We start from the raw sequence: 55272 nt of genomic DNA on the forward strand, positions 1-55272 counted from the left end.
GGATGCTTGCGCAGGCTGTCATTGAGGATGTCGAGATACTGCGCGCGCGTGAAAACGTGCTTTGCCATTGCTACCTCCGGTATCCGCTGCCGATGCGCCGCGCGGGCGCGATTGTCATGGCGGCGATCGTAGCATGGCAAAGCCACCCGACGTCACCGTAGGGCGCCGGGCGGTTGGCGCATCAGCACTCGCCCTTCTTGGCGTGGCCGGGCGGGCAGTGATAGCCCTTGTCCTTGTGCCCCTTGTCCTTGTACCCGCCCTGGTCCCAGCGCCCCGGCACCAGCACCCAGCCGTCGCGCGACTGGATCCAGCGCGGCGACTCATAGATATAGCCGGGGCGTTCACGTTCCCAGCGCCCCTGCTTCCAGGCGTGCTTGTGGTGGTGATCATCCCAGTCCCAGTAGCCCGGCATCCAGACATAGCCTGAGCGCGGCGCGGGCACGACCTCGTAGATAGGGGCCGGCGGTGGTACGCCGATGGCAACGTTGACCGACACCTGGGCCATCGACGCCGCACTGAACGTCAGGCCGGAACCCAGCAGGGCCGCCAGCAGGAGGGCCTTGGCCGGCCGGAGCGCGCGATGTGTCATGGGAGTCCTTTCTTGTGGAGGAACATGCCCACAGTCTAGCGCGCACCGATCCCGGCGCAATGTAAGAAACGGTATCCGTTGATCACAAAGATGCCAGCGCGCAACACTGGCGCCAGCCTAGTGGTCTTCGGCCATCGCCTTGAGTTGGGCCTCGCCCGCTACCCGCGCGGCATCCGAGGTGGTGAAGGTGTCGTCCGAGACAATGGCGCGCCGGATCTGCTGCGCGCTAAAGTCCACAAGCGCGATGACCCACACATAGCGCCCCGCCTGGGGCGCGGTTTGCACAAAAGCTTTCAGGTTGTTCCGCGATTCACTTGCCATGATCCATCTCCTGGTGAGACGTGCCGCAGCACAGGTGTCTGGAAACTCTAGCACATGGCTCGCCCGCTCACCGGGCGGCGGCCTCGGTGGCGAAGTCACGCAATTCGCGCACTCGCGCGGCCGTCATCTCGGCCATGCAGGTCGCCCCGGCCACGCGCGCGGCCGTGCCGCCGGCCGGATTGGCCACATAGGCGCAATTGGCCTGGCGGAACTCCAGCCAGGCACGCTGCGCCACCCGCAGCTGGCCGGTGCGCGGCGCTTCCAGCCGCCGCAGCAAGGCTTGATAGGCGCTGTTCAGCGCCACGTCCTGGACCCGTGTTTCGGCCGCAGCGCAGCCGAGCATGTCGGCAGTCGCCATGGCCTTGGCCATGCAGCGTTCATATTCAGCGCTCAGGCGATTGCTTTGCGCGGCATGGGCCGGTGCACCCGCCACTGCAAGACCAAGGACTGCAAGACATGCGATGACGCGCATCATGGCTCTCCCTTTGCCTGGTGGTAACACGACGATGCAGGACCATGCCGGGGCATCGGGCTGCTCAGGCCAGCCAGCGCCCCAACGTGGCCACCGCGATATTGACCAGCCCGAGCACCAGGTTGGTCCCCACCGCCTGCCGGATGCGGTTCAGCGCGGCACCGGCGGCCGGCCAGTCCTGGGCATCCACGGCCCGGCCCAGCACGCGATACGGCCCAAACCACACGTAGCAGAAAATCGCCGCCATGACGAGGCCGATGCCCATCATCAGGTGCCAGTTGCGTGGGGCACCGGACATGCCCACTGCGGCCATCATCGCCGCGCCGCTCAGCAGGATCGCGATCACCGCCGCCCACACCCACGGGAAGAAGCGGGCAAACACGCCGCGCCAGAGCTGCAGCCGCGGCGGCGGTTCCAGCACGGTGCCGGCCACTGGCCGCAGGCACAGGTAGGCGAAGAACATGCCGCCCACCCAGACGGCAACGCCGGCAACGTGCAGGAAGCGGAAAAGCGGGTCGGCAATCATGGCGGCATGCGGCGGCAAGGCGCGCGTTGGGGACGATGGCCCCATTCTAAGTGTTGTGTCCGCCACGGCGAAGCGCCGCGCGCGTTCCCGCCTGACTTCAGGAAAACGACCCAAAACCGTTAAACATTTCGTATCACGCCGCGTCGCAAACGGGCCCCACGCAAACATGCCCGCACAAGCGCGTTCCGGGGCCGAGCCCGCCCGTGGCGAACGCTTGACCGCCCGAAACCCGCCCCCGGACAATAACCGCGGCTGCGGCCAGCCAGTCACCCATACCGGCCGTACCGAACCTCCTTCCCCAGACCATGGCTCCTGCCCCAGCCAGCGCCCTTCCCCGTGCCGATTCCGCCCGACTGCCCCCGCTGCTGCGCCGCGCCCTGCCGGCCCTGCTCGCCGTGACGCTGGCGGTGCTGCCGGCCATGCTGCCGCCGGCGGTGACGGCGCAGCCCGCGCCGCAGCGCACCGACCTGGTCGCGCGCGTGGTCTTCAGCCTGCTGGGGTATGCACGCTGGCCGGTTGAGCGCGACCCCGTGCGGCTGTGCGTGGACAGCACCGGCCGCTACTCCGCCCGGCTGATGGAAGGCGGCACGCTCGCCAACGGCCGGTCAGTGCGCGCGCGCCAGGTCGACGTGCTGGCCGACATGCTGCATCCGGACTGCGATGCCCTCTACGTCGGCGCCATGAACGAAGCCCGCCGCAAGCGCCTGTCGGGCGAACTGACCGGCCGCCCGGTACTGGTGATCGCCGAGGAAGACTTCGAGTGCGAGGCCGGCAGCATGTTCTGCCTTAGTATCCGCGACCAGCAGGTCTCGTTCCGCGTCAACCTCGACACGCTCGCCCGCAGCGGGGTGCACGTGCACCCCGGCGTGCTGCAACTGGGCCGCCGCAAGGGAGCGCCATCATGAGCGCCCGCCAGCCGGCGCGCGGCAACGGCGCCCGCCCCACCCTCTACAGCGTGCTGCGCCGGATCCACCTGGGCGTGGCGCTGATCGCGGTATTCACTGCCGGGGTGTCGCTGACCGCCCTTGGCCTGACCGCACTGCGCGTCTATGCCGACCACAACGTGCGGCTGGTGGCCCGCTCGATCGCCTACACGCTGGAAGCGCCGGTCGTATTCCGCGATCAGGCGGCCACCGGCGAGACGCTGGCGGCCATCGCCGCGTCCGAGGACATCGCGCACGCCACCGTCTACGACCACGACAACCACGTGCTGGCCGAATGGCAGCGCCCCGGCCAGGCGCCACTGACCGGCTTGCGCCACGTGCTGAGCGAGTGGCTGAGCATGGGCATCGTGGAACAACCGATCCTGCACCAGACCCAACAGGTCGGCATGCTGCGCGTCAGCGGCGACCCCCGCAACCTGCTGCATTTCCTGCTGCAGGGCGCGCTCGGCCTGCTTGGCTGCCTGCTGCTGACCGCCGTCGGCGCCCACTATCTGGCCAGCCGGCTGCTGGTGCAGATCGTCGAGCCGCTGCGCAATCTGATGCGCGTGGCGCACGCGGTGCGCTCCGAGCGCGATTTCGCGCAGCGCACGCCACCGGCCACCATCGCAGAACTCAATGCCCTCAGCGAGGACTTCAACGGCCTGCTGGACGAACTGCAGACCTGGCAGAACCAGATGCAGCACGAGAACCGCTCGCTCGCCCACCGCGCCAACCACGATGCACTGACCGGCCTGCTCAACCGCGCCGCCTTCGTCGAAGCGCTGGAGCACGCCGTGCGCCATGCCGCGGCCAACGACGAATGCGCAGCCGTGCTGTACCTGGACAGTGACGATTTCAAGAACATCAACGACCGCCACGGCCATGCCGCCGGCGACACCGTGCTGGTGGCCGTGGCCCAGCGCATCCGCGCCAGCCTGCGCACCGGCGACACCGTGGCGCGCATCGGCGGCGACGAATTCGCCGTGCTGGCCGCAGCGCTGCGTGCACCGCGCGACGCCATCCATATCGCCGAGCATATCCTGCAGGCAATGTCCGCCCCGATCGACCTGCCCGACGGCAGCACGGTGCAAGCCTCGCTCAGCATCGGCCTGGCCGTCTTCCCGGTCCACGCGCAAGGCAGCCAGGCCCTGCTGCACGCGGCCGACGCCGCCATGTACGGCGCCAAGCGGCGCTCCGGCGGCACCTGGCAAAGTGCCGAGCCGCGCCTGGACGTTACGCAGTGAGAACCCGCATGCCCGAACGCCTGACCCCGCCCTGCTGGAAATCCCTGTGGAAACTCTGGCTCGCCGCCGTCGTGCTGGCGGGGCTGTCGCTGGCCGGCTGCCAGACCGCGCCGCCAGCCACCGGGCTGTCTGCGGCCCAGGTCGCGGTGCTGAAGCAGGAAGGCTTCGCGCTGACCGATGAAGGCTGGGAACTCGGCTTGTCAGACAAGCTGCTGTTCGGATTCAATGAGGACCTGATCGACGCCGAGCGCGCCGCCAATGTGCAGCGCCTCGGGCGGGCGCTGAAGGGCGCAGGCATCGAGCGCCTGCGCGTGGATGGTCACACCGACGACGCGGGCTCGGCCGAATACAACCAGTCGCTGTCAGTGCGGCGCGCCGAAGCCGTGGCAAGGCTGCTGGCAGGCGCCGGCTTTGCGCCGGAAAACATCGAAGTTCGCGGACGGGGCAAGAGCCTCCCGGTGGCCGAAAACCGCACCGCCGCCGGACGCAGCGAGAACCGGCGCGTCGCCATCATCGTATCGGTCGACTAGGACGGCGGCCGGCGCTTCAGTCGCCGAACGGATTGGGCGCGCGGTTCTCTGGCGCTTCACTCAGGTCGAACTCGTCGCGCACCTTGTCGACCACCGCGCGGATGCTGGCCTCGTAGCCGGACGCATTGCCGAAGCCCGTCATATTCCAGTTGCGCCCGCGGGCGTCGCGCGCGTGCGGCACGGGCGCCGGCACCCGGACCTTGGCACCGTCCTCGCCGATTTCATAGATTTGCTGGATGCGCCGGCTCACCTCGTCCTGCAGGGCACGCCGGCCACGCTCACGCTTGGCCATGGCTGACTCCTCGATGAATCCCGAGGCATCCTAGCACGCACGCAAATCAGCTCAAAGCGCAGCCTTGGCAGCCTGGTACGCGGCGTAAAGCCGGGCAAAGACCGGCCCCGGCATCCCCTTGCCAATGCTGCGGCCATCGATAGTCACCACCGGCAGCAGCTCCTTGCTGGCCGACGACAGCAGCACCTCGTCGGCGGCGAACACCTCTTCCTTCGCGATGCGGCGCGCCTCCAGCGCAATCCCCATCGCGGCACAGACCTCTTCCATGAACCCGTAGCGGATGCCTTCCAGGATCAGGTTGTCCTTGGGCGGCGCCATCACGCGGCCATCGCGCACCACCCACACATTGGAAGCCGATGCCTCGGTCAGCCAGCCATCCCGGAACTGGATCGCCTCGATCACGCCGTGCTCCACCGCATGCTGCGCCGCCAGCACGTTGCCCAGCAGCGACGTCGACTTGATCTGGCAGTTCAGCCAGCGCCGGTCCTCCATCGTCACGCACGCCACGCCCTGCTCAAGCATCTGCGCCGACGGCAACGCCATCGGGTTGGTCATGATCAGCACCGTCGGCACGACCTCTTTCGGAAATGCATGCGTGCGCTTGGCGACGCCGCGCGACACCTGGATGTAGACCAGCTGGTCCGACAGGCCGTTGGCTTCGACCACCTCGCCGACCAGCTCCAGCCACTGACCGGCGCTGTACGGATCAGGAATCCCGATGCCCTCCAGGCTGCGGTGCAGGCGGGCCAGATGCTGGTCCCCGCGGAATGGCTTGCCGTTGTAGTACGGAATGACTTCGTAGATGCCATCGCCAAAGATGAAGCCGCGGTCGAGGACGGGGATGCGGGCTTCGGAAAGGGGGGTCAGGGTGCCGTTGAGGTGGACGATGGGGTCGGACATGGGGACAAGTGCCAGAGATTCAAAAGAGACGCCTGATTCTTTCACAGGCGGGCAGGCAGGTTCATGCAATTTGCGCATGAAGTTGGCTACCCGTGCCATGTCGGCGCCAGCGCGCAGACTCAGGCTGACGGCAGCGCTTTCGACAACAGCACAGTGGTAAAGCCGCTGTCCCAGCTCTCGTCGGGATAGAAATCGATCTCGGCATAACCATGGCGCCGGTAGAACGCGCGGCTTTGCACGTTGAACGTGTCCGTCTCCAGCCTCGCCTCGCGATGCCCTGCGCTGGCAATCTCGCCTTCGGCATGGGCCAGCAGCGCCCCGCCCAGCCCCATGCGCTGCCATGTTCGCCCGACATGCAGGGCCCAGATGAAGTTGTTTTCCCAGTCCACCATGGCCGCCGGCACGCCATCCACGCAGGCTACGCGGAATGCTTGCAAGCGGGCTTCGACGTAGCTTCGGGTCTTGCCTTGCCGTTCATAGGCGGCTGCCGCAGCGGCTGTCAGTTGCGGCTTCCAGGTGCCGAGGTAGGTGTCGGTCAGGATGTCTTCCACCGCTTGCGCGTCTGCGGGCAAGGCGGGGCGGATTTCGGGTTGGAAGGTGAGTTTGGCCATGGCCGAGAGGATACCGGGCACCGGATACATGACGGAAGCCCTCTCACGGACACAGGAACTTGGCGGACAGAACAATTGGATCGGCACGCTCAGCCAATCCGGCGCGCCGAGATGGAAGTCATGCATTCGTCGTGATGACTGGCAAGCCATGTCGCCCTGCGGCAACACCTCTATTTAGAGGGATGCGCGATACGAGGTCCTGTACGACCATCCTCACGGGCGATCCCGCGACTCGCCCACTACTACTTCAGCCCTCGCCTACCCTGGCCGAGGGCTTTTCTTTGAGCCCATCAGGCATCATGGAGCTACCAGGGACTGGAAACAAAAAAGCCGCCCAGACGGGCGGCTTCGCTTTGCACAGTGTTCTGGCGGAGAGAGGGGGATTCGAACCCCCGATAGGCTATTAACCTATACACGCTTTCCAGGCGTGCGACTTAAACCACTCATCCATCTCTCCGGGAAGTCCGAGATTATAGCAGAGTTGCCTGGCGAATCCAGTGCTTCGTCGCCGCATTCCGCCTTGCTTGACAATCCCATCCGCCCTACCCCTTGCGCAGGTAGCTCACCAGCCGGTCGATCACCGGCGCATTGCGTGGCGTCAGCAGGCTGACGATGATGGCCACGGCGAAACCGGCGGGCACGCCGAAGGCGCCGGAGGCGATCGGGTCGACGCCGAACCAGCGGTTGCCGAAGATGCCGGTCATGCGGGTGAAGAACGGGTAGTTGACGATGATGTAGTAGACCGCCACGCCCAGTCCGGCGGCCATGCCAGCGACGGCGCCGGCCGCGGTGGTGCGGCGCCAGAAGATGCCGAGGACCAGTACCGGGAAGAAGCTGGAGGCGGCCAGCGAGAACGCGGCGCCGACCAGGAACAGGATATTGCCCGGGCGCAGCGATGTGACGTAAGAGGCAAAAAGCGCCACGCCCAGCAACACGATCTTGGCGGTGGTGACGCGGCGCTGGTGGCTCGCCTGGCGGTCAACCATGTGATAGAAGACGTCGTGCGAGAGCGCATTGGCAATGGTCAGCAGCAGGCCGTCGGCAGTGGACAGCGCGGCGGCCAGGGCGCCGGCAGCGATCAGGCCGGAAATCACGTATGGCAGGCCGGCGATTTCCGGGGCGGCCAGCACGATCATGTCGGGCTGCAGCAGGATCTCGGCCCATTGCACGATGCCGTCGCCGTTGACATCGCGGATGCCGAACACCGGTGGATCGACCTTGCGCCATTGCACCACCCACTGAGGCAATTCGGCGTAGGAGGTGCCCACCAGGTGCTGGAAGAACTCATATTTCACCAGCGCAGCCAGCGTGGGCGCGGACACGTACAGCAAGGCAATGAAGAACACGGCCCAGGCCACGGAGTTGCGCGTTTCCTTGACCGACGGCGTAGTGTAGAGCCGCGTCAGGATGTGCGGCAGGCTGGCGGTGCCGACCATCAGGCAGAACACCAGCAAGACAAAATTCAGCCGCTTGGTCTCGCGCTCGTGCTCCGATGCCGCGGGATAGGGCTCGGTCGATGACAGCGAATGGCGGCTGCGGGCCAGTGCGTCTGCCCGCTGCTGGTTCCACTGCTGCTGTGCCGCCGCGGGGTCGCGCGGGAATTCCAGCCGTTCGCGCTCCAGCGACTTGATCTCGCGCAGCGGGGCATTGTGCGTGCGCAGGTCCTGCAGCCGCGCGTCGAGCGCGTCACGCTCCTGGGCAAAGGAATCGGGCAGCCGGGCGGTGCGCTCCTGCAGCAGGATGGCCTGCTGCCGGTAGTACTCGCGCACGGCCTGCTCGGCCGGCTCGCGCTCCAGCTGCTGCTCGCGCGCGTCGAGTTGCGACAATAGCGTGCCGTAGCTGAGCTGCGGCAGCGCTTCGTGGTGATGCTTCCAGGCGATCATCGATACCGTGACCAGGAAGGCCACGATCATCATGATGTACTGCGCTACCTGCGTCCATGTGACCGCGCGCATGCCGCCAAGGAACGAGCACACCAGGATGCCGGCCAGGCCGAAGAAGATGCCGACGGCAAACTCCACGCCGATAAAGCGCGTCACTACCAGCCCCACGCCCTGGATCTGCGCCACCAGGTAAACGAAGGAGCATAGCGAAGCCGCCAGCACCGCGATCGCGCGCACTGGCAGGTTGCCGCCGGGCTTGCCGTTGCCGTAGCGCGCTGCCAGGAAATCGGGAATGGTGTAGCCGCCGTACTTGCGCAGGTACGGCGCCAGCAGGAAGGCCACCAGGCAGTAGCCGCCGGTCCAGCCCATCACATAGGCCAGCCCTTCGTAGCCCGAGGAAAACAGGATGCCGGCCAGGCCGATGAAGGACGCCGCGCTCATCCAGTCGGCGGCAATCGCCATGCCGTTGAACAGCGCCGGCACGCGCCGCGAGGCGACGTAATACTCGTTCAGGTCCGAGGTGCGGCAGATCAGCCCGATGCAGGCATAGATCGCAATGGTGATGAAGAGGAAGACGTAACCGAGCCACAGCGCATCGGCATTGGAGCGTTCCAGCAGCCCCATCATGCCGACGAAGCCGAACAACCCTAGCGTGAACAGGCCGTAGTACAGCAGCAACCGTCGGCGAAAGCGCGACTGGGCTTCAGGCATGGGGGACGGTTCGTGGTCGGTGGGCGGCTATCGTAACAAACCCGCCGGCGCGCGGGAACGCGGCGGCGGGTTCAAGGGCTAGATCGGGCCGAAGCTACAGGATCACTGCGCCTGCTTGAGCTGCTCCAGGATGGCCGGATTCTCCAGCGTCGAGGTGTCCTGCGTGATCTCCTCTCCCTTGGCCAGCGACCGCAGCAGGCGCCGCATGATCTTGCCCGAGCGCGTCTTGGGCAGGTTATCGCCAAAGCGGATGTCCTTGGGCTTGGCGATCGGACCGATCTCCTTGCCGACCCAGTTGCGCAGTTCCGTCGCGATCTTGACGGCATCTTCGCCAGTCGGACGCGCGCGCTTGAGCACGACGAAGGCGCAGATGGCCTCGCCGGTCATGTCGTCGGGGCGGCCCACCACGGCGGCTTCGGCCACCAGCGGGTTGGACACCAGCGCCGACTCGATCTCCATGGTCCCCATGCGGTGGCCCGACACGTTCAGCACGTCGTCGATGCGGCCCATGATGGTGAAGTAGCCCGTGTCCTTGTCGCGGATCGAGCCGTCGCCGGCCAAGTAGAGCTTGCCGCCGAGCTCTTCGGGGAAGTAGCTCTTCCTGAAGCGCTCCGGATCGCCCCAGATGGTGCGGATCATGGCCGGCCACGGGCGCTTGACCACCAGGATGCCACCGTTGCCGTTGGGCACGTCATGGCCGGTCTCGTCGACGATGGCGGCCATGATGCCCGGCAGCGGCAGCGTGCACGAGCCCGGCACCAGCGGCGTCGCGCCCGGCAGCGGCGTGATCATGTGGCCGCCGGTCTCGGTCTGCCAGAAGGTGTCGACGATCGGGCAGCGCTCGTTGCCGATGTTCTTGTAGTACCACATCCACGCTTCCGGATTGATCGGCTCGCCCACGGTGCCGAGCAGGCGCAGGCTGGACAGGTCGTATTGCTTCGGATGGATCTTCTCATCAGCCTCGGCGGCCTTGATCAGCGAGCGGATCGCGGTCGGCGCGGTGTAGAAGATGCTGACCTTGTGGCGCGCGATCATGTCCCAGAAGCGGCCGGCGTTCGGGTAGGTCGGCACGCCTTCGAACACTACCTGGGTGGCGCCGGCGGCCAGCGGGCCGTAGGCGATATAGGTGTGGCCGGTGACCCAGCCGATGTCGGCGGTACACCAGAACAGGTCATCGGGCTTGATGTCGAAGGTCCATTTCATCGTCATCAGCGCCCACAGCAGGTAGCCGCCGGTGCTGTGCTGCACGCCCTTGGGCNTGCCGGTGGAGCCGGAGGTGTAGAGCACGAACAGCGGATGCTCGGCGCTGACGGGCTCGGCCTCGCAGGTATCCGGCTGGCCGGCGCAGACATCTTCCATCCAGCGGTCGCGGCCTTCCGTCCAGGCAACCTTGCCGCCGGTGCGGCGGTAGACGATCACGTTCCTGACGGCATCGCAGCCGCCCAGCGCCAGCGCATCGTCGGCAATCGCCTTCAGCGGCAGGGCCTTGCCGCCGCGCATCTGCTCATCGGCAGTAATCAGCGCCACCGCGCCCACGTCCACCAGCCGCTCCTGCAGCGACTTGGCCGAGAAGCCGCCGAACACGACCGAGTGCGTGGCGCCCAGGCGTGCACAAGCCTGCATCGCGACCACGCCTTCGATCGACATCGGCATGTAGATCACCACGCGGTCGCCCTTCTTGACCCCGAGCGCCTTCAGGCCGTTGGCAAAGCGGCACACCTTGCCGTGCAGCTCGCGGTAGGTGACGCGGGTCACGGTGCCGTCGTCGGCCTCGAACACGATCGCGACCTTGTCGGCGTTGCCGTTCTGCAGGTTGCGGTCCAGGCAGTTGTAAGAGGCGTTGAGTTCGCCGTCTTCGAACCACTTGTAGAACGGTGCGTTGCTTTCGTCCAGCACCCTGGCAAAGGGCTTGGTCCAGTGCAGCAACTCGCGCGCATGGCGGGCCCAGAAGCCTTCATAGTCGCGCTCGGCTTCGTCGCACAGGGCGCGGTAGGCCTCCATGCTGGGGATCGCGGCCTGGCTGGCGAAGCCTTCAGGCGGGTTGAACACGCGATGCTCTTGCATCACCGATTCGATGGCGGACATAGGCTTGTCTCCTGATTTTGGACTGGCTTTGGCTGCCAAGTTACGCCCGACGGCTTACTTAAACCTGACGGTTGGCGGCGGAACCACACCCATCGCGTGCTGCAGTGCAGCGACGGCGGCGCACCGCCCGGCGCGAAAGTGCAGCCTTCTCCATTAGGCTAGCACAGCTATAATGCCGCGAGTTCCATACCTGAATGCGGCGCTTGCCCTTGCCGCTCCCGCCGGCCCTGTACCTGCCGCGCCAAAGCGCCGCGGCGTCCTGCCGGACGACCAAGGCCGTGCCCGTGCCCGCCAATCCTTCAGCATTCTCCCCGGTCTACGCCCTCTTCCTGATCGCCTCGATGGCGCTGGTCGGCAGCAATGTCGGACTCGGCAAATCGATCATCGCCCACGTGCCGGTGCTGCTGTTCGCGCTGCTGCGCTTTGTCATCGCCATCGTCTGCCTGGCGCCGTGGTACCGGCCCGCGCGCATGTGCCGGGTCTCGCGCGGGGAATGGCTGAACCTGTTCCTGCAGGCGTTCTTCGGTACCTTCCTGTTTACGCTGCTGATGCTCAATGGCGTGCGGCTGACCAGCGCCATGGCTGCCGGCGTGATCACCAGCACCATCCCGGCCACGGTGGCGATCCTGTCATGGTTGCTGCTGCGCGAGCGGCTGTCGCGGCGCACGGTGGCGTCGGTGCTGCTGGCGATGACCGGCATCGCGGTGCTGAACATCGCCCGCGGCGATGCGCATGGTGCCGGCAGCGGCAGCCAGGCATGGCTGGGCAACCTGATGATCATGGGCGCGGTGGTATGCGAGTCGATCTACGTGATCCTGTCGCGCCGGCTCACGCAGACCCTGGCCGCGATCGAGATCTGCGCCTACACGCACCTGATCGGCGGGCTGCTGATGCTGCCGCTGGGGCTGGTGCCGCTGCTGAGCTTCGATGCCACCACGGTGCCGGTGCAGACCTGGCTGATGGTGTTGTGGTATGCGCTCTCGGCCAGCGTGTTCTCGTTCTGGCTGTGGATGAAGGGCATCCGCCATGTGCCGGCGGCGCTGGCCGGGGTGTTCACCTCAGTGCTGCCGGTGGCGGCTGCCACCTACGGCATCGTCTTCCTGGGCGAGCAGCCGGGCTGGCCGCATGGGGTGGCGCTGGTGTGCGTGCTGGCCGGGATCGTGCTGGCCAGCTGGCCGGGGCGGATCGCGCGCGGCGCGTGGCGCGGCAAGGCGGCCGGCGCCGATCCTGGCGCCGCGGGTTGAGCCACGCCGGCGACGAACGGTGGCAGTCTTCGGTTACGGCCGGTAACACCGCCCGGTCATCGGCGCTTGCTACAATCCACGCCGACTTTCAACTCGCCGACACCGCCCCGCCCATGGCTTCCAATCCAATGACCAGGCCGCAGACCATGCGGCCGATCCCAAGCATCATCTTCGCGTCGCGCTGGCTGCAGTTGCCGCTTTACCTGGGCCTGATCGTGGCCCAGGGCGTCTATGTCTACCACTTCCTGGTCGAAGTCTGGCACCTGCTGGCGCATGTGACCGAGTTCGACGAGAACAAGATCATGCTGGTGGTGCTGGGCCTGATCGATGTGGTGATGATCTCCAACCTGCTGATCATGGTGATCGTGGGCGGCTATGAGACCTTCGTCTCGCGGCTGGGCATCGACAACCACCCGGACGAGCCGGAATGGCTGGACCACGTCAACGCCGGGGTGCTCAAGGTCAAGCTGTCGATGGCGCTGATCGGGATTTCGTCGATCCACCTGCTCAAGACCTTTATCGATGCTGAGCAGCGCACGACGCACACCATCATGTGGCAGGTGGCCATCCATATTGCCTTCCTGCTGTCGGCGGTCGCCATGGCATGGGTGGACCGGATGGTGACGCACCCGGCCGGCTCACACAATAAGCACTAATCACATTAATGCGCCATCGGACGCCTAGTCCCAGCCAGACCGCGGCCATGTGCCGCGGTTTTTGCTTTTTAGCCCACCCCCCACGCAACTAGCGGCGCGTGCCGCACATTCCCGGCTGTAGACGGATGTATGCAGCCGGGCAGAGCGCCCCGGCTCAGTGTATGATTTCAGGCTGTGTTTCACCGCTGCCCTCCCCCACAAAATGACTGTCATCAAGCAAGAAGACCTCATCCAGAGCGTCGCCGACTCCCTGCAGTACATCAGCTACTACCACCCGATGGACTACATCACCAGCCTGGGCCGTGCCTATGAGCTGGAGCAGAGCCCGGCGGCCAAGGACGCGATCGCGCAGATCCTGACCAACAGCCGCATGTGCGCCGAGGGCAAGCGCCCGATCTGCCAGGATACCGGCATCGTCACGATCTTCGTCAAGGTGGGGATGGACGTGCGCTGGGACGGCGCCACCATGGGCCTGACCGACATGATCAACGAGGGTGTGCGCCGCGGCTACACGCACCCGGACAACGTGCTGCGCGCCTCGATCGTCAGCCCGCCCGAAGGCGGCCGCAAGAACACCAAGGACAACACCCCGGCCGTGATCCACTACGAAGTGGTGCCGGGCAACACCGTCGACATCCAGGTCGCGGCCAAGGGCGGCGGCTCGGAGAACAAGTCCAAGTTCGTGATGCTGAACCCGTCTGACTCGATCGTCGACTGGGTGCTGAAGACCGTGCCTACCATGGGCGCCGGCTGGTGCCCGCCGGGCATGCTGGGCATCGGCATCGGCGGCACCGCCGAGAAGGCCATGGTGATGGCCAAGGAATCGCTGATGGAGTCCATCGACATCCAGGACATCATCGCCCGCGGCCCGAAGGACTGGGTGGAGGAACTGCGCGTCGAGCTGTACGAGAAGGTCAACGCCCTCGGCATCGGCGCGCAAGGCCTGGGCGGCCTGGCCACCGTGCTGGACGTCAAGATCATGGCCTGCCCGACGCACGCCGCGTCCAAGCCGGTCGCGATGATCCCCAACTGCGCCGCCACCCGCCACGTGCACTTCACGCTGGACGGCAGCGGCCCGGCCAAGCTGGAAGCGCCTGACCTGTCGCAATGGCCGAAGGTGGAGTGGGCACCTAACACCGAGACCTCCAAGCGCGTCGACCTGAACACGCTGACGCCGGAAGAAGTCGCATCGTGGAAGCCGGGCCAGACCCTGCTGCTCAACGGCAAGATGCTGACCGGCCGCGACGCCGCGCACAAGCGCATCGCCGACATGCTGGCCAAGGGCGAGAAGCTGCCGGTGGACTTCAAGAACCGCGTGATCTACTACGTCGGCCCGGTCGATCCGGTGCGCGACGAGGCGGTCGGCCCGGCCGGCCCCACCACCGCCACGCGCATGGACAAGTTCACCGAGATGATGCTGGCCGAAACCGGCCTGATCTCGATGATCGGCAAGGCCGAGCGCGGCCCGGTGGCGATCGAGGCCATCAAGAAGCACAAGTCGGCCTACCTGATGGCCGTGGGCGGCGCCGCCTACCTGGTGGCCAAGGCGATCAAGGAAGCCAAGGTGGTCGGCTTCGAAGACCTGGGCATGGAGGCCATCTACGAGTTCGACGTCAAGGACATGCCGGTGACGGTCGCCGTGGATAGCGAAGGCACCTCGGTGCACAAGACCGGCCCCGCGGAATGGCAGGCCAAGATCGGCAAGATCCCGGTCGCCGCGCTGTAAGCCTGGCAAAACGGTAGAATCTGCCGTCGCGCTCGAAAAAAAAGCCGGGTTCCGACCCGGCTTTTTTCTACCTTGTTTCTTGTCGTCCCTGCCCCCCCCGTGAACCCCGCACCCATCGGCGTCTTCGATTCCGGCCTCGGCGGCCTGTCCGTGCTGCGCGAGATCCGCGCGCTGCTGCCCCATGAATCGCTGCTGTACCTGGCGGATTCGAGGTACGCGCCCTATGGCGAGAAGCCCGAGGCCTTTGTCGAGGCGCGCACGCTGCAGGCCTGCGAATGGCTGCTCGGCCAGGGTTGCAAGGCGCTGGTGATCGCCTGCAATACCGCCACCATGCATGCGGTGCAGACGCTGCGCGAGCGGCTGGCGGTGCCGATCATCGGCGTCGAGCCGGGCCTGAAGCCGGCTGCGGCCGCCAGCCGCAGCAAGGTCGTGGGCGTGCTGGCCACCGCCAATACCCTCAAGAGCGCCAAGTTCGCGCGGCTGCTGACATCGCTGGAAGGCGAAAGCCGCTTCCTGTGCGAGGCGGGCCTGGGACTGGTGTCGCTGATCGAACAAGGCGAGACCGACGGCCCGGCCGTGCGCCAGCGCCTGGATGCCTACCTGACGCCCATGCTGGAGGCCGGCGCCGACACGCTGGTGCTGGGCTGCACCCACTACCCTTTTCTCTCCGGCACGATCCGGGCGATGGTTGGCGACCAGCTGGCACTGGTCGACACCGGCAGCGCCATTGCGCGCCAGCTGGCGCGCAAGCTGGCCGAACACAAGCTGGCCGCCGCGCCCGCTGCCACCCCGCACGACCGCTTTGCCTCCACCAAGGACGCCGCGCACCTGCGCGCCATGGCAGCCACGCTGCTGCAGGTGGAAGCGGATGCGGAAACGGTGGTGATCGAGCCGGCGCCGGCGCTCTGACCGGCGCCCCGCTTACTGGAGGAAGCCCAGTGGCCGGTGCTCCCGCACCTCGGGCTTGATTGCGTGTTCCTGGCGCAGCTGCGCCAGGAACTCATCCGGCGTCAGCGCCTCGCCCAACAGCACGCACTGGCGCTTGACCGTGGCAAAGTCGCCCGGCGTCAGGCAATCCATCATATCCAGCTCGCGGCGCATGCTGTCGGTCAGGCCGGCGGCCTCGCCGTCAAGCGCCTCGTCGACAAACATCGCCACGCGCTGCGCGGGCTTGAGCGCCAGGAAGCGGATCTTGAACGAGAAGCGGCGCAGCGCGGCCTCGTCGATGCGATCGAACAGGTTGGTGGTGCAGATAAAGATGCCGTTAAAGCGCTCCATGCCCTGCAGCATCTCGTTGACCTCGGAGATCTCATAGTTGCGCACCGCCTGCTGGCGGCTCTGCATAAAGCTGTCGGCCTCGTCCAGCAGCAGCACCGCCCCATCCTCTTCGGCGCGCGCGAACATGGCGGCGATCTGCTGCTCGGTCTCGCCCACATATTTGCTCATCAGGTCGGAGGCGCGGCGGATCATCAGCGGCAGGTCCAGCTCGGCCGCGATATGCTCGGCCAGCGCGGTCTTGCCGGTGCCGGGCGGGCCGTAGAAGCACAGCGTGCCGCGCTGGCGCACGCGCAGCGCGTCGACGATCTTGACCACCTCGTAGCGGGTTTCCAGGTGCAGGTTCTCCAGCCGGTAGTGCGTGACCACCGGCCGCGCCTCGGCCTCTGGGCGCAGCCCCATGGCGCGGTCGGCGTGTTCCAGCTGGCGCAGGATCAGCGCCTCGACCGGTTCCTCAACATCGGGCCGCGCCAGTTCGACGAAGCGCGCGGCCGACTGCACCTGTGCCGGCGTCAGCGTCTTGCGCCCGGCCAGCCCGGTGATAAAGGCGTCGCTGACATCCAGCCCACCCAGATGCTTGCGGATAATGTTCTCGCGCACCAGCGGCGGCGGGATCTTCAGTTCCAGGTGGAACTGGAAGCGGCGCAGGTAGGCCGGGTCGATCTGGCGGATCGAGTTGGAGATCCAGATCACCGGCACCGGGTTCTGCTCGAGCGTCTGGTTGACCCAGGCCTTGCCGTTCACCGAGGCGCGCGTGTCTTCCTGGCCGAACAGGCTCATCAGCTCGCGCGCGCTGCCGGGGAAGACGTCTTCCACCTCGTCGAACAGCAGCGCGGTATGCGCACGCCCGCGCAGAAAGGCCTGCGACACCTGCAGCGAGCGGTAGCGGTCCTTGCCCGACAGGCTGTTGCCGTCGCGGTCCAGGCAATCCACTTCATACAACTCGCAGCCGGCCTCACGCGCCAGCAGCCGCGCGAACTCGGTCTTGCCGGTGCCGGGCGGCCCATAGATCAGTACGTTGACGCCGCTGGCGTGCTGGCGCGTGGCATTGCTCAGCAGCGCGCACAGGTAGCGCGCGTCGGTCTCGACATGGGGATAGTCGGCAGTAGTCAGCGTGGGCGGCGCGGCCGGGCGGGTGAACACCGCCATCATCTCGGCTTCGTTGGCGTAGTTGCCCAGCAGCACATGCAGCAGCCGGTCTGAGAGCCGCATCAGGTCGCCCAGGTCGGTCACGCTGTTTTCCGGGAGTGGCTGCTCAATCAGGTTCAGGGTCTCCAGCCGCGAGCCCGGCCGCAGCGAGGCGGCCACGTCGGCCGCGCCGGCGCCGGTCAGGCCGGCCAGGATCTGGAACGCTTCCTGGCTGTGCGCCACCTTGCAGTCGACCATCACCGCGCGCAGGTCGCGCTTGTACTTGGCCAGCGCCGCGTACAGCAGAAGCTTGCGCTCGTGCTCGGGCAGGTCCAGCACATGGCTGAGCATGTCGATATTGCGCACCAGCAGCACGCGCTCGCCTTCCAGGCGCTGGGCGATGGCAGCTGCCGAAGCGTCGAACACGGCGAACATGTCCTTGGCGTGGTGCTTGACGTACTCGTCCAGGTAATAGAACAGCGCGCTTTCATCGAATGCGCTGTTCCACTGGCCGTGGCGGTCCAGGAATTCCTCAGGGGTCAGGCGGGCGGTGCCCTTCCAGGCCGGCATGTCGGCGCAGCGCGCGGCCAGGAAGCGCTGCACGCGCAGCACCACGCCGTACGGCCACACCATCTCCTGCGCGCTGACGGTCAGGACATCGTTGATATTGCTGCGCAGGTTGAAGCGCGGGCCCAGTGCGCAGACCACGCGCAGGGCAAACTGGGCGCACATCCAGTCCAATGCTGAACTGGACGATGTGCCAGGCATGGAGCGCAGAAGCGTCGATCGGTCATCTTCAGCAAAACGTGTGAAGTCCATGGACGGGTCCCCGAGCGCGCTGTGCGCGATGGCGGGGCCGCGACCGGGGCACCGCCACGTCTACAGTTTCTTCCTATGCTAGCGCGCTTTGGCGCCAGCCGCGCATGCCTGTGCGCAACGGGCACCGGCAATTGTGGCCTGGGGCACCGAAGCGCAGCAAAGTGCCAGAGCGCGCCAGCGCGCGTGCACCGCTTCATTCCCCCCGGAATGCTGTCTGGACTTGCCGGTATAACGTGCCGCGCCAGAAAATTCCAGTTGCGACGCACAAATCACAACAAATAAGAATCATTATCGTTTATACTAGCCAGCTGACACGCTGCCCCAGAGTGGCGCTCCCACGGCAACCCAGTTGAAGGAGCGTTTATCATGGAATTGCTGCTTAGCCTGCTGGTCGGTTGCGGCATCTCGCTGATCCTGTTTTATCGCAAGTGACGGCGCACACAGCGCCGCTGCGGTGCCACCGCTGGCAGACTTTTGTTGTTGACACATGTTCGACCAACGCTTCTTCAAGATTACGCTCGCCGTACTGCTGTTCCACGTCGGCCTGCTCTACCTGATCCAAAGCGGCCTGGGCCGCAAGCTGACCGAGGCGGTGATCTCGCCGGAAATCGTCGCGCGCATCATCCCGCTGGAGCCTCCCAGGCAGGAAGCCCCGCCGGAGCCGCCCAAACCCAAGCCCAAGCAGGAAACCCCGCCCAAGCAGGTGAAGGTGACCACGCCCAAGCCGACCCCGCCGCAGCCCAGGCCAACCCCGCAGCCGGTAGCCAGCCTGCCGCCGACGCCGAACGCGCCCGAGGCCCCTCCCGCGCCGCCGGCACCCCCGGCACCAGCCGCTGAGCCCGCCCCGGCGCCGGTATCCGCCGCGCCGCGCGCAGTCGGCATCGGCGAAATCCAGTGCACGCCGCCGCAACCGAAGTATCCTTCCCAGTCACGCCGCATGGGCGAGACCGGCAAGGCCGTGGTGCGCCTGACCACCGACGAAAGCGGCAAGGTCGTGAAGACTTCCGTCGTATCCTCGAGCGGTTCGTCGCGCCTGGACCAGGCCGCGGTAGAGGCCGTGCAGACCATGCGCTGCAAGCCTTACCTGGACAACGGCCGCGCCGTTGCCGTCACGGCGCAGCAGCCGATCGGCTTCGAACTGAACTGACCGCCCCGGATTTCCCGATCTCTGATCTGACCTAAACCAAGCGAACTCACCAGGAACCAACACATGCAGGACCTCGGACTCTCCCACCTCTGGACGCAAGGCGACTTCGTCATGCGTGCGACCGCGATGATTCTGCTGATCATGTCGCTCGCCTCATGGATCGTGATCCTTACCAAGGCGTGGGATCTGGTGCGCCTGAAGAAAATGGCGCACGGCGCGGAAAAGCGCTTCTGGCACTCGGACGATTTCGACCACGCGCTCGAAACCCTGGGCGCCGGCGATGCCAACCCGTTCCGCACGCTGGCCATCGCCGGCAAGGAAGCCGCCCAGCACCATCGCGCCAGCCAGCCGCAACTGCACGACGTGATGGACATTTCCGACTGGCTGACCCGCTCGCTCAAAAGCTCCATCGACGAGTCGGTGGCACACATGCAGTCGGGCCTGGCAGTGCTGGCCTCGGTGGGCTCGACCGCGCCGTTCGTCGGCCTGTTCGGCACCGTGTGGGGCATCTACCACGCGCTGATCGGCATCGGCGCCTCGGGCGTGCCGACCATCGACAAGGTTGCCGGCCCCGTGGGCGAGGCGCTGATCATGACCGCCTTCGGCCTGGCCGTGGCAATTCCCGCCGTGCTGGGCTATAACGCCCTCACCCGCGGCAACAAGTCGGTGATCTCGAAGCTCAACCGCTTTGCCCACGACCTGCACGCCTACTTCGTCACCGGCGCGCGCGTGCGCCCCACCGGCGCCCGCACCGAAGACGGCACCGTGCGCCTGGCCGCGGCACAGCGCTAAACCGCTAGCAAGGAAGTCATCATGGCATTCGGTACTCTCGACGGCGACGACGACGAGGTGATGAGCGAGATCAACATGACGCCGCTGGTCGACGTCATGCTGGTGCTGCTGATCATCTTCATCATCACCATCCCCGTGATCAACCACGCGGTGAAGATCGACCTGCCGCGCGCCACCAACACCCCGAACGACCCGAAGCCGCAGAGCATCAACGTGTCGATCGACGCGAGCGGCAAGGTCTTCTGGAACCAGGTGGAAGTGGACCAGGCCACGCTGGAAAGCAATATCGCGCTGGCCGCGCAGCAGCAGCCGCAGCCTGAGCTGCACCTGCGCGCGGACCGCGAGGTGCGCTACGAGCGCGTGGCCGAGGTCATGGCCGCCGCGCAGCACGGCGGCCTGGGCAAGATCGGCTTTATCACCGAACCCAAGCATTGAGCGGGCGCCGCCAGGCGCTCCGGAACGGCAAAGGGCACCTCAGGGTGCCCTTTGTCATTGATGTCGCCGATTCAATTCATGCCACCAGCCCGCGCTGCGTCGTCCCTGCGCCCCTTCCCGGCCGCTCATGGTCGCTCCACGAATCTTGGCCGAAGGCTATTGCAATGATAACAATTCTCATTTAATATCCTTTCATCGACTGCGCCGTGACCGGCGCGCCCTTATTGCAGAACGGAGCCAGAAGATGAGCACACTTTCCCTGCCGCTGTCGCAACCGCGTGAAGTCACCCGCCGCCGGCTGTCGCTGCGCCGCGTCGAGGTCGCTGCGCAACCGCGCCGCGAGGCCAGCGCGAAGGCAGCACCGTCGACCATCGCATCCGTGAAGTCCGCCGTGGCGGCCCTCCCCGCCCGGCTGGAGGCACTGGTGCGCGACAGCCTGTCGCCGGCGCCTGTCGGCGAGCCGGTCGCCCTGGACGCCATCATGCACGGCGCCAGCACTCTGCCGATCCTGCACAACGGCGATGTCTACACGTTGCGCGTCACGCGCTACGGCAAGCTGATCCTGACGAAATGACGCGGCCCCGCGGCGATACCGCAAGGTTGAAGCCAGAGGGAAGCGATCGAGACCCGCGTTGGGCGCGGGTGCCACGCACGTGGCAGTAATGACTTTTGTGGGGACCACCTCGGAACGAGGTGTTGGGCACTAGCCAGGTACTGGTGTCGCGGGGGATTCAGACCCCACGCCGGCCGACCGTACCCAGCCACGCCCTCTTTTATGCCGCCCCGCAGGCCATGCCTGCGGGGCATTTTCATGCGCCGGCACTGTGGCCGGCGCAAGGGCTTTACAGGCCCAGCGCAGCGATGCCGGCGCGCGCGATCTGCGCGTCTTCGGTCGACTTCACGCCCGACACGCCCACTGCACCGACCACCTGATCGTTGCAGACGATGGGCACGCCGCCCTCCAGCATGCCTTGCAGCACCGGCGCCGTCATGAACGAGTAGCGGCCGTTGTTGATCATGTCTTCGTAGACCTTCGACTCGCGACGGCCCAGCGCCGAGGTACGGGCCTTTTCGCTGGCAATGTGGGCCGAGATCGGCGCGGCATCATCCAGGCGCTGCATCGCCAGCATATGGCCGCCATCGTCCACCACGACGATGGACACGGCCCATTGATGATTCTTCGCCTCGGTTTCCGCTGCGGCCATGATCTTCTTCACATCGTCTGCCGTCAGAACCGTCTTTTGCTGCATGCCACTCTCCTGGTCATTCATTTGGTTGAGGCCGAAGTATAGCGCCGCACTCTGGCCATCGTCATGGCAGGCGCCCCGCTGCGGCGCGCCGGACCACGGGCAAAAACAAAAATGGCCCGCGTTTTGGCAGGCCATTCATCATGCACGGACTACAGCGATTCAGGCGCCGTCCGAGAACGGATCCGGCTTGCCCATGCGTGCGCCGTCGGTGAACGGATCGGGCTTGCCCATGCGCGCGCCATCGGTGAACGGATCGGGCTTGCCGAGGCGGGCACCGTCGGTGAACGGATCAACCTTGCCCATCTTGGCACCATCGGTGTACGGGTCCGTCTTGCCGACCCTGGCGCCGTCCAGGTACGGATCGACCTTGCCGACGGCGGCAAATGCGGAGGTGGAAAGCGCGCCCAGCGCGGCCAGCGCTGCGACGGCAGCAACGGCTTTGGTGATCTTCATGGATATTCCCCTTGCTATTCTTTGGTTGGTCAAGGCACCGTGCAGCACTTTGCGGTGCTGTCATCACGATGTCACAAGAATAGTTTAGGGGAAAACCCTGATATCGATAGAGGTGACGCTTTGAGCAGTCTGTTCAAATAATTTGACTATTCTCAGCAAGGGGGCGAATTTCCGGGAACTGGCTTCAGCGCCTCATGTCGCACTGCGGCAGGAAAAAGGAAAGGGCCCCGGAGGACCCTTCTCTTTCAAAAAGCTTGCGCAGGGCGAACGACGATCAGTCGTCGCGCCAACGGCCATGGCCATGTCCATGGCCACGATAGTACCCCGGCGGGCCATAGTAGCCGCGGTGGCCGCCGTAATAACGCGGCGGGCCGTAGTAGCCAGGACCGTAATAGACCGGACGCGGGCGTACCACCACCGGCGGCGGGCCGTAGTAGACCGGCGCAGGCGCCACCACGACAGGCGGCGGTGCATAGTAAGCCGGGGCTGGCGGATAGTAGGCGGGCGCGCCAACCACTACGCCCGGCACCCCGATTGCCACGCCGACGCTCACATGGGCCATTGCTGCCCCAGAAGCAAGCCCGGCTGCGACACCGAATGCTGCGAGCCACCAACGTTTCATATCCGCCTCTCAAATTGAGATTTCTCTTAATCCGTATTGTAGGGGTTCGGAATTTTCCAGGTGCAACGGCAAGGTCGACATTGTTACCAGCCGTAACAGTGGCGTCACTTTTTGCGGCCCCCGCGCGCTTTCAGCCGGCGCCCGCAGCAGCAACGCGCTTGCATCCGGGATGCGGAGCCACCACAATACCGGGCTTGCCGTGCGGCCGTGGAGAAATTGGTAGACTCAGCAGACTTAAAATCACTCGTGACAGTAGGATTGGCAAGGGTTTGCGGCACGTCGTGCGTAAATCTGCGTAATCCACCCAGTCACGAGGAATCATGGGCTCCATCACCACGCTCAAGAAGACCGACGCCAAAACCGGCAAGTCCGTCACTACGCACCGCGCCTTCATCCGCCGCAACGTCAGCGGCAAGTCCGTCAGCAAGTCGAAGGTGTTCGCGACCAAGACAGAAGCTAAGGACTGGCTGCGCGAGAACGAAAACAGCGCCGGGTTAGCTGCCCTAGGCGCCGCTACCGGGCCGAGCTTTGGTGACCTCCTAGACGCATTCGTCAAGTCCCCGCCAACCAAGGGCACGAGGTTCTGGGATCCGACACATATCGATTTCTGGCGCGCCGAACTCGGCTCAATGAAGACTGGCGAGATCAATCGCGGAGCCATTAACACGTGCAAGGCTACGCTGCTGGTCAAACCCGCCGTCCGATACTCCCCGTCCGGTCCAATTGAACTGGACAAACCGCTCACGCCGGCGACCGTCAACCGCTACCTGGCGACCTTGAGCAGCGTGTTCAATTTCGCCATGCAACGCGAGATCATCGCCATCCACCCCATGAAGGGTGGCGCCGTGTCCAAGGAGAAAGAGTCCGATGGCAGACGCCGGATCCTGACGCCTGGCGAGGAGCAGAGCCTCTACACGGCCTGCGATGGCAGTAGCTGGCCGATGATGCGCCTGTTCCTGCGGGTTTGCCTCACCACGGCAGCGCGCAAGTCGGAAGTGCTGAAACTTCGCTGGCAGGACATCGACCTCGACCGATCCGTGGCGATGTTGCCCAAGACGAAAAACGATTCACCGCGCGCCCTGCCCCTGGTGAGCGATGTGAAGGCTGCGCTGATCGAGGCGAAGAAAGTGCGGCCCTTGAGCTCCGACTACCTGTTCTTTGACCCCCGGCACCCCGAACGGCCAAAGAATATCGACATGCTTTGGAAGGCCGTACGGAAACGCGCCGGTCTATGGCAAGACCGCGACGATCCGCTCGATCAGGTGGTGCTGCATACCACGCGCCACACTGTCGCAACGAAGCTGATCCGTGTCGAGAAGAACATCGCCAAGGTGCAAGCCGTCACCGGCCACAAGACCCTGGCGATGCTCAACCGGTACACGCACCTGGACACGGACGACGCCGTGGAGCTTGCAGAGCGGACTTTTGGCTAGCAGCCCTCTGGCACGGATGCGGGGGCTGCCTCAGCGCTCACCCGCATCCTGCCGGCAAATCCGAATGTTGTCGCCTGCTGCTCGTCGCGCAGCACCGCGACAAGCACCTCCTCCGTATCCACCGTCCGATCAATCGCTCGGGTATGCACGGTGCCGTCGGCGCGCTGGTAGGTGACGCCACGAGGGTCCAGGCGCGCCAATTTGATCGGAGGGCTGCCCTTCCCGTTCTTGCCGATCAGCCACTCGCGCTCGCGGTTGTAGCAGCTCACGCAGAGGTGCGCGTGGATCAGCCTGGAAGCGCCCCGATGGCATCGGCCGCAGATCAGCGTTCCGCGAAACGGCGAAGTGCTGGCACCACTGTCGCCGGCATGCTGCGCACCGACCGAGCAGCCCCGGCAGCGATGGCGCGCCAGATCCTGCTCGTGGTTGGCACGGCGCCAGTTGCCTGAGCAGGACTCGACCGACAGGCTCGCTCTGAGGAGCTCGCACTGGAAGTGCTGCACGCCGGGCAGATACTCATTCTCGAAGTAGGTGATGTCCATTGGTGAGATCCGGGATTGGCACCTCACCAGTGTATTTGCACGACCTCGATAGAAGGGGCTCAGCCTCCAGCGCCAGAAGGCGCAGGAGGACCCAACCGCGTCCGGACCGAAATCGGTGCCGCAGCCGGCGAGCCGTTCGGATTGTGCAGGTGGAATGTCCCCTCCACAGAGATCCGCTGCTGCATCTGAGTTTCGCCTGGGCGCGGTGACGCCGGCCCCTCCGGCAGCGGCGTGCCCTTCTGCTCTACCTCGCCGACATTTGCATATCTCCCCATCACGTCGTCAGCATACGCCTCAGCACGCGGGCCGCTGCCGTTGTACATGCGCACGCCACGGCGCACGTTGCCGTGCGACGCGTCGATGTTCTGCCGCAGGAACTTGGCCGCTGCCCGGATGCTTTGCTCAGGGTCGCTCCAGTCGGTGATGCCGCGCGACGCCAGGTAGCGCGAGTTGTGCTGCATCAGGCCGTAGTCTCGGGTGCCATTGTCATTGAGCGAGCCGACGGCGTTGGGATCCAGGGTGGATTCCTTCATCGCGATCGCCTTGAGCAGCTTCGGGTCGACGCCGTATTCCTTCCCGTACTTGACGAACAGCGCGTCGAACTGGGACGAGCCGGCGCCTCGGCCGGCTGCGCGCGCAGCACGGTCCCACCGGTCCTCGCCACGATTGAACGCCCCCGGCGTGAGACTGCCATCGCCGCCGGATTCCGCCGGCTGATCGTGGAGCGTCCCCGCCTTGAGTTTCTTGACGTTCTCCTCGATGAACTTGGCCTCCTCTTCCAGCTTGTCGGCCCGCTCCTTCTTTAGCGCGGTGATCCGGGCCTGGTTGCCCTTCTCTTCCTGCTCGAGTTTGAGCAGTTCCTTGTTCAGCCGGTCCCGCTCCTCGTCCTCACCCCACTTAGCCGCCTGGTCTCGCTTGCTGGCGATACCCAGGATTTTCCCCTTGAGCAGCTCGCGCTTCTTCTCAGCCTCGGCAATCTGCGGGTCCAACTGCCCTGTGACCATGCCGGCCCGGTCCTTCGACTCGGCCCGCATGACCGCCTCTTGGATCTCGCGCGGACTCTTTTTGTCGCTGCCGCCGGCCAGGTACATGATGCCATCCCGCATAGACTGCATCACCGGAACCATCTTGTCCGCTAGCGTGGTTTGGATGTTGTCCAGCGTCGCGATACCCTTGCGCACGTCACCACCAAGCGTTCTTTCTTGGGACTGCGTCGCCGCCTCTCTGACGCGCTTGTCCTTCTCTGCGTCGCTCAGCGAGCCATCGGCCTCGATTTGGCTGATGCGCGAGATGCCGGTCGCATTCACGTCCTTGATGTCGACGCCGAGACGCTTCAAGCGCGCCGACAGCCCGCCGAGTTGTTCCGGACCGATCGTCGCCAGCGCCATCGACTGCGACATGTTGGTGCCGAACAAGTTCGACATGGCGTTGATCATGAGCTCGGGCCGACCCGCATAGTTCTTCTTGAACTGCTCCATGAGCAATTGCAGGTTGGTCGCATCAGACTTCGCCGCCCCGAGTGTCGGCAAATTGAAGCGGCTGGCGAACTGCTCATAAAACGAGCCGGGCCCAAACGTGCCGCGCCCGGTGCCGAACGCGCCTTGCTCGCGCAGGATGCCAGTTTGAATCGGGTTGAGGCCGAGACGCGAGCCCAACGCCGAATACATGAAGTTCTGCCCAGCCTCGCCCGCCGCGCCACCGCCGGCGATCGATGCATTGACGCGGCCCAACAGCGCGGCCGCGCCGGCAGGGTCGAGACCAGGCGTCTTGTTGCCAATCAAGCCGGTCAGCATGCTCGCGTAGCCGGACACGTTGGCGCTATTCAGGCCCATGCGGGTCTGCTGCGCCGTGAAGCCCGAGATGGCGTCCAGCACCTCGTCGGCCTTCGAGAAGGAATCCGACTTGGCGATGCTCTCGCCAATCAGCAGCGCCAGGCGACGGCTGCCCTGCTCGTCGTTGGTGACCCTGAACTGGCGCATCTGCGCGAAGAAGGCGTTGCTCTGCCCGAGCTCCATCCCGAACGAGCGGCCGAAGCCACCAGCGGTATGGACCTCCTCCGCGACCGTCTTGTACTGCTCGCCCGTGATACCGGACAGCTTGACGAACTGAGCGCCGAGGCGCTGCCCATCCTCAAACGTCGTATCGAGGCCGCTGGACGCCGCGCGCAGCGCGTCCTTGAGCACGCCGAAGCTGACATTCACGTCGCCAAGCTGACGCTTGAGCGTGTCGTAGCCGATGTTCTCTTGCTCGGCCGCGCCAATCTTCTCGCGCACGGCGCCGATCGCCTTGCCCAAGGCGAACGCAGCCAGGCCACCGGCAAAGCCCATGATCCCGGCGCCGATGCCGCCTGCCATGCCAGCAGAGAGGGCGCTGTTGGCAACGCCACCGACCGGCCCCATGGCATTCAGCCCGGCGCCGATAATCTGCCGGCCGGCGCTGCCAGTGCCCGCGCCGCCACCACCCGATGGCGTGGGAGGCTGGGCGGGTGGCTGACCGGACGGCGCCTGCTGGAAGCCGTACCCGGTGACGTATTCGAAGGACTTCCTCATCTGTCGCGCCCGGCTCGAGGCATCCGGGTATAGCTTCTGCCAGTCCACGTCTGTGAAGGCGGCGCCGCCCTGACCAGTGGCATTCATCCGCTTGTTCAGATCCCCTGAAACTCTGCGAAGATTCTCGAATGCCCTCGTGATGCGGATGACCTCGTCAACCGATGCTTTGGTGACCGGCTCGAATTTCAGCTTGTTGGCACTGGCAACTGCGCTCCCCAGCTTATTGATCTGCTGTGTGAACTGCTGCAGTACCCTCTCAATATCCCCCGCGTCGAGCTGCGCCTCGATTGGGATACGAACGCCGCCGGTCATTTCGAGCTCCGCTTAGTGGTCCGACGCGAGGTCAAAGCGCGCGACTGAACGGCATCACGTGGTGTCGCCGACTTGAAGAAGATCGCACGTGCCTGGCCGAGGGCCTTGTGCATGCCGCGCCCGGCGCGCTGCTTTGCAGCCCAAAGTTCATCGACCAGCATGTCGAATGGACCTTTGCGCCTTCCCCCCGTAGCCTTGTCGGCCACTTCGTCCATCAGGCACTTGGCGAGGGGCGATGTCTGCGGCTTGAACGCGTTCGGCCCCAGGTTGCCACCGTGCGAGCAGCTCGCTTTCGCGAGGACAGTGTTGTCACGACCACGGATGGCCTCGGCCACCATGTGATGGTCAAGGACGGTAAGCCGGAGTCGCATCCCGCCGCGCATCTCCTCATGAATCAATCTCGTCGACATCTTGCCCTCCTTGGGCGCTAACCGAATAAAAAGCCCAGGGCGGAAAACACACGCGCCTGGGAAGGCGGCTCAATCGGCCGCCGTGGGTGGATCGTTACGTTTGGCCTGCTTGCCATCGAGCGTTCCGATGAGTGCGACGCATGCAGCAAGACACCCAGGATCGCCTGCAAGCGCCTTCTGCACCGCGAGCCGCGTCAGCATGCCGCCGTGCTTGAGGAGCTCTGCGGCGACATCTCGGCGCAGACGGTCGGCCGTACGTGGTCGGCCCCGAGTATTCGCAACCCTTCCGGGTTGGAAGGGCGTGCCCGGGTTCTCAGCGCTGAATTTCGCCATAGCAGAGCTCCGGCTTATTTCGGGAGAGCGCCGGTTCGGACGAACCAGCTCAGGCGATCGCCCATGCGATACACATCGCCAGGTCGTACCGCCCCGGTCACGCGCATCAGCGTGCCGACGGCGTCGAGAAGCAGGGCCTCATACGCAGCCGCCTGCTCGGTCAGGAATCGGGTCGACACCGCGACCTCGGCTTGCGCAGCGGCGGCCAGCAGTCGATCGCGACGCTGCAGAAGATCGCTCGGGATGCGCGCAGCCTCTACGTGCACGCGGGCCTCGGTCAGGGCCGTCTCAAGAGTTGCAATGTCGCGCTCTACCGTGAAGCTCTCCGCCTGATCGCGCTCACTTGCGGCGCCCGCCAATCGCAGGGCAGACAGCGCTTGTGCGCGATCGCGCAAGAGCGTGACCCGCTTCTCGATAGCAGAGACGGCGACAGCGAGCTCGGCGCTGCGCTCATGGAGCGTAGCAACATTGGCCTGAGCCTCCGCCAGGTCGCAGTAAGCGTCGCGGAGGCGGCGCGCCTCATCGTCGGTTGGCACGTGGCCGACGGCCGTCAGGCGGAAAACGGCGGAGTCTGCACGAGCCAGGCCATCCTCAACGGCAGCCTGCTGTCGCTCAGCGGCGGCGGCGCGTTGTGCGGCGTCCTGGGCGGCTAGTTCCGCTTCAAAGTGAGCGTCCAGATCGGCGAGTTTCTTGCGAAGCTTGTCGGTCGGACTGCCGACCATCGCTGCGGCCGTAATGTCAGCGATGACAGCCGCGCGCTGGGATTCGTAATTGCTCATTTTTGCTCCGGTGAATTCAGGTCAGTAATTCCGCAGCAAGTGCCGCGAATGAGCCCAGTATTCCGTCACGACCGGTCGAGGGGTGGGTTTCGAGAGAGCGCGCAAGCGATTCGTGAGGCGTGGCGGCAGTACGAAACCGTTCGGTTACGTACAGATTCCTGCCTGGCTGTACGAAACTAGGCTTGCTCATATTTGGTACATGGTCTAAGATTCGTACATGACTAACGTACATGCAGGGGGACCATGAGCAGAGTCTTTGCCTATTGCCGCGTTTCCACCGCCGACCAAACCACCGCCAACCAGCGCCGCGAGATCGAGGCAGCCGGCTTCGCGATCGACAAGCGGCGCATCGTCGAGGAGAGCATCAGCGGCTCCGTGGCGGCGTCGGAGCGGCCCGGCTTCGCCAAGCTGCTCGATCGAATGGAGGAAGGAGACGCGCTGATCGTCACCAAGCTGGACCGGCTGGGCCGCAACGCGATGGACGTGCGTGCCACGGTCGAGCATCTCGCCGAGATGGGCGTGCGGGTGCATTGCCTGGCCCTGGGCGGTGTCGACCTGACGAGCCCGGCAGGAAAGATGACGATGGGCGTGATCGCCGCCGTCGCCGAATTCGAGCGCGATCTGCTGATCGAGCGCACGCAGGCTGGCATCAACCGCGCCAAGGCCGCCGGGAAGGCGTTCGGTCGCCCGCCGGCGCTCACACCCGAACAGCAACAGCAGGCGGCCCAACGCATCGCCGCCGGCGACGCCATCGCCGCCATCGCGCGCGACTTCAGCACGACGAGGCAGACGATCATGCGCCTGCGCACCAAACACGCTGCGACGGCTTAACCGCTCGCGACCGGAGATCATGATGGTGTACATCGAAAACCAAGGCGCCCTATTCCGGGGCCCAGCTCGAGGCGTGCCGTTGGAAGTGTGGAGCGCCCGTGAAGGCAAGTTCGTTCCCTACAAGGGCAGCAGGGACAAGCCGATCGACTGGGGGCACCTAATCGATGAGGACGAAGCTCGGGTGCTGATGAAGCGAGAGAGCCACCAATCTGAGCAGGAGAGCTAGATGCCACCGATCCCAAGCCCCAAAGAGCGCCCCGAACTGTACGACTACGGCGATGTGCCGGAGGACAGGAAGCTATCGGCCAAGTACGTCGCGCGCACGATGCCTGAGCACGTCAAGAAGCTGATCGCCGAGCGGCACGCCAAGGCAACCACTCCTGCGCAAAATAACGACGCGTCCGAATAGCGCCCGAGATTTGCGGCCAGCGCCTTAAGTACATGATTTGGAAGGACTGCCAGGGCTAGAGCAACAGCCTTTTAAGCTGCTGCTTTTCACAGGATTCTGTGCGGCCGTGCTTGATGACTCCAACGGTGTGCGCGATGACGATGCGCGACACCGCAGGAGAACAGACATGCAGTATTTGACGCCGGCCCAAGTATCCGAACGATACAGCGGCCGCATCGCCGTAAGGACGCTCGCGAACTGGCGAAGTGCCGGCACTGGCCCGCGATTCCTCCGCCTGGGCGGCGCAATCCTCTACCCGCGCGATGAGCTCGAGCGATGGGAGAAGCGCCGCACGGTCAGCGCCACGAACGAGTACCGAAGCTAGGCCGTCAACTCTACAGCGACAACCTCGCCAGGCCACAGCGGCGACACGTCGTCGTTCGGCCTGCATTCAGCGTTCTGCAGGCCGCAGGCGCAGATGCAACTCTCGTTCTCGCCAACCTTCTCGCGTCCGCAGTTCGCGCAGACGAACTCCATGAGCTCATCGTCGCAAGGACGCGCGAGAACGCGCCCATAGCACGATGCGCACACGTGTTGCGTGATCGACCAACGCTTAGCCATGCCTGCTCTCCTTGCCTGCCAGGCGCTGCTCGAGTTCGTCGGTCATTTCGCGCAACATGTCATCCACGAGCGCCACTCGCACGCGCCGGCTCGACGCGCGACGCCGACGCTGCAATCGGGCAGCGGGTTTGACGAGCAGATCATCGAGTAGGCTCGCGATCTCTTTCATGGTTTCGTTGTTGTTCATTTTTCGACCTCCTCCGCTGCAATATTGATCCCCTTGGCACCAAGCTCGCGCCAGCGCTCGTTGAGACGCCGGAACGCACTGATGATCCTTCCGGTCAGGGCTTTGTCGCCCGCGTCTCGAAGAATCGAACCGAGAGCGTCCCCCAGTTCGTCAAGCTGCTCGCAAAAGCGCTCCGCGTTTCGCTCGCTCTCGTGATGACGCGCCCACAAGGCCGAGCTATCGCGCAGGATGGCCGCTGCCGCCTTAGCCATCATGGGATTCTTGACGCGAGTGGCGCGACTTCCGGTCTCCGGATCTGTCGGCCACGCCGTATCCAGCATCGCGATCGCCACTGCATCAAGCAGAGCCAGACGCGCGTCGAACGCCATTGGCTCGCCGCTCGCGACCGGCACGACGGCGCTCACCACCGGTGCAGGAAACGTCGGCGGCAGCGGCATGTCTGCGGGCTGCTGCTCGCGCATCCGCGCAGCCCGGCACCACGTATGCCAAGTTCCGGCTGGCACGTTCGGAAAAAGTTTGCGCACGACACGCTGCGCCTCGACTCGGCCAAGGCGGGCGGCATGCTCTTCTAGGAGGCGCAGGGCCTCCGCTCGATCTGGGTGTTGGTCTCGCGCCATAGATGGATGCGTGCATTCAATGAATACATGCATTGTCGGTTCACGACGCTGACCGGCCTAGTCACTGGCCCGAACGCACGATTTCCGGTGTGCGCGGCGCATGTTTATCCAGGGCCGAACCGGCCCCATCGCCGCCTGCCTCAGCGCTCTGCTTGAGCCGCCGCAGAACGCCATTGTCCGGCCGGTTGTACACAACCAAACGACAACCTTGCTGTTGCGCGCAAGCCAATTCAGTGGAATGGCAGGCTGACCACTGCCCATCTCGATGCAGCAGAGCCGCCAGACTGAGGCGCTGGGTCGAGGCCGACGCAGAGGTTATTGGTTAGCGCACAGGTAATGACACCGGTTATACCCGCAAAGCCTTGCCGGGCTTGGGTTTCCGGGACTTTCTAACTTTCCAACCAGTTTTCCGCCGAAGAGAGACACATAGAGAAGTAGACACAATGTTCGGGTCTGAGTGGTGCGACTACAGGCACCCCCCTCCCTCTTAATCTCTATTTCTAGAAAAATAGGTTAGAAAGTTAGAAACCCAAGCTGGACAAGGCTTTGCGGGATAACCTTGGTCCGAACTTGGAGCATAACCGGCAGGCAAGGTTATACGAATGCGATCCTACCACCCGGCCACGGCAGGCAGGCGCCACTACGTCGCGTAGTCGGTCACACGAAGCTAGCTGCTAGGGCCGACGGATGAAAGCAAGCGTTCTGCGAGTGAAGTCCGTCAGCTCTGCATCGTTGATGAGCTCGGTCGCATATGCCGCGTTCGTATCGTGGTGGAACCGGTTCGCGTAATCCAGTAGCGCGCGCAGCTCCCGGGCATTGGCCGCGCTCATGATTTCTTGCGGTGTTCCGGCCCGCGTCTCGCAAAGATCCTGAAACCGGCCGAGCATACTGCCGGGCGTGAAAATGTTCGGATAGGCGACGCGGCAGAATGACTCCAACATCGGTCTGAGGGATTCGGCGACCTGCCGCTCGGTAGCCGGGTCAGCCTGATCCAGATACTCCACCGCCGCAGCGTACCGCCGATCATGCACCGTCACCATCGCTGCATTCACGTCCCACGCGGCGAGGATTGACCCTTGCCCCGAGCGCCGAACCTCCAAGGCAGTCTTCTGCATTTGCTGGCACTTATCCCACACGCCGAGCAGAAACGGCTTCGAGTGCGAGAGAACCACCATGCCCGCCACATCGCGGGCCAGACGGTCCATCTCCTGCAGCGTATGCAGCGTGCGGTGTTCGTCGAGGCTCGTCATCGGGTCGTCGATGACAACAATTCTCTGAGCGCGCTGTGGGTCGTTCTGCAGGCTCGCGAAGAAGAAGGCTAACGCCAGCGTGTTGCGGTCGCCGGCGCTGAGGGTGTTGCTGAAGCTTGGGTCGCCGGGATTCCCCGACAACGGGACTGGATTGCCATCGATCAGCAGTGTGTAGTTGGCTGCCGAGCCGCCGCGCGTGTTCACGGGGTCGACAGGCCCGACGCGGAAACTGGCATTGAAGCGTTGGAGAAATTCGTTGATCGCTATCCCGTAAGCGGGGAATGCGGCTTGCCGGTGTTGATCGAGCGCGGTCCGCGCAGCTCGGCGCCGCTGCTCAGTGGCGGCCTTCGCCGCCTTTTCCGCGAGATACGCGTCGCAGAGCGGCGCGATCGCGGGATCGTGTCTCGCCTCGACCGCCCGTAGATTGGCTAGATCGCCCGCCAACGTCGCCACATTGGCCTCGCGAGCTTGTTCTTTCACCGTTTCAAGCTGGGTGTTGGTGGCGGCCAACTGGTCCGAGATCTCGCGAATCCTGTCGCACTGGGCGTTGTGCTCGGCGATCGCACGCTCGACATCTGCCGGTACGCTCACCGCGTCCAGCAGCGCGGACACTTTGGCCTCGAGCAGGCGCTCAATCGGCTCCCGGGCTGACTTCCATGTTCGGGCGATCGCCGCAGTGTCGATCTCGATGCCAGGAACTTCGGCGAACGCTTTCCAGAACGTCTGGCGCTCCACGCTCTCGCGTATGCTGCGCTCGAAGGCCGCCGGGACATCGCCACCTTGAGATGCCCGGAACGCGCGGGCCGCGTCTGTGATCTCTCGCTTCAAACCGTTGTAGGCGTCCCCGAAGTAAGCACGGTAGTGAGCAAGGACCGGAGAGCCTGCCAGGTCTTGGGCGCAGAAGGGGCATTCACCATGCCCGTGTTCGGCCAGATGACCAGCAAACCCCATTCCCTGTCCCACCCAAGCCTCGCCTCCGCGACCGAGCTGGCTGAGATGATCCTGCACGCGTCCCAGGGCGCTGGCGTCGAGGTCGGGCAGGCCCTTGGCGAGCAGCCCGCGAAGCGCCTCAAGGTCGATCTTCGGCAGTGAGAGCGGTGGGAAAGTCGGTGTCTCTGCCACCCTGCCAGCGTCGCGCGCCGCAGCGAGACGACGCTCGGCCTCCTCAATCGCTTGGGGCAAGTCGGGTACCGGCGCCAAGGCGCAGAAGGCGTCAACCGAGAGGTTGCCCCTGGCCCCCGCCGGTATGGCGCTTTCCCGGTCCCGGAGTTCACCATTGTGGACCTCGATCCTATCGACCTCTGCCTGCAGTGCCCGGGTCAAAGCTATGCCCTGAGCGCCGACGATCAATTCGTGGAGGTTCTGCCGGTGCGTCGTGCCGACCTCCATACCGGAGAAGACGTTCTCCGTGACGAAGGCGTCGTCGAAAATGGCAATTTCCGGGGCCGTACGGGTCCAGGCGCCGTTTTGGAAAACGGCGGGCGCGCCGCCGCCAGTATCAACGACCACATGCGGCGGGTGGGGAGCACCGAGCCGAGCCCGCTCGGTAACGAGCTCCGCCCGACCGGATGCGAGCGACCGCAAGATCGCCGCCAGCGTTGTCTTGCCGCGTGCGTTCTCGGCATAGATGATAGTCAGTCGGCTGAATGGAAGCTGAGCACCAGCAGCAACGTTGTCGAATTTGCCAACGTTGCGCAGCAGATTGAATTTCCGGACCACGAGACACGCCCCCAACGGCTCCCCGGTAGTATTCGCGAGGTTGTCGTTCGTGGGGAGCACACCTTTTTCTAGCAGCTCTCCACCGGGAATCAAACCCTGCCGGAATGATCGACGAAGGTCGGGCACGTATGGGACCAAGAGGAAGCCCGCTCGAGGCGGGCTCAAATTCGGTCAGTCGGCCCTGTCCCTCCCCGGCGCCCGCGCCGCGTTAGAACTGCTCACCGTTGACCTCGGCTTGATCTTCCCCATCCACCAAGATGCTCTTGAGGGGTACGCGTGAACACTTGTCCGTGCCGATACCCGGAAAGTGCACCGCCTTGTTCCCACTATTGTCCGCACCCGGCATCTCGCGGAGCGAGCGCCTCAACGTATCCGGACTCGCGAAGTGCGTGCCTTTCAGCAGTTCGGCGCGCGACGCCGTGCCCTTGTTGCTGACGTACATCCAGCCACTGGACACCCGAACGCCGTACAGCGCGAGCGCCGCGCTCGCCGTTTCCGGCGTCACCTGGACGCCCTCGACATCGCGATGATCTGCGCGACGTACCAGCGCGCCGAACAGGACTTGTTCGCCGCTGTTGAGCCGCACGGCCTTGCCGAACATCGCATCGATCACGCTGGCGCGCCCCTCGCCCTCGTCGATAAAGTCAGCCCATTCGAACGAGCCGATCCAGTGCCGCGCCTGCTCGGCGGTCACCTCCGCCGAACTGTGCAGCGACCATGCGCCGGCCAGTAGCGTGCCGTACTGGTCGCCGTCGCGCTGGGAGCCGAACCTATTCGCAGCGACGGCGGCGAACGTCTGGATGTTCTTGAGGGTGACCGGCAGCAAATTGATGGAGCGCCGCAACAGTCGCCCCGCATAGCCATCGCGGCGAAGCGTCGCGAGCTCCTCTACGATCCTCTCCCATGCCCCAGCCTCGAACCCATCTCGCTTCGGCCGGAGATCGAGCACGCTGATGCGCTCAACGTCGGCTTGCTGCTTGAGCGACACGCCAACCGACGAGAACGCAAACATCGAGCGCGTGCGAAATGCCATCGCTTGGCCGCCTGGGGTTCCCTTCACCGTGCGCGCAGCGGTGTTGCTAGACGCTTGTCTAGCCAGCGCGAGCATGTTCTGCACGCGGCGCGCGTCCTGTTCCTCAGCGCCCTCGAACTCGTCGAAAAGCACCGGCAGCGCGTCGTCCTGCAGGTCTTGCCTGACGCCGGCATCAGTCGAATTACCGTTGAGAAATTGTGCCCAGCCTGCATGTCCATCGGGCCCGCCATTGACGAGTTCGTGTACGAACTGGGTCATGAGCGAGGTCTTGCCGGATCCCGTACCTCCCGTAACCCATACGTGCGGACGCCAGCGCAACGCTCCGCAGAGAGGAGCTAGTGCGATCCAGCCGGAAAGCAGCGCGGCGGATGCAGGACGCTTCCACCTAAAGCGCCCGGCGATCTGCAGAATGCGGCGCGCTTCGTCGTCGGATAGTGGGATAGCACTCGGAGAGGGCAGCGCGAAGTTCGCGGGATAGATGGACTTCGATTTGATCTTCGTGAGCGCCGTCTCCACGCCGTCGACAATCAGGCGGTCTCCAAGATGCAGAACGGTGCGGCCAGCATCCGTCCATCCCCCCCGGCCTCGCTTCACGTCGGGGTTGAACACGCCACGCGCGTGAGCGCGTTGAACTAGGAACGAGATGGCCTGCTTTACGTCGATCCCACCTTTCTTGGGGAATTCGAGCTCCCACCAGTTCACGTCAGGCAGGAGTGCCAGTAGATCGCCCTCTCGAATGCTGCCGGCACGGAGATCCATGATCTGCCGACTTGAGTGCGAGAAGATGTAGATCGTCTTGGCGTCACGAGCGCCACCGAGGACGGTGAACCCGGACTCAAGCGAGTCTGCAGTGGTGGCATGCTGCCCCGCGCTCGCCCGTGCGACTGCGCCCGCCGCCTTCTCGTCATCGGCCGCGTCAGTCTGGGCCGCCATCCACCTGAGGGTCTGCGAACCCGTCACGGCGCAGAGATCGGCCCATATCGCAGTCGCCCACGACACGCCGGCTTGCGGCAGTCGGACGGAGACGCCGTTTTCCTGGGCGATCTGCACAGTCTCGCGCTCTTGCTTGGGATCCGCTAAGACCTGCACTACAGCGTTCGGCATGAACTGGGCCGCGCTCTCAAGCGCCGCACATAGATCGCCGGATCCGTTGTACTCAACCAGCACGGCACCACGCCGAGACAGTCGGCCGGCCAATTCGGAATCGAACGTTGCCAGTCCGTCGACCGCGAATTGGATCTGGTCGAGCTCCGCCGAGCCGCACTTCGGAACAAGCCACAAAGGCAAAACGCGGGTTGCCTCGTCGAGTGTGTCATCGATAATTGCTTTCACGGCTCGCGCCCCCTCGCTCGCGCACAGGTCGTTGAAGTCGGTCGGGTTGCCGGCGAAGTTCGTGAAATCAGGCACCGCGACCATGCCGCCGATCGCCTCGGCAGCCTCGCGCGCACGCGTCACACCCGGGTTATTGATCGGCTTGACGGTCCAGCGATCGTTGTCCGCTGCCATGACGATCAGCGCGTCAGGGAAGCGCGCACGGATGACGCGCGCGACGGGCAGCAGGTTGCCCGCGTCGAACGCGACGATAACGGCGTGCCCAGTGGCTTCGTGCAGGCTGGCGCCTGTGGCATAGCCCTCGCAGATGATGATGACGAGTTTGCCATCGAGCTTCTGCGGCGTGCCGAACGAGTAGAACAGCCCCTCCTTCGCGCCGTCGGTCAGATAGTCCTTGTCCCGGTCGCCCAACAGCTTCGACGGAAAGATGGCCTGTAGACTGTGGATACGCTTCTTCGCGTCGCGGATCGGCACCAGCAGCGCGCGCTTGGAGATCAAGCGCACCTCGCCGGTTTCCGGGTGGACCTTCTCCCACACACCCACGCGCAGCCCGTGCGACTGGATCTGCTTGCGGGTCAGGTACGGGTGCTCGGTGCACTCTTCAGCCGCGTCCCAAATGCGTTCCGCCTCTGCGGCAGCGGCCGCGTGTCGGGCCCGCTCTGCTTCGGCGCGCTCGGCCTTCTGGCGCTCCATGCGCTTGCGCAACTCGCGGCGCTCAGCGGCCGTCAGAGGCTTCGTGGCCTTGCCGCTCCACGTGAATTTCTGATCGGTACCGTAGCGGCGGCAGCAGCCGAACGCTCCCGCCGGCTTGTTGCCGTCGAGGTGGAGGACTGCCCAGGCATTCCGCTGCCCCTTCTTGTCGCCATCGACGCGATAGCGATGCAGCTTGCCGTCCGCGATGATCTCGCCGATGACGTTGATGTCGCGCTCGTGCATCGCGGCGCGGAACTGCTCGATAATGTCGGAATGGGTTTGGAGAGCGGAAATCATGCTGCACCTCCGACCGATTGGCGGCAGTAGGCCGCCGAGCGAACGAGCTCGCCGAATGACCAGATTCGCCGAGGGGTGCAGCAGCCCCGGGGAATCCAGAACAACTGACCCGATGGTGCACGCATCACAACCGGCCCGGTGGCTCCATCTACGCCAGGCAGGCTCCAACGAGACCATCCCGGCTCAGCACCAACCGTTGAATACTCACGTCCGTCGCAGCAGACACCGCGATCGCAGACTGATTTGCCGAAGAACCGCCAGAAACCGTCCCGCTTGCGCTTGGCGCCACAGACCATCGACAGGACGCCGCTGATGAAGTCAGTCCAGGGCATCGACCAAGACTCGCGCCAGCGGCTATCAACGCAAGATGGATGATTGAGAGAAATGTTTGCGGGCTTGGCCGCGATTGCGTTATTATTGGTCACCATGTTTCAAATCGCTGAAGCGAACAACTGCTCGATACGGTTGTTCGCTTTTTTCTTTGGGCCCGCTGGGCTGGTTGCGTGGAGGCTTGCCACGTGATGCGGATTGTCCGTCTCGCCGCGCACACTGGTCAACCAAATCAAATATGAGCAAACCCTTGTAAATCAGGGACTTACAATGTTTCTTGCTCATATTAGATCACGCTGTGATTCATGTTTTTTTTGAATTCGGTGCAGGTCGCTCTATGCACGGATTTAATCACCGCAGAGTCACTTCGCCGACCACCGGTGCACGTCCAGCCGCGCGAGCGGCACGCCGCCCGGTCCGTTGCTCATCGTGACTGTCGCGCCGACCTCGACGCGCGCGCCGGTCGCCGGTGGCGTCGCCCAGTGCGGCCATTTGGCGACAACCGGCCCGAGCACTTCGCCATTGGCGCGCACATGCTGACAGCGCAGCGTGCGCGGCGTTTCCGGGCGGAACGGCTCTCCGGCGATCAACAGGCACCGCACCTCGAACGGTTGCCCCCACGCGCGCTGCGACCGCTCAGTGGTCTGTGGGCGCGACGAATGCCTCTGCGCGGCCGGCTGTTGGGGCTTGCGATCCTGGCTGGGCTGCGGGTTGCGCGCATCGTAGGTCCAGGCTGGCCGCTGGAATCCAGCCTTAACGCCGAGCGTGCGGCGCTCGGTGCGGTATGGATTGCTCATGCAGCCTCCTGCGCGCCTGCCTGTTCGCTGAGCCACTCCTGATAGCGCCGCTCGCTGATGAGCAGCTTCTTTCCGATCTTCACGCACGCCTTTGCAAGCCCGTTGCTGGCGCGGCTGCGAAGCTGATAGCGCAAAATCAGTACGCTCAGGACGCGCGGATGGCGCGCAGCAAGCTCGCTAACGCTGAAAAGATCGTTGAGATCAATTTGGTTTGTTGACACGGTCGATTTCTCCATCGCTCGTTGGTTGCGATGGATGAATCGTAGTGTCACGACCTGTGCGCTCTGATGCTATTTGCTGCGCCTCGACTGCAAGCTATTGATTTGAAAGAAATACGTTGGTGGCTTGTTGTAGAAGTCCGCCACAATCTTCCGCTCCTTGGGAGCGTCCTCCAGCCGCCGGCAAGTCGAGCGGCGGCGCTCCCTCAGTACTCGCCAGGCTTCCAATCCGTCACGATGGCGGGAACATGGGTGTACCCCAGCGCCGCGCATAGGTGAAAGCGGTGGAAGCCTGCGCGCAACTCATACCGCTGCTCACCCGCCCGCTGGAACAGCAGCAGAGGGGGAAGCGGTGTGCCCGCACACAGCGCGGACAGGATGCTGACGCTACGGACCACGCCTGGCCTGTCGGGGTCGGGCTTGTCGAAGTTGGGAACGCCGGGACTCCGCACTGGCGGATCAATCAACGCAATCGCTACCGGGTGGCCGTCCGTGCTGGCAGGTGCTTCACTGGTCGGCACGAAGTCCGCCATGCCGGCCTTGGCTACCAACGCGCGCGCCTCTGCCAAGGTGGTCGGGTCAACGGGCATCGACAGCCTTAAGGATTGGCGCCGGCTGCAGCAGATGGCTTTGGCGAAGCATCATCGATTCGCCTGCAAAAAAGCGAGGCCAGGCAAAGGTACTCAAACGCTTTTTGCGCTTCCTCTAGTTTGCCATGAGTGTGCGCGAGCGGGTTGCGGACGCCCTTTGCAAACGCCGCCAGCATTTCCATGAACCCAAGCTGTTCATTTCGCTTCGTTTCATCGGACAGGTCGCTGAAGGCGAGAATCGGCGCCTTAAGGCTGAACGACTGCTGAGCGAGCGCAGCGCCGTCCAACGTCAAGCCAGAAGCATCCCGGAGATATTGGAAGACAGCCTTGGCTGATTCTTCCACGGCTTGGGCATAGTGCCCATCGACAAATAGCTTCGTGCAGCCCTTGGCGATGTAGGGGTGAAGATGGCTCAGATACGCCAGCATGATCCGGTCCGCCGGCAAACCTGACTTCAACGGCACCGCGCGGTCCGCTGGAACAATATCGTCCTGGTCTAGCGCCTCCAACCTGCCGGCAATGGTGTTGAGCTTCTCCACCGTTGAGCGCAGGGATGGCCCCTTCATCTGCGACACTGCGCTTAACCCAACGGACACGTCGAGCGCGTCCCAAACGCTTCCGGTGGCCGGATGCCGCATGATCCATTCAGCGTCGAATCGTTCGATGTATGGCCTAAGCGCGCCGAGCCGCCGCGTGAGCCAATGACTCTGTTTTTCCAAGTCAGGGACGTTGCGAACCGGGTAGTCGGGGATCGGCTGGCTTAGCGACTTGCCCCACAGCTCCCGGTGTTCAACCAGCTTCTCCCGGAACTCATCCAGAGCCTGGAGAAGTTCTGCTACGCGCATCGAATCCATCGGGTGCCCCCTGCAATCTTGGCGGATAGACAAAAGCCCTGTCCACCGCAATGGCCAGGGCTTTGTTTTGCGTGTGGTGCCCGGAGCGGGAGTCGAACCCGCACGGCCAGAGGCCTCCGAATTTTAAGTCCGGTACGTCTACCAGTTTCGTCATCCGGGCAAGGCCGCGAGTATAGCGCGGCGTGCGTATTCCGTGCGTAACGTGCATCGCAAACGACCGCAAGCCAGCAATCCACAATCTCATCGCAAAACAAAAAAACACGCTAAATCAATGCGTTACGTTGCGAACTGAGTAAGTGGGTTGTGATGCTAATTGACTTAAAATCTGCCGCCTTTCCAGGCTTACGGGTTCGAGTCCCGTCGGCCGCACCAGGGCGCACAGCCGCCCCCCCTGCCTTCCCGGCCCCAAACAAAAAGGGAGCCATCGCCCCCTCTTCTGATGCCTTCAGGTCCGCGTGCGCATCACGCCATGGCATAGCACATCAGCGCGCCCACGCCCATCAGGAACACGAACAGCACACCGGCCAGCGCCAGCGGCTTGCGCCCGGCGCGCACCAGGTCGCCGATGCGGGTGTGCAGGCCGATCGCCAGCATCGCGCAGGCCAGCAGCCAGTTGTCCAGCGCGATCAGCGGCGCCTTCCAGGCAGTGGGCACGGTGCCGGCCGAGTTGACCGCCATCACCGCGACAAATCCCACCGCGAACCACGGCACCGACTTCAGGATGCCTTGCACGCGGCTGCCGCCGGCAGTGCCTTGCTCCGCTTGCTCGCCGCCCTGCGGCCACAGCGCCATCACCAGCAGCAACGGGCCCAGTGCCAGCACGCGCACCATCTTTGCCACCACGGCAGCATCAGCGGTCGGCTCGCTGATCATCTTGCCGGCGGCGATCACCTGGGCGACCTCATGCAGCGTCGCGCCGGTAAAGATGCCGAACATGCGCTCGCTGACGGCCCAGTGCCAGTGGCCTGTCGCCAGTTCGTAGAGGTAGGGATAAAGCAGCATGCCGACGGTGCCGAACAGCACCACCGTCGCCACCGCCACGGCGGTCTGCTTGTCGTCGGTGCGCACCACCGACGATACGGCGATGGCGGCGGCGGCCCCGCAGATGGCGCTGCCGGAACTGACCAGGATCGCTTCGCGGCGGCTCAGGCCGAAGAACGTCGTACCCACCCAGGTGCCGAACAGCAGCGTGGCCACCAGCATGGTCAGCGGCACCACGATGCCCGGCAGGCCCAGCGCGACGATCGAGGCAAAGGTCAGCCGCAGGCCGTACAGCGCCACGCCCAGGCGCAACAGGTAGTGGCGTGCGACCTGCATGCCGGGCGCCAGCGGCGCCAGCCAGTGGCGCGGCAGCGTATTGGCCGCGACCATGCCGGCGCACATGGCCAGCGTCAGCGCGCTGAGCCCATAGCGCGCCACGGCCGGATGCTCGGCCAGCGCAATCGCCAGCCAGGCAATGCCGCCCAGCGGGACCAGCGTCAGCAGGCGCTGCGACCACGGCGGCGGCAAGGCCGGCGCAGCGGCCGGGGTGGTGCGGGGGGTGGAAACGGAGGACATGGCAGGCTCGGGTCGTGTTCTTTAGTGACTCAAGCGTACTGGCACCCCTCTAACCCGTAAAACGGGTAATATCGTTATGTGTTATTGATTATTTCGATATGGACCACCGCCCTGACCCCCGGCCTGAACACCGCCCCCTGCGCCTGACGCTGCGCCAGCTGTCTGTCTTCGTTGCCGTGGCCCAGCATGGCAGCACCATGGCGGCGGCGCAGGCACTTGCGATGTCTCAGTCGGCCGTCAGCGCCTCGCTCGCTGAGCTGGAGCGCGCGCTCGACAGCCCGCTGTTCGACCGCGTGGCCCGCCGGCTCAGCATCAACGAGACCGGACGCCAGTTTTTCCCGCGCGCGCTGTCGCTGCTGGACCAGGCCCAGGAACTGGAGCGCTTTGCCACCCAGACCGGCGTGCAGCTGCGCATCGCGGCCAGCAATACCATTGGCAGCTACATCCTGCCGCCGCTGCTGGCGGGCTTCCGCCATTCGCGCAGCGGCCCGTGTACGCTGGATCTGCGCATCGGCAATACCCGCGAGGTACTGCAATCGTTACTGCAGTTCGACGCCGATATTGGCCTGGTCGAAGGCGCCAGCCATGAGCGCGACCTGCGCAGCGTGCGCTGGTGCGATGACGAGATGGTGGTGGTGGTCGGCCCCTCGCATCCGCTTGCGGCCGTGCCGCATGACCTGGTGGCGCTGCGCGATGCCGAGTGGATCGTGCGCGAGCCCGGCTCGGGCACGCGCGAGGTCATCGAGGAACGGCTGGTGCCGCTGCTGGGCGAGTTGCGCTTCGCGCTGGAGCTGGGAAACGCCGAAGCCATCAAGCGCGCCGTGATGAGCGGCTTCGGCGTCAGCTGCCTGTCGCTCCATGTGGTGCGCGATGAACTGGAACGCGGCACGCTGGTGGCGATCCGCGACGGCCTGCCACGCATCGAGCGGCCGCTGCAACTCGTGGTGCACCAGGACAAGTTCCCGACCCAGGGGCTGCTGGCCTTTACCGAATACCTGCGCACCATGGCGCCGCGGATCGGCGGCTGAGCGGCACCCAGGCTCCGGTCACGCCGGCTGCGGATCCGCGCTGCGATTGCGCCGCGCCGTGTACAGGTCGAGCAGGTGGAACAGCACCGGATTGAGCATGATCGACAGCAGCGCCCCGGCCAGGATCAGCGCCTGGCCGCGCTCGGGCAGGATCTTCAGGTAGACGCCGAGGCTGGCGAGAATGAATGAGAACTCGCCGATCTGCGCCAGGCTCACGGCAATGGTCATGCCGGTCTGCCCGGAATGCCCGAAGGCACGCACGATGCCCAGCGCCGCCAGCGACTTGCCTACCACGATGATAAACACCGTCGCCAGCACGCCCCACGGGTCGTTGACCAGCACCATCGGGTCGAACAGCATGCCCACGGATACGAAGAAAAGCACGGCGAAGGCATCGCGCAGCGGCAGCGACTCTTCGGCCGCGCGATGGCTGAACTCGGACTCCGCCAGCACCATGCCGGCGAAGAACGCGCCCAGCGCGAACGACACGCCAAAGAGCGCATAGGCGCCGTAGGCCACGCCCAGCGCCGTTGCCAGCACGCCCAGCCGGAACATCTCGCGGTTGCCGGTCCAGACGATGCGCTCCAGCATCCATGGGATAAAGCGCCGGCCGATCACCAGCATCACCGCGACGAAGGCGGCCACCTTGCCCAGCGTCGCGAAGATCGCGAACACCACGCCACCGGTAGCCGGCGCGGCCTCGCCCGATGCTTCGCCGGCACCCGCCAGCAGACCTGCCATGGCCGGCAGCAGCACCAGGGCCAGCACCATCGCCAGATCTTCCACGATCAGCCAGCCAACGGCGATGCGGCCCTGCGGCGACTCCACCAGCTCACGCTCCTGCAGGGCCTTGAGCAGCACCACGGTGCTCGCCACTGACAGCGCCAGCCCGTACACCAGCCCCTGCCCCCATGACCAGCCGAAGCCCCAGGCCACCAGCATGCCCATCAACGTGGCGATGCCGATCTGCACCACCGCCCCCGGAATGGCGATGCGCTTGACCGCCATCAGGTCCTTGATCGAAAAGTGCAGCCCCACGCCGAACATCAGCAAGATCACGCCAAGCTCAGCCAACTCTGGCGCCAAGGCCTGGTCGGCGGTATAGCCGGGTGTATGCGGACCGACCACGATGCCCGCGCACAGGTAGCCAATCAACGGCGGCAGGCGCAGCCGGCTGGCGATGGCGCCAAGGATAAAGGCCAGGACGATACCGCCGACGATGGTACTGATAAGCGGGGTGGCGTGATGCATGCGTGCGGGGTTCCTCGTGTCAGGGGCTGAACGGCTAACCGCTCCCTGCCCCGGCAACCACGACAGCGCACCCGGCGCGCACCAGCGGTCAGCGCGGGAAAGTCGCCGCAGCAGTCGGCAGCAGCATCGGAACGGGGAAGAACGGGAAGTGCCGCAGCGGCCCCGGACACGCCGGCGGCGCGTCACGGATCGGGGATGGGATTGACATGCTGCCCCGCTATCCATCACGCGGAGCCCCCCCGAAAAGCGTACGACAGGAGTAATGTAACATGCCCGCCACGTGCCCGAGGCGCGGAGATGGCGGACGAGCCGGTGCCTGCTTGCCTGAACGCGAGGCCCGGAAAACAAAAACGGCGCCGCGAGGCGCCGTTCTGCATGCAATTGGAGGCGGAGGTCGGAATCGAACCGGCGTACACGGCTTTGCAGGCCGCTGCATAACCACTCTGCCACCCCGCCAGGTGACGTGCTGCTGGATTGTATCCGCATTCAGCCGATGCTGCCGGAGCGCATCTTGCGGCAAACTGCTTGCGGCGACTCAACCCAAACAAAAAGGGAAGCGTTGCTTCCCTTTGGGGATTGGAGCGGGAGACGAGTCTCGAACTCGCGACCTCAACCTTGGCAAGGTTGCGCTCTACCAACTGAGCTACTCCCGCATACAACTTTTACTGCCAGCCCCGCATCGTGCGAGCACGCTGCCGGACCTTCTTTAACCTGGAGCGGGAGACGAGTCTCGAACTCGCGACCTCAACCTTGGCAAGGTTGCGCTCTACCAACTGAGCTACTCCCGCAGGGGCACTACCGAAATCCAACTAAGGTGATTTATGCCGCAACACGCTGCTATCTCACAACATCCTGCGCTAAACCAACCTTATCTCGCTGCTTTCGCTTGCGTCGTCAGCAACGAGAATGAGATTATGCAAAGAACTGCTCTCGCCGTCAACACCTTTTCAAAAATTCTTTTCACTTCTGCGCGCCGGCGCGCGCCACGATCCCGCTGCGCTCGCGGATCTGCGGCCAGGCAAGCTTCATGTAATAGAACATCGACCACAGCGTCAGCACCGCCGCCACGTAGATCATCCACGTGCCGAGCAGGTGGGCATCGAAGCCAAGCAGGCGGTCGCTGTACAGCAGCAGCGGGATCGCCACCATCTGCACCGTGGTCTTGAGCTTGCCGAGGAAGTTCACCGCGACGCTCTTGGAAGCACCGATCTGCGCCATCCATTCGCGCAGCGCTGAAATGGTGATTTCGCGCCCGATGATCACCAGCGCGATCAGGTCCGTGACCCGGCCCAGCGCCAGCAGCGAAAGCAGCGCCGCGGTCACCATCAGCTTGTCGGCGACCGGGTCCAGGAAGGCGCCGAACGACGAAGTCTGGTTCCAGCGCCGTGCAAGGAAGCCGTCCAGCCAGTCCGTGACCGCGGCGATGATGAAGAACGCCGCCGCCGTCAGGTTCTTGGTGTGCATCGGCAGCCATGCGTCGGGCAGGTAGAAGACCCCTACCACCAGGGGAATCATGGCGACGCGAAGCCAGGTCAGCAGGATCGGGAAATTGAAGGGCATGGAACTCGGGCGGCGGGGACGGTAACCAATTTTGCGATTGTCGCCGATTTCCGGGCCAATCGACCATCATTGGCCAATTTCCCACCCCGCACCGCTCCCGCGGCCCCGCGCGCTCAGTGCAACTGTCGGTAGATCTCTTCGGCCAGGCCGCGTGAAATGCCTTCGACACTGGCCAGCTCATCGATGCTGGCGGCCATCACGCCGCGCAGCCCGCCAAAACGGGTCAGCAGCTTCTGGCGCCGGCGCGCGCCGATACCCTCGATCTCTTCCAGCCGCGAAGTGGTGCGCGTCTTGGCGCGGCGCGCGCGCATGCCGGTGATGGCAAAGCGGTGCGCCTCGTCGCGGATCTGAGCCACCAGCATCAGCGCGGCGCTGCCCTGCCCCAGCTCCAGCGAGGGACGGCCATCGGCGAACACCAGCGTCTCCAGGCCGACCTTGCGGCCCTCGCCCTTGGCCACGCCGACCAGCAGCCCGATATCCAGCCCAAGCTCTTCGAACACCTGCCGCGCCACCTCGACCTGGCCCTTGCCGCCGTCGATCAGCACGATCTGCGGCACCTGCGCCGCGGCTTCGCTGCCGGCCTCCATGCCGCCATCTTCCTGGATCTGCTCGACCAGCTTCTGGTAGCGCCGCGTCAGCACCTGGCGCATGGCCGCGTAGTCATCGCCAGGGATGATGTCCTGGATGTTGTAGCGGCGGTATTCGCTGTTCTGCATGTCGTGGTGGTGGTACACCACGCACGACGCCTGGGTGGCCTCGCCGGCGGTATGGCTGATGTCGAAGCACTCCACGCGCAGCCGCGCCAGGTCTTCCAGGTCCAGCCCGATGGTTTCGGCCAGCGCGCGCGTGCGCGCCTCCTGGCTGCCCTGCTCGGCCAGCCGGCGCGACAACGCCAGCGCCGCGCCCTGCTGCGCCATCTCCAGCCAGACCTTGCGCTGGCCCTGCGGCTGGCGCACCAGCGTGACCTTGCGCCCGGCGTGCAGCGTCAGGGCCTCGAGCACCGTGGCATCGTCCGGCGCATGGCTGACGACGATGATAGGTGGCGCCGGTTGCTCCAGGTAGTGCTGCACCATGAAGGCCGACAACACCCGGGTGGCGATGCGGTCAACGGTCAGCGGCAGCGCGGCTGCGGCGCTGTCCGCCCCATCCTCGCGCTCCTCGGCGCGTTCGTCGGCATCCTCGACGATCATCGCCGCTTCGTCGGCATGGGCCGGGAAGTAGGCCTTGTCGCCCAGATGGCGGCTGCCGCGCACCATGGCCAGGTTGACGCAGGCACGCCCGCCCTCCACCGCCACGGCGAGCACGTCGATGTCGCGCGCCTGCCCGCCCACCTCTTCCACCGCCTGGCGCTTGAGCACGGTCGACAGCGCCGCGATCTGGTCGCGCACGGCCGCGGCCTGTTCGAACTCCAGCCGCTCGGCGTGCTGCTCCATCTTGCCCTGCAGGCCTTCCAGCACCTCGGTCTGGCGGCCTTGCAGGAAGCGCGCCGCGTTGGCGACGTCGCGCGCGTAATCCTCTTCGCTGATGGCGTTGACGCACGGCCCGGTGCAACGATGGATCTGGTGCAGCAGGCACGGCCGCGTGCGGTTGTTGAAGACGGTATCCTCGCAGGTGCGCAGCTGAAACACCTTCTGCAGGATCTGCATGCTCTCGCGCACCGCATAGGCGCTCGGGAACGGCCCGAAATACTGGTGCTTGCGGTCGGTGGCGCCGCGGTAATACGCCATGCGCGGGAAGCGGTGCCCGGTCAGCTTCAGGAACGGGTACGACTTGTCGTCGCGGAACAGGATGTTGTAGCGCGGCGCCAGCGCCTTGATCAGGTTGTTCTCAAGCAGCAGCGCCTCGGCCTCGGTGCGCACCACCGTGGTGTCGATGCGGGCGATACGCGCCACCATCATCGCGATGCGCGGCGACAGCTGGGTCTTGTTGAAATAGCTCGACACCCGCTTCTTCAGGTCGCGCGCCTTGCCCACGTACAGCACATTGCCGGCCGCGTCGAAATAGCGGTACACGCCCGGCAGGCCGGGCAGGCGGGAAATGACCGGGCGGGGATCGAACGGCTCCGGCGGCGCTTCAGCAGCCGCCTCGGCAGTCACCTCGGCTGGCCGGACGGCCGGCGTTTCGGGCGGAACTTCGTCGGCGGGTTTCGGGGAATCGGGTTGCTGGTCGGACATTGGGGACGGTGACCGCTACACGGCCTGCGCGCATTAAAACGGCATGGCCTCTAAAATCGCAAGTTTAGAGCAATTCAGCGCGCGCCCCGCCCATGCGCCCCTCACCTGTCATGCCTATCCGCTCCTGGGACATCTTCTGCACCGTGATCGACAACTTCGGCGACATCGGCGTCTGCTGGCGGCTGGCCCGCCAGCTCGCGCAGGAGCACGGGCACGCGGTGCGGCTGTGGGTCGATGACCTGGCGAGCTTCGCGCGGCTGGCGCCGGAATTCGATACCGGCACCACCGTGCAGCGCCTGGCGGGCGTGGAGATTCGTCCGTGGCGGCCGGGTGGCGATAGCGACGTGGATGACACCGCCGGGGTCGGGCCACACGATGCCGTCATCGAAGCTTTCGCCTGTGATGTGCCGCAAGCCTTCCTGGCCCGCATGGCCGCGCGCGATCCCAAACCCGCCTGGATCAATCTGGAATACCTGAGCGCCGAGCCGTGGGTGCGGGAGCATCATGCGATGCCTTCGCCCCATCCGCGGCTGCCGCTGGTGAAGCATTTCTTCTTCCCCGGCTTCGAGCCGGGCACCGGCGGCCTGCTGCGGGAATCGATACTGGGCGCGCAGCGCGCCGCCTTCCTCGGCGGCACGGCCGCCCAGGCGGCCTTGTGGCACCGGCTGAGCGTGACACCCCGGCCCGATGCGCTGCGCGTGAGCCTGTTTACCTACCGCAACCCGGCTCTGCCCGCGCTGCTGGAGCAATGGCGCGATGCCGCCGAGGCGGTCCATTGCCTGGTGCCCTCAGGCCTGGCCGCTGACCAGGCCGCCGAATGGCTGGGCGCCCCGCTGCGGATTGGCGACCCGGTGGAACGCGGCAGCCTGTGCGTGCAGCTGATTCCTTTCGTACGCCAGGAGCACTTTGACGAACTGCTGTGGGCGTGTGACCTCAACTTCGTGCGCGGCGAGGATTCCTTCGTGCGCGCGCAGTGGGCGGCGCGGCCCCTGGTCTGGCACATCTATCCGCAGGACGACGCTGCGCACCGGTTCAAGCTGGACGCCTGGCTCGACCTGTTCCGCCAGGGCGGCGTGGCGCCGGAGGGAGCATCCGCGCTGACGGACTTCTGGCACGCCTGGAACGGCTACGGCAATGCTGTCGACTGGGCGCGCCTGCGTGCGCAGCTGCCGGCACTTGCCGCGATCGCTCCGCGCTGGGAGCGGCGTTTGCAGCACCCCGGCGACCTTGCCGCCAACCTGGTGGCATTTTGCGAAAATCAGGTAAAATAACCGGTTGATCCAAATGGCGACCGGGCCGGAGAACCAGGGTCTTGCCCAGGCATTGAAACAACCTAGGGCAAAGGCCTGAAAGCAAGCTGGGCACGGGGTCGCGAGCGCGTGGATCCTGGCTCTCGCGGGCTTACCGCGGGCACGCCGGCAGCGCGCCTTCGCCATTCCAAATTCCTAGACTTAATTTTTCAGGAAATCAGTTCAGATGAAAATCGCACAGGAACTCCGCGTCGGTAACGTGTTCATGATCGGCGGCGATCCGATGGTCGTGCAGAAGGCCGAGTACAACAAGTCGGGCCGCAACGCCGCTGTGGTCAAGATGAAGTACAAGAACCTGCTGACGGACGCACCGGGCGAGTCGGTGTTCAAGGCCGACGACAAGTTCGAAGTCGTGGTGCTGGAGCGCCGCGAATGCACCTACTCGTACTTCGCTGACCCGATGTACGTGTTCATGGACGCCGACTACAACCAGTACGAAGTCGAGCAGGACAGCATGGGCGACTCGCTGAACTACCTCGAAGACGGCATGACCGTGGAAGTGGTGTTCTACAACGACAAGGCCATCTCGGTTGAAATGCCGACCACGCTGGTCCGTGAAATCGTCTACACCGAGCCGGCCGTCAAGGGCGACACCTCGTCGGGCAAGGTGCTCAAGGGCGCCAAGATCAACACCGGCTTCGAGCTGCAAGTGCCGCTGTTCTGCAACATCGGCGACAAGATCGAAATCGACACCCGCACCGGCGAATACCGCAGCCGCGCCAACTAAGGCACTGGCGCCACCCCGCTGCAACGCGGGGCCGGTCAATCAAAAATGGCAGCCTCGGCTGCCATTTTTGTTGCGCGCGACCCGCCGTTCAGGCGACCAGGTCGTATTCCTTCAGCGTGCGCAGCGCGGCGCGGTATTCGCCCTCCTGCTGTAGCTTGTTCCAGTCCATCGCCTTGCGGCGGGCGAACAGCTTGCGGATGCGGCGCTGCGAGGCCTTGTCGATGCCCGCGTCGAGTTCGCTCAGCAACTGGTCGGCACGCTCGGGGTGGTTGCAGATCAGCACCATGTCGCAGCCTGCGCTCAGCGCGGCACGCGCGGCCTCGGTGACATTGCCGGCGACACTGGCGCCTTCCATGCTGAGGTCGTCGCTGAAGATCACGCCCTCGAAGCCCAGCTGTGCGCGCAGCACGTCCTGCAGCCAGTAGCGCGAAAAGCCGGCCGGGTTCGGGTCGACCTTGGGGTAGATCACGTGCGCCGGCATCACCGAAGACAGCGACAGCCCCATCCACTCGTACGGGCGCGCATCCTGCGCCAGGATCTCGTCCAGCGAGCGCTCGTCGACCGGAATCGCCACGTGCGAATCGGCCTCGACGTAGCCGTGGCCTGGGAAGTGTTTGCCGCAGTTGCTCATGCCGGCCAGCAGCAAGCCGTGGTTCAGATGGCCCGCCAGCATCGACACCACGCGCGGATCGGCGTGGAAAGCGCGGTCGCCGATCACGGCGCTGCGGCCGTAGTCCAGATCCAGCACCGGGGTGAAGCTCAGGTCGATGTCGCAGGCGCGCAGCTCGGCGGCCAGCACGTAGCCGCAGGCGACTGCCGCCTTGGTCGCGGCCAGCACGTCGCGCTCCCACAGTTCGCCCAGGCGGTGCATCGCCGGCAGGTGGGTGAAGCCGTCGGTCTTGCAGCGCTGCACGCGCCCGCCTTCATGGTCGATGCAGATCAGCACGTCGTCGCGCACTGCGCGGATGGCACGCGTCAGCGCCTGCAGTTGCGCGCGCGACTCGAAATTGCGCGCGAACAGGATCACGCCGCCGGTCAGCGGATGCGCGATGCGGCGCGCGTCCTCCGCGTCGAGCTGCTTGCCGGCGACGTCGAGGACCACCGGGCCCGGCCGCTTGCCGGAGTTCTTCTTGGACATGGAAGTTGTTGGATTCACAAGGCTGTAGTTAGGAAGCCGCCCCGCCCGCACGCTCGGCAATGGCGAAGGCAACGGCAAAGTCATGCTCGTCACTGACACTGACCCGCACGGTGAGCCCGCGTTCCGCCAGCCATGCGGCCAGCTCGCCATGGCACACCGGCGTGGGCTCGCCGGACGGCAGGTTCATCAGCTCCATCGCGCGCCACGTCATCGGCCAGCGCATGCCCAGGCCGATGGCCTTGGAGAAGGCTTCCTTGGCCGCGAAGCGCGTGGCCAGGAAGGCCAGCCCGCGCTTTTCGGAACGCGCCTTGCGGGCGTGGTACTTGGCCAGCTCATCGGGGCCCAGCACCTTCTCGGCGAAACGGCCGTCGGTGCGTTCCATCACGCCCTGCACGCGGGCGATCTGGATGATGTCGGTGCCGACGCCGTAGATCACGCCGGGGCGCCCGCGGCAGGGTAGCGCGTGCCCAGGCGCGCGGCGACCATGATCGCCTTCATCTCGCGCACCGCATTCTCCCAGCCTGCGAACACCGCATGCGCCACGATCGCGTGGCCGATGTTCAGCTCCTTGATGCCGGGCAGCGCGGCGATCGGCTGCACATTGGTGTAGTGCAGGCCATGGCCGGCGTTGACTACCAGGCCGTGCTTCTGGCCGGCATCGACGCCATCCGCGATGCGGCGGAACTCGATCGCCTGCTGGTCCGGCGTATGCGCGTCGGCATAGGCGCCGGTATGCAGCTCGATCACCGGCGCGCCGCACGCGGCCGCGGCGGCGATCTGGTCAGCATCGGCGTCGATAAAGAGCGACACGCGGATGCCGGCACCGGCCAGCTGCGCGCATGCCGCCTTGACCTGCTCGAAACGCCCGGCCACATCCAGCCCGCCCTCGGTGGTCACTTCCTCGCGGCGCTCTGGCACCAGGCAGACATCCTGCGGACGGATCTCGCAGGCGATGGCGAGCATCTCCTGCGTGATCGCGCATTCCAGGTTCATGCGCGTGGCCAGTTGCGGGCGCAGCGCGCGCACGTCGGCATCGCGGATATGGCGGCGGTCTTCGCGCAGGTGCAGCGTGATCAGGTCGGCGCCGGCCTGTTCCGCCAGCAGCGCGGCACGGATGGGATCAGGGTACACGGTGCCGCGCGCGTTGCGCAGCGTGGCCACGTGGTCGATATTGACGCCAAGGTCGATGACGCCCGGATTTGCGTGGAAGATCATGCGAGCAGGTGCAGGAGTAAGTCGGGTGGTTCTTGAATCGGTCAGAGATACTGCAGGTCGATCAGAATCTGGCGCGTTTTCAGCGGCGCGCCTTGCAGATAATAATGCAGCAGGAACCGCATCAGCGCGCGGCTTTGCGCGGCGGTCTGCGCGCGGCTGTAATCGTCCTGCGCCATGTCCAGCAATGTCTGGCCAGTTACCACCGGCCACGACGACGGGTCGCTCGGCTGCGCGCGGCGCACGCCGCGCTCTGGCTGGTAGACATAGTCCAGGCCCGGCTGGACCCGCTCGCCGGTGCTCAGGCACTGGTCAAAGGCCACCGCGAAGCCGGTTTCCTGCAGCAGCACGCGTTCAAAGCTGCGCAGCACCAGCCCGGCCTGCTCGCCGTGCGCCAGCCGCGTCAGCGTCGTCAGGTAATGGCGGAACAAGGCCGGATGCGCGTCCTCGCGCGGGCAGAAGCGCATCAGCAGCTCGTTCAGGTAGAACGCCGACAGCAGCGCGTCGCCGGCCAGCGGCGGCATGCCGCCGACCCACTCGGCCTTGGTGAGCGTCTTGACCTCACCGCGGCCGCTCCACGATACGGAGACCGGGTGGAAGTGCTGCAGCACCGCGCGCAGCGCCGAATGGGGGCGCTTGGCACCCTTGGCCACCATCGAGATGCGGCCGTAGTCGCGCGTGAAGACGTCGAGGATCAGGCTGGTTTCGCGGTACGGCCAGGCGTGCAGGACGAAGCCGGGCTGTTCGGCCACGCGCGACTCGGGCCGGGCCGGCACGATCCGCATGGCGCGGTCCATCATCGCGCGCGCGGCCGCGTCGGCCATGCCGGGCAATGCCTTGCTGTCGAGCAGTTCGGCGGCCTCGTCGACCACCGGGTCGGCGCGCCGGGGCCGTGGCGCCGGCGCCGACGCGCGCGCGATGTCAGCCGTCTTGCTCACTGGTCGCTCGCCTGTTTGCTCACTCGTAGCCGTACGCGCGCAGCCCTGCCTCGTTGTCGGCCCAGCCGCTCTTCACCTTGATCCACATTTCCAGGTAGACCTTGCCGTCGAACAGCTTTTCCATGTCCAGGCGCGCCTCGGTGGAGATCTGCTTGAGCTTGGCGCCCTTGTTGCCGATGATCATGGCCTTGTGCGCATCGCGTTCGACCAGGATGGTGGCAAAGACGCGGCGCAGGCGGCCTTCGGTCTCGAACTTGTCGATGATCACGGTGCTGGTGTACGGCAGCTCGTCGCCGGTCCAGCGGAACACCTTCTCGCGGATGATCTCCGAGGCCAGGAAGCGCTCGCTGCGGTCGGTCATGGCGTCGGCGTCGTACATCGGCTCGCCTTCCGGCAGGTAGGGCCGGAGGATCCCGAACAGGCGCGCGATATGGTCATGGGTCTTGGCCGTCATCGGCACCACTTCGCGGAACGGGAACTGCTGCCCCATCTTTTCCAGGAAGGGCATCATCACTTCCGAGCGGTTCTCGCCGTTGACGCGGTCCAGCTTGTTGGCGATCAGCAGCACCGGCGTATTCTTCGGCAGCAGCGACAGCACCTTCTCGTCGTCGGCGCCGTAGTAGCCCGCCTCGACCACGAACAGGACCAGGTCCACCGACGACAGCGTGGACGTGACCGCGCGATTCAGCGAACGGTTCAGCGCGCTGGCGTGGCGGGTCTGAAAGCCCGGCGTGTCGACGAACACATACTGCGCGTCATCCGTGGTCTGGATGCCGACGATGCGGTGCCGCGTGGTCTGCGCCTTGCGCGAGGTGATGCTGATCTTCTGGCCGACCAGCGCGTTCATCAGCGTGGACTTGCCCACGTTGGGGCGGCCAACGATGGCCACGGTGCCGCAGCGGAACGCCGCGGCCGGGGTATCCGCCGCGTCTTGCTGCGGATGGGTAGATTCGGTCATTCCTTCAACCTGAGAGACAGCTGTGGGTCTTGCGGCACGGGTTGCTTGCGGGTCTTGCCGGTGCGCTCGGCGCGGCTGCGCTTGAGCAGCTGCGGCACCAGCTTCTGGACTTCATCCAGCGCCAGCTTGGCGGCCGCCTGCTCGGCGGCGCGCCGCGAGGCGCCGGTGCCGAACACCCGGACTTCCAGTTTAGGCACCGTGCACTCGACTTCAAACTGCTGGCTGTGCGCGGCCCCGTGTGTGGCGATTACGTTATATTGCGGCAGGGCAATCTTGTGGCCCTGCAGATATTCCTGCAGCAGGGTCTTGGCGTCCTTGCCCAGTGTGCGCGGATCGACCTGCTCCAGGATCGGGATATAGAGCTTGCGGATCAGCGCCCGGGCAGCATCGAAGCCGGCGTCCAGGAACACCGCGCCGACGATGGCTTCCAGCGCATCGGCCAGGATCGACGGGCGGCGAAAGCCGCCGCTCTTGAGTTCGCCCTCGCCCAGGCGCAGGGTATCGGACAACTGCAGCATCTGGGCGATCTCGTACAGCGCCTGCTGCTTGACCAGGTTGGCCCGCACGCGCGACAGGTCACCCTCGTCGAGCTTGCCGAACATGCCATAGAGCATGTCCGCCACGGCGCAGTTGAGCACCGAATCGCCCAGGAATTCAAGACGTTCGTTGT

The 55272-nt window shown here is 65.2% G+C and carries 56 protein-coding genes and 5 tRNA genes (2 of these 61 cut by a window edge); 19 read left to right on the top strand and 42 right to left on the bottom strand.

All coding sequences use genetic code 11. The annotated features are described in order from the left end of the window. The 5 genes from A3A5_RS0103990 to A3A5_RS0104010 form a co-directional block, all read right to left on the bottom strand. Positions 1-68, bottom strand: the 5' portion of a protein-coding gene (locus A3A5_RS0103990; RefSeq protein ID WP_018309345.1) for a hypothetical protein. Its footprint begins 157 nt before the window's first position; the window shows 68 of its 225 coding nt (coding positions 1-68); it begins with the start codon at positions 66-68; its stop codon lies off the left edge, out of view. Between the two features lie 113 nt (positions 69-181). Next, on the bottom strand, positions 182-589 hold the full coding sequence (locus A3A5_RS0103995) for a YXWGXW repeat-containing protein (protein WP_018309346.1): 408 nt from the start codon (positions 587-589) through the stop codon (positions 182-184). A 117-nt stretch (positions 590-706) separates the two neighbouring features. Continuing rightward, a complete protein-coding gene (locus tag A3A5_RS0104000; RefSeq protein ID WP_018309347.1) occupies positions 707-910 on the bottom strand; it encodes a hypothetical protein in 204 nt (67 codons plus the stop codon). 67 nt (positions 911-977) lie between these two features. Further along, positions 978-1280 carry a lysozyme inhibitor LprI family protein gene (locus A3A5_RS0104005; protein ID WP_018309348.1) on the bottom strand — a complete coding sequence of 101 codons (303 nt, stop codon included), beginning with the start codon at positions 1278-1280 and terminating at the stop codon, positions 978-980. Positions 1281-1446: 166 nt separating this feature from the next. Next, positions 1447-1908 (bottom strand): CopD family protein, encoded by a 462-nt coding sequence (locus A3A5_RS0104010; RefSeq protein ID WP_018309349.1) that lies wholly within the window; start codon positions 1906-1908, stop codon positions 1447-1449. A 305-nt stretch (positions 1909-2213) separates the two neighbouring features. Here A3A5_RS0104010 and A3A5_RS0104015 point away from each other — a divergent pair, with 305 nt between their 5' ends. From A3A5_RS0104015 to A3A5_RS0104025, 3 genes are read left to right on the top strand one after another with little or no spacing between them, the layout of a single operon-like run. Continuing rightward, positions 2214-2813: a YfiR family protein gene (locus A3A5_RS0104015; protein ID WP_018309350.1), complete on the top strand. Its 600-nt coding sequence runs from the start codon at positions 2214-2216 to the stop codon at positions 2811-2813. Further along, complete coding sequence (locus A3A5_RS0104020) at positions 2810-4075, top strand: diguanylate cyclase domain-containing protein (protein ID WP_018309351.1); 1266 nt, start codon at positions 2810-2812, stop codon at positions 4073-4075. Before A3A5_RS0104015 ends, A3A5_RS0104020 begins: the two co-directional genes overlap by 4 nt. Before the next feature lie 8 nt (positions 4076-4083). Beyond that, complete coding sequence (locus A3A5_RS0104025; protein WP_018309352.1) at positions 4084-4605, top strand: OmpA family protein; 522 nt, start codon at positions 4084-4086, stop codon at positions 4603-4605. 16 nt (positions 4606-4621) lie between these two features. Here A3A5_RS0104025 and A3A5_RS0104030 read toward each other — a convergent pair whose 3' ends face one another. From A3A5_RS0104030 to acs, 6 genes are all read right to left on the bottom strand, one after another. Beyond that, positions 4622-4897 (bottom strand): hypothetical protein, encoded by a 276-nt coding sequence (locus A3A5_RS0104030; RefSeq protein ID WP_013957332.1) that lies wholly within the window; start codon positions 4895-4897, stop codon positions 4622-4624. Positions 4898-4948: 51 nt separating this feature from the next. Next, complete coding sequence (locus A3A5_RS0104035) at positions 4949-5797, bottom strand: D-amino acid aminotransferase (RefSeq protein ID WP_018309353.1); 849 nt, start codon at positions 5795-5797, stop codon at positions 4949-4951. A 119-nt stretch (positions 5798-5916) separates the two neighbouring features. Continuing rightward, entirely contained in the window at positions 5917-6408 is a 492-nt protein-coding gene (locus tag A3A5_RS0104040; protein ID WP_035811802.1) for a GNAT family N-acetyltransferase, read from the bottom strand. 366 nt (positions 6409-6774) lie between these two features. Continuing rightward, positions 6775-6865 (bottom strand) — tRNA-Ser (locus A3A5_RS0104045). A gap of 85 nt (positions 6866-6950) precedes the next feature. Continuing rightward, complete coding sequence (locus A3A5_RS0104050) at positions 6951-9002, bottom strand: sodium:solute symporter family protein (RefSeq protein WP_026200435.1); 2052 nt, start codon at positions 9000-9002, stop codon at positions 6951-6953. A 102-nt stretch (positions 9003-9104) separates the two neighbouring features. Continuing rightward, positions 9105-11087: an acetate--CoA ligase gene (acs, locus tag A3A5_RS0104055; RefSeq protein ID WP_018309356.1), complete on the bottom strand. Its 1983-nt coding sequence runs from the start codon at positions 11085-11087 to the stop codon at positions 9105-9107. A 284-nt stretch (positions 11088-11371) separates the two neighbouring features. On the opposite strand from acs, the gene A3A5_RS0104060 reads away from it, so the two are divergent. From A3A5_RS0104060 to murI, 4 genes are all read left to right on the top strand, one after another. Then, positions 11372-12331: a DMT family transporter gene (locus A3A5_RS0104060; protein ID WP_026200436.1), complete on the top strand. Its 960-nt coding sequence runs from the start codon at positions 11372-11374 to the stop codon at positions 12329-12331. A 113-nt stretch (positions 12332-12444) separates the two neighbouring features. Then, entirely contained in the window at positions 12445-12987 is a 543-nt protein-coding gene (locus A3A5_RS0104065; protein WP_026200437.1) for a TIGR00645 family protein, read from the top strand. Positions 12988-13189: 202 nt separating this feature from the next. Further along, a complete protein-coding gene (locus A3A5_RS0104070; RefSeq protein ID WP_010814713.1) occupies positions 13190-14713 on the top strand; it encodes a fumarate hydratase in 1524 nt (507 codons plus the stop codon). Between the two features lie 99 nt (positions 14714-14812). After that, positions 14813-15622: a glutamate racemase gene (gene murI / locus A3A5_RS0104075; protein WP_018309359.1), complete on the top strand. Its 810-nt coding sequence runs from the start codon at positions 14813-14815 to the stop codon at positions 15620-15622. A gap of 12 nt (positions 15623-15634) precedes the next feature. Here the strand turns inward: murI and A3A5_RS0104080 are convergent, their stop codons facing one another. Continuing rightward, complete coding sequence (locus tag A3A5_RS0104080; protein WP_026200438.1) at positions 15635-17935, bottom strand: AAA family ATPase; 2301 nt, start codon at positions 17933-17935, stop codon at positions 15635-15637. Between the two features lie 487 nt (positions 17936-18422). On the opposite strand from A3A5_RS0104080, the gene A3A5_RS0104085 reads away from it, so the two are divergent. From A3A5_RS0104085 to A3A5_RS0104100, 4 genes are all read left to right on the top strand, one after another. Beyond that, positions 18423-19082, top strand: a complete 660-nt coding sequence (locus tag A3A5_RS0104085) for an energy transducer TonB (RefSeq protein WP_018309361.1) — start codon at positions 18423-18425, stop codon at positions 19080-19082. A 63-nt stretch (positions 19083-19145) separates the two neighbouring features. After that, a complete protein-coding gene (locus A3A5_RS0104090) occupies positions 19146-19874 on the top strand; it encodes a MotA/TolQ/ExbB proton channel family protein (RefSeq protein WP_018309362.1) in 729 nt (242 codons plus the stop codon). A 21-nt stretch (positions 19875-19895) separates the two neighbouring features. Further along, a complete protein-coding gene (locus A3A5_RS0104095; RefSeq protein WP_018309363.1) occupies positions 19896-20309 on the top strand; it encodes a biopolymer transporter ExbD in 414 nt (137 codons plus the stop codon). A 244-nt stretch (positions 20310-20553) separates the two neighbouring features. Further along, on the top strand, positions 20554-20883 hold the full coding sequence (locus tag A3A5_RS0104100; RefSeq protein WP_018309364.1) for a hemin uptake protein HemP: 330 nt from the start codon (positions 20554-20556) through the stop codon (positions 20881-20883). A 268-nt stretch (positions 20884-21151) separates the two neighbouring features. Here A3A5_RS0104100 and A3A5_RS0104105 read toward each other — a convergent pair whose 3' ends face one another. From A3A5_RS0104105 to A3A5_RS0104115, 3 genes are all read right to left on the bottom strand, one after another. Continuing rightward, complete coding sequence (locus tag A3A5_RS0104105; RefSeq protein ID WP_018309365.1) at positions 21152-21559, bottom strand: heme-binding protein; 408 nt, start codon at positions 21557-21559, stop codon at positions 21152-21154. A gap of 159 nt (positions 21560-21718) precedes the next feature. Further along, positions 21719-22012: a hypothetical protein gene (locus tag A3A5_RS0104110; RefSeq protein ID WP_018309366.1), complete on the bottom strand. Its 294-nt coding sequence runs from the start codon at positions 22010-22012 to the stop codon at positions 21719-21721. Positions 22013-22286: 274 nt separating this feature from the next. Next, entirely contained in the window at positions 22287-22634 is a 348-nt protein-coding gene (locus tag A3A5_RS0104115; RefSeq protein ID WP_013957348.1) for a hypothetical protein, read from the bottom strand. A gap of 320 nt (positions 22635-22954) precedes the next feature. Between A3A5_RS0104115 and A3A5_RS0104120 the strand changes: the two genes are divergently transcribed. Next, on the top strand, positions 22955-24067 hold the full coding sequence (locus A3A5_RS0104120; RefSeq protein ID WP_018309368.1) for a site-specific integrase: 1113 nt from the start codon (positions 22955-22957) through the stop codon (positions 24065-24067). Here the strand turns inward: A3A5_RS0104120 and A3A5_RS0104125 are convergent. From A3A5_RS0104125 to A3A5_RS0104140, 5 genes are all read right to left on the bottom strand, one after another. Then, positions 24064-24609, bottom strand: coding sequence for a hypothetical protein (locus A3A5_RS0104125; protein ID WP_018309369.1), 546 nt, complete (start codon positions 24607-24609; stop codon positions 24064-24066). The genes A3A5_RS0104120 and A3A5_RS0104125 overlap by 4 nt on opposite strands. 59 nt (positions 24610-24668) lie before the next feature. After that, positions 24669-27470 (bottom strand): transglycosylase SLT domain-containing protein, encoded by a 2802-nt coding sequence (locus tag A3A5_RS45500; protein WP_018309370.1) that lies wholly within the window; start codon positions 27468-27470, stop codon positions 24669-24671. Further along, complete coding sequence (locus A3A5_RS0104135; protein WP_018309371.1) at positions 27467-27880, bottom strand: hypothetical protein; 414 nt, start codon at positions 27878-27880, stop codon at positions 27467-27469. The genes A3A5_RS45500 and A3A5_RS0104135 overlap by 4 nt, the downstream gene beginning before the upstream one ends. Before the next feature lie 69 nt (positions 27881-27949). Beyond that, entirely contained in the window at positions 27950-28213 is a 264-nt protein-coding gene (locus A3A5_RS42990) for a hypothetical protein (protein ID WP_157637125.1), read from the bottom strand. Positions 28214-28227: 14 nt separating this feature from the next. Continuing rightward, positions 28228-28992, bottom strand: coding sequence for a hypothetical protein (locus tag A3A5_RS0104140; RefSeq protein WP_018309372.1), 765 nt, complete (start codon positions 28990-28992; stop codon positions 28228-28230). A gap of 243 nt (positions 28993-29235) precedes the next feature. Here A3A5_RS0104140 and A3A5_RS0104145 point away from each other — a divergent pair, with 243 nt between their 5' ends. The 4 genes from A3A5_RS0104145 to A3A5_RS45550 all read left to right on the top strand — a co-directional run bounded on the left by A3A5_RS0104145 (position 29236) and on the right by A3A5_RS45550 (position 30596). Further along, positions 29236-29823 (top strand): recombinase family protein, encoded by a 588-nt coding sequence (locus A3A5_RS0104145; RefSeq protein WP_018309373.1) that lies wholly within the window; start codon positions 29236-29238, stop codon positions 29821-29823. Between the two features lie 19 nt (positions 29824-29842). Then, entirely contained in the window at positions 29843-30049 is a 207-nt protein-coding gene (locus A3A5_RS0104150) for a hypothetical protein (protein ID WP_157637126.1), read from the top strand. Continuing rightward, positions 30050-30232 carry a hypothetical protein gene (locus tag A3A5_RS0104155; RefSeq protein ID WP_018309375.1) on the top strand — a complete coding sequence of 61 codons (183 nt, stop codon included), beginning with the start codon at positions 30050-30052 and terminating at the stop codon, positions 30230-30232. Between the two features lie 166 nt (positions 30233-30398). Beyond that, a complete protein-coding gene (locus A3A5_RS45550) occupies positions 30399-30596 on the top strand; it encodes a helix-turn-helix domain-containing protein (protein ID WP_018309376.1) in 198 nt (65 codons plus the stop codon). 228 nt (positions 30597-30824) lie between these two features. Here A3A5_RS45550 and A3A5_RS0104170 read toward each other — a convergent pair whose 3' ends face one another. The 10 genes from A3A5_RS0104170 to A3A5_RS0104220 all read right to left on the bottom strand — a co-directional run bounded on the left by A3A5_RS0104170 (position 30825) and on the right by A3A5_RS0104220 (position 42306). After that, positions 30825-31019 (bottom strand): hypothetical protein, encoded by a 195-nt coding sequence (locus A3A5_RS0104170; protein WP_018309378.1) that lies wholly within the window; start codon positions 31017-31019, stop codon positions 30825-30827. Beyond that, the gene (locus A3A5_RS0104175; RefSeq protein WP_198293100.1) at positions 31016-31543 is read right to left on the bottom strand and encodes a hypothetical protein; all 528 of its coding nucleotides are present in this window, start codon (positions 31541-31543) and stop codon (positions 31016-31018) included. Before A3A5_RS0104175 ends, A3A5_RS0104170 begins: the two co-directional genes overlap by 4 nt. Positions 31544-32310: 767 nt before the next feature. Continuing rightward, positions 32311-34605: an AAA family ATPase gene (locus A3A5_RS0104180; RefSeq protein ID WP_026200439.1), complete on the bottom strand. Its 2295-nt coding sequence runs from the start codon at positions 34603-34605 to the stop codon at positions 32311-32313. A gap of 208 nt (positions 34606-34813) precedes the next feature. Next, positions 34814-37960, bottom strand: a complete 3147-nt coding sequence (locus tag A3A5_RS40160; RefSeq protein WP_018309381.1) for a toprim domain-containing protein — start codon at positions 37958-37960, stop codon at positions 34814-34816. A gap of 692 nt (positions 37961-38652) precedes the next feature. Further along, complete coding sequence (locus A3A5_RS0104195; RefSeq protein ID WP_018309383.1) at positions 38653-39087, bottom strand: hypothetical protein; 435 nt, start codon at positions 39085-39087, stop codon at positions 38653-38655. Continuing rightward, on the bottom strand, positions 39084-39308 hold the full coding sequence (locus tag A3A5_RS0104200) for a hypothetical protein (RefSeq protein WP_157637127.1): 225 nt from the start codon (positions 39306-39308) through the stop codon (positions 39084-39086). Before A3A5_RS0104200 ends, A3A5_RS0104195 begins: the two co-directional genes overlap by 4 nt. 203 nt (positions 39309-39511) lie before the next feature. After that, positions 39512-39856: a hypothetical protein gene (locus A3A5_RS0104205; RefSeq protein WP_198293101.1), complete on the bottom strand. Its 345-nt coding sequence runs from the start codon at positions 39854-39856 to the stop codon at positions 39512-39514. A 47-nt stretch (positions 39857-39903) separates the two neighbouring features. Beyond that, positions 39904-40749 carry a TIGR02391 family protein gene (locus tag A3A5_RS0104210; RefSeq protein WP_018309386.1) on the bottom strand — a complete coding sequence of 282 codons (846 nt, stop codon included), beginning with the start codon at positions 40747-40749 and terminating at the stop codon, positions 39904-39906. A gap of 74 nt (positions 40750-40823) precedes the next feature. Beyond that, positions 40824-40909 (bottom strand) — tRNA-Leu (locus A3A5_RS0104215). Positions 40910-41211: 302 nt separating this feature from the next. Then, positions 41212-42306, bottom strand: a complete 1095-nt coding sequence (locus A3A5_RS0104220; RefSeq protein ID WP_018309387.1) for a YeiH family protein — start codon at positions 42304-42306, stop codon at positions 41212-41214. Positions 42307-42404: 98 nt separating this feature from the next. Here A3A5_RS0104220 and A3A5_RS0104225 point away from each other — a divergent pair, with 98 nt between their 5' ends. After that, the gene (locus A3A5_RS0104225; protein WP_018309388.1) at positions 42405-43334 is read left to right on the top strand and encodes a LysR family transcriptional regulator; all 930 of its coding nucleotides are present in this window, start codon (positions 42405-42407) and stop codon (positions 43332-43334) included. Positions 43335-43352: 18 nt separating this feature from the next. On the opposite strand, the gene A3A5_RS37595 is transcribed toward A3A5_RS0104225, so the two are convergent. The 6 genes from A3A5_RS37595 to uvrC form a co-directional block, all read right to left on the bottom strand. Then, a complete protein-coding gene (locus A3A5_RS37595) occupies positions 43353-44585 on the bottom strand; it encodes a cation:proton antiporter (RefSeq protein WP_018309389.1) in 1233 nt (410 codons plus the stop codon). 382 nt (positions 44586-44967) lie between these two features. Beyond that, positions 44968-45041 (bottom strand) — tRNA-Cys (locus tag A3A5_RS0104235). 121 nt (positions 45042-45162) lie between these two features. After that, positions 45163-45238 (bottom strand) — tRNA-Gly (locus A3A5_RS0104240). A gap of 59 nt (positions 45239-45297) precedes the next feature. After that, positions 45298-45373 (bottom strand) — tRNA-Gly (locus tag A3A5_RS0104245). Between the two features lie 172 nt (positions 45374-45545). After that, on the bottom strand, positions 45546-46145 hold the full coding sequence (gene pgsA, locus A3A5_RS0104250; RefSeq protein ID WP_018309390.1) for a CDP-diacylglycerol--glycerol-3-phosphate 3-phosphatidyltransferase: 600 nt from the start codon (positions 46143-46145) through the stop codon (positions 45546-45548). A gap of 113 nt (positions 46146-46258) precedes the next feature. Then, positions 46259-48319, bottom strand: coding sequence for an excinuclease ABC subunit UvrC (uvrC, locus tag A3A5_RS0104255; RefSeq protein WP_018309391.1), 2061 nt, complete (start codon positions 48317-48319; stop codon positions 46259-46261). 110 nt (positions 48320-48429) lie between these two features. On the opposite strand from uvrC, the gene earP reads away from it, so the two are divergent. Both earP and efp read left to right on the top strand, forming a co-directional pair. Beyond that, positions 48430-49590, top strand: coding sequence for an elongation factor P maturation arginine rhamnosyltransferase EarP (gene earP / locus A3A5_RS0104260; RefSeq protein WP_018309392.1), 1161 nt, complete (start codon positions 48430-48432; stop codon positions 49588-49590). Positions 49591-49795: 205 nt separating this feature from the next. Further along, the gene (gene efp / locus A3A5_RS0104265) at positions 49796-50356 is read left to right on the top strand and encodes an elongation factor P (RefSeq protein ID WP_018309393.1); all 561 of its coding nucleotides are present in this window, start codon (positions 49796-49798) and stop codon (positions 50354-50356) included. A gap of 88 nt (positions 50357-50444) precedes the next feature. On the opposite strand, the gene nagZ is transcribed toward efp, so the two are convergent. The 6 genes in view from nagZ to rnc are tightly spaced (at most 41 nt apart) and all read right to left on the bottom strand, a layout consistent with a single transcriptional unit that may run on beyond the window. Continuing rightward, on the bottom strand, positions 50445-51494 hold the full coding sequence (gene nagZ, locus A3A5_RS0104270; RefSeq protein WP_018309394.1) for a beta-N-acetylhexosaminidase: 1050 nt from the start codon (positions 51492-51494) through the stop codon (positions 50445-50447). Positions 51495-51522: 28 nt separating this feature from the next. Next, a complete protein-coding gene (gene acpS / locus A3A5_RS0104275) occupies positions 51523-51930 on the bottom strand; it encodes a holo-ACP synthase (protein ID WP_018309395.1) in 408 nt (135 codons plus the stop codon). Next, positions 51927-52709, bottom strand: coding sequence for a pyridoxine 5'-phosphate synthase (gene pdxJ, locus A3A5_RS0104280; protein ID WP_018309396.1), 783 nt, complete (start codon positions 52707-52709; stop codon positions 51927-51929). The genes acpS and pdxJ overlap by 4 nt, the downstream gene beginning before the upstream one ends. A gap of 41 nt (positions 52710-52750) precedes the next feature. Continuing rightward, positions 52751-53644, bottom strand: a complete 894-nt coding sequence (recO, locus tag A3A5_RS0104285; protein WP_018309397.1) for a DNA repair protein RecO — start codon at positions 53642-53644, stop codon at positions 52751-52753. 19 nt (positions 53645-53663) lie between these two features. After that, entirely contained in the window at positions 53664-54602 is a 939-nt protein-coding gene (era, locus tag A3A5_RS0104290; protein ID WP_018309398.1) for a GTPase Era, read from the bottom strand. After that, a protein-coding gene (gene rnc / locus A3A5_RS0104295) for a ribonuclease III (protein WP_010814690.1) crosses the window boundary here: on the bottom strand, positions 54599-55272 show its 3' portion. The gene runs 97 nt beyond the window's last position; only the last 674 of its 771 coding nucleotides appear in the window; the start codon falls outside the window, past its right edge — the gene reads right to left on this strand; the stop codon is at positions 54599-54601. The genes era and rnc overlap by 4 nt, the downstream gene beginning before the upstream one ends.

Origin of the sequence: Cupriavidus sp. UYPR2.512, from assembly GCF_000379565.1 — a bacterium.
GTDB lineage: Bacteria > Pseudomonadota > Gammaproteobacteria > Burkholderiales > Burkholderiaceae > Cupriavidus.

Coding starts and splice junctions, on each gene's coding strand:
- A3A5_RS0103995 (WP_018309346.1), bottom strand. CDS start 589: ATGACACATCGCGCGCTCCGGCCGGCCAAGGCCCTCCTGCTGGCGGCC.
- A3A5_RS0104000 (WP_018309347.1), bottom strand. CDS start 910: ATGGCAAGTGAATCGCGGAACAACCTGAAAGCTTTTGTGCAAACCGCG.
- A3A5_RS0104005 (WP_018309348.1), bottom strand. CDS start 1,280: ATGGCCAAGGCCATGGCGACTGCCGACATGCTCGGCTGCGCTGCGGCC.
- A3A5_RS0104010 (WP_018309349.1), bottom strand. CDS start 1,908: ATGATTGCCGACCCGCTTTTCCGCTTCCTGCACGTTGCCGGCGTTGCC.
- A3A5_RS0104015 (WP_018309350.1), top strand. CDS start 2,214: ATGGCTCCTGCCCCAGCCAGCGCCCTTCCCCGTGCCGATTCCGCCCGA.
- A3A5_RS0104020 (WP_018309351.1), top strand. CDS start 2,810: ATGAGCGCCCGCCAGCCGGCGCGCGGCAACGGCGCCCGCCCCACCCTC.
- A3A5_RS0104025 (WP_018309352.1), top strand. CDS start 4,084: ATGCCCGAACGCCTGACCCCGCCCTGCTGGAAATCCCTGTGGAAACTC.
- A3A5_RS0104030 (WP_013957332.1), bottom strand. CDS start 4,897: ATGGCCAAGCGTGAGCGTGGCCGGCGTGCCCTGCAGGACGAGGTGAGC.
- A3A5_RS0104035 (WP_018309353.1), bottom strand. CDS start 5,797: ATGTCCGACCCCATCGTCCACCTCAACGGCACCCTGACCCCCCTTTCC.
- A3A5_RS0104040 (WP_035811802.1), bottom strand. CDS start 6,408: ATGGCCAAACTCACCTTCCAACCCGAAATCCGCCCCGCCTTGCCCGCA.
- A3A5_RS0104050 (WP_026200435.1), bottom strand. CDS start 9,002: ATGCCTGAAGCCCAGTCGCGCTTTCGCCGACGGTTGCTGCTGTACTAC.
- A3A5_RS0104065 (WP_026200437.1), top strand. CDS start 12,445: ATGGCTTCCAATCCAATGACCAGGCCGCAGACCATGCGGCCGATCCCA.
- A3A5_RS0104070 (WP_010814713.1), top strand. CDS start 13,190: ATGACTGTCATCAAGCAAGAAGACCTCATCCAGAGCGTCGCCGACTCC.
- A3A5_RS0104080 (WP_026200438.1), bottom strand. CDS start 17,935: ATGGACTTCACACGTTTTGCTGAAGATGACCGATCGACGCTTCTGCGC.
- A3A5_RS0104085 (WP_018309361.1), top strand. CDS start 18,423: ATGTTCGACCAACGCTTCTTCAAGATTACGCTCGCCGTACTGCTGTTC.
- A3A5_RS0104090 (WP_018309362.1), top strand. CDS start 19,146: ATGCAGGACCTCGGACTCTCCCACCTCTGGACGCAAGGCGACTTCGTC.
- A3A5_RS0104095 (WP_018309363.1), top strand. CDS start 19,896: ATGGCATTCGGTACTCTCGACGGCGACGACGACGAGGTGATGAGCGAG.
- A3A5_RS0104100 (WP_018309364.1), top strand. CDS start 20,554: ATGAGCACACTTTCCCTGCCGCTGTCGCAACCGCGTGAAGTCACCCGC.
- A3A5_RS0104105 (WP_018309365.1), bottom strand. CDS start 21,559: ATGCAGCAAAAGACGGTTCTGACGGCAGACGATGTGAAGAAGATCATG.
- A3A5_RS0104110 (WP_018309366.1), bottom strand. CDS start 22,012: ATGAAGATCACCAAAGCCGTTGCTGCCGTCGCAGCGCTGGCCGCGCTG.
- A3A5_RS0104115 (WP_013957348.1), bottom strand. CDS start 22,634: ATGAAACGTTGGTGGCTCGCAGCATTCGGTGTCGCAGCCGGGCTTGCT.
- A3A5_RS0104120 (WP_018309368.1), top strand. CDS start 22,955: ATGGGCTCCATCACCACGCTCAAGAAGACCGACGCCAAAACCGGCAAG.
- A3A5_RS0104125 (WP_018309369.1), bottom strand. CDS start 24,609: ATGGACATCACCTACTTCGAGAATGAGTATCTGCCCGGCGTGCAGCAC.
- A3A5_RS45500 (WP_018309370.1), bottom strand. CDS start 27,470: ATGACCGGCGGCGTTCGTATCCCAATCGAGGCGCAGCTCGACGCGGGG.
- A3A5_RS0104135 (WP_018309371.1), bottom strand. CDS start 27,880: ATGTCGACGAGATTGATTCATGAGGAGATGCGCGGCGGGATGCGACTC.
- A3A5_RS42990 (WP_157637125.1), bottom strand. CDS start 28,213: ATGGCGAAATTCAGCGCTGAGAACCCGGGCACGCCCTTCCAACCCGGA.
- A3A5_RS0104140 (WP_018309372.1), bottom strand. CDS start 28,992: ATGAGCAATTACGAATCCCAGCGCGCGGCTGTCATCGCTGACATTACG.
- A3A5_RS0104145 (WP_018309373.1), top strand. CDS start 29,236: ATGAGCAGAGTCTTTGCCTATTGCCGCGTTTCCACCGCCGACCAAACC.
- A3A5_RS0104150 (WP_157637126.1), top strand. CDS start 29,843: ATGATGGTGTACATCGAAAACCAAGGCGCCCTATTCCGGGGCCCAGCT.
- A3A5_RS0104155 (WP_018309375.1), top strand. CDS start 30,050: ATGCCACCGATCCCAAGCCCCAAAGAGCGCCCCGAACTGTACGACTAC.
- A3A5_RS45550 (WP_018309376.1), top strand. CDS start 30,399: ATGCAGTATTTGACGCCGGCCCAAGTATCCGAACGATACAGCGGCCGC.
- A3A5_RS0104170 (WP_018309378.1), bottom strand. CDS start 31,019: ATGAACAACAACGAAACCATGAAAGAGATCGCGAGCCTACTCGATGAT.
- A3A5_RS40160 (WP_018309381.1), bottom strand. CDS start 37,960: ATGATTTCCGCTCTCCAAACCCATTCCGACATTATCGAGCAGTTCCGC.
- A3A5_RS0104195 (WP_018309383.1), bottom strand. CDS start 39,087: ATGAGCAATCCATACCGCACCGAGCGCCGCACGCTCGGCGTTAAGGCT.
- A3A5_RS0104210 (WP_018309386.1), bottom strand. CDS start 40,749: ATGGATTCGATGCGCGTAGCAGAACTTCTCCAGGCTCTGGATGAGTTC.
- A3A5_RS0104220 (WP_018309387.1), bottom strand. CDS start 42,306: ATGTCCTCCGTTTCCACCCCCCGCACCACCCCGGCCGCTGCGCCGGCC.
- A3A5_RS0104225 (WP_018309388.1), top strand. CDS start 42,405: ATGGACCACCGCCCTGACCCCCGGCCTGAACACCGCCCCCTGCGCCTG.
- A3A5_RS37595 (WP_018309389.1), bottom strand. CDS start 44,585: ATGCATCACGCCACCCCGCTTATCAGTACCATCGTCGGCGGTATCGTC.
- pgsA (WP_018309390.1), bottom strand. CDS start 46,145: ATGCCCTTCAATTTCCCGATCCTGCTGACCTGGCTTCGCGTCGCCATG.
- uvrC (WP_018309391.1), bottom strand. CDS start 48,319: ATGTCCGACCAGCAACCCGATTCCCCGAAACCCGCCGACGAAGTTCCG.
- earP (WP_018309392.1), top strand. CDS start 48,430: ATGCCTATCCGCTCCTGGGACATCTTCTGCACCGTGATCGACAACTTC.
- efp (WP_018309393.1), top strand. CDS start 49,796: ATGAAAATCGCACAGGAACTCCGCGTCGGTAACGTGTTCATGATCGGC.
- nagZ (WP_018309394.1), bottom strand. CDS start 51,494: ATGTCCAAGAAGAACTCCGGCAAGCGGCCGGGCCCGGTGGTCCTCGAC.
- pdxJ (WP_018309396.1), bottom strand. CDS start 52,709: ATGATCTTCCACGCAAATCCGGGCGTCATCGACCTTGGCGTCAATATC.
- era (WP_018309398.1), bottom strand. CDS start 54,602: ATGACCGAATCTACCCATCCGCAGCAAGACGCGGCGGATACCCCGGCC.